52 protein-coding genes and 1 pseudogene (3 of these 53 running past the window's edge) are annotated in these 56,443 nt (G+C 61.5%); 39 read left to right on the top strand and 14 right to left on the bottom strand.

Annotation, left to right across the window (positions count from 1 at the left end):
* Window positions 1-20, top strand: the end of a protein-coding gene (locus tag BHD07_RS10530; RefSeq protein WP_338279795.1) for a sugar ABC transporter ATP-binding protein. The gene continues 1,570 nt to the left of window position 1, outside the view; 20 of the gene's 1,590 nt are visible here — the last part of the coding sequence; its start codon lies beyond the left edge, outside the window; the stop codon is at window positions 18-20.
* Window positions 1-981, top strand: the 3' portion of a protein-coding gene (locus BHD07_RS10525; RefSeq protein WP_324764699.1) for an ABC transporter permease. It extends 15 nt beyond the left edge of the window; 981 of the gene's 996 nt are visible here — the last part of the coding sequence; its start codon lies beyond the left edge, outside the window; the stop codon is at window positions 979-981. Before BHD07_RS10530 ends, BHD07_RS10525 begins: the two co-directional genes overlap by 35 nt.
* A gap of 29 nt (window positions 982-1,010) precedes the next feature.
* Window positions 1,011-1,979 carry a substrate-binding domain-containing protein gene (locus tag BHD07_RS10520; RefSeq protein ID WP_100673494.1) on the top strand — a complete coding sequence of 323 codons (969 nt, stop codon included), beginning with the start codon at window positions 1,011-1,013 and terminating at the stop codon, window positions 1,977-1,979.
* 118 nt (window positions 1,980-2,097) lie between these two features.
* Window positions 2,098-2,685, top strand: coding sequence for a DJ-1/PfpI family protein (locus tag BHD07_RS10515; RefSeq protein WP_018096406.1), 588 nt, complete (start codon window positions 2,098-2,100; stop codon window positions 2,683-2,685).
* Window positions 2,686-2,799: 114 nt separating this feature from the next.
* Here the strand turns inward: BHD07_RS10515 and BHD07_RS10510 are convergent, their stop codons facing one another.
* Entirely contained in the window at window positions 2,800-3,150 is a 351-nt protein-coding gene (locus BHD07_RS10510) for a DUF2200 domain-containing protein (protein ID WP_324764697.1), read from the bottom strand.
* Between the two features lie 196 nt (window positions 3,151-3,346).
* Here BHD07_RS10510 and BHD07_RS10505 point away from each other — a divergent pair, with 196 nt between their 5' ends.
* The 4 genes from BHD07_RS10505 (at window position 3,347) to BHD07_RS10490 (ending at window position 6,114) form a co-directional block, all read left to right on the top strand.
* A complete protein-coding gene (locus tag BHD07_RS10505) occupies window positions 3,347-3,598 on the top strand; it encodes a GlsB/YeaQ/YmgE family stress response membrane protein (RefSeq protein ID WP_324764696.1) in 252 nt (83 codons plus the stop codon).
* Window positions 3,599-3,625: 27 nt separating this feature from the next.
* Window positions 3,626-4,111: a YidB family protein gene (locus tag BHD07_RS10500; protein WP_018096395.1), complete on the top strand. Its 486-nt coding sequence runs from the start codon at window positions 3,626-3,628 to the stop codon at window positions 4,109-4,111.
* Window positions 4,112-4,124: 13 nt separating this feature from the next.
* Window positions 4,125-5,039, top strand: a complete 915-nt coding sequence (locus BHD07_RS10495; protein WP_338280905.1) for an agmatinase — start codon at window positions 4,125-4,127, stop codon at window positions 5,037-5,039.
* 175 nt (window positions 5,040-5,214) lie between these two features.
* Entirely contained in the window at window positions 5,215-6,114 is a 900-nt protein-coding gene (locus BHD07_RS10490; protein ID WP_338279788.1) for a helix-turn-helix domain-containing protein, read from the top strand.
* Between the two features lie 19 nt (window positions 6,115-6,133).
* On the opposite strand, the gene BHD07_RS10485 is transcribed toward BHD07_RS10490, so the two are convergent.
* Window positions 6,134-8,272 (bottom strand): TonB-dependent siderophore receptor, encoded by a 2,139-nt coding sequence (locus tag BHD07_RS10485; protein ID WP_338279786.1) that lies wholly within the window; start codon window positions 8,270-8,272, stop codon window positions 6,134-6,136.
* A 311-nt stretch (window positions 8,273-8,583) separates the two neighbouring features.
* On the opposite strand from BHD07_RS10485, the gene BHD07_RS10480 reads away from it, so the two are divergent.
* Genes BHD07_RS10480 through BHD07_RS10460 form a run of 5 tightly spaced genes read left to right on the top strand, consistent with a single transcriptional unit; the run spans window position 8,584 to window position 13,565 of the window.
* Window positions 8,584-9,579: an iron-siderophore ABC transporter substrate-binding protein gene (locus BHD07_RS10480; RefSeq protein WP_338279784.1), complete on the top strand. Its 996-nt coding sequence runs from the start codon at window positions 8,584-8,586 to the stop codon at window positions 9,577-9,579.
* On the top strand, window positions 9,576-10,622 hold the full coding sequence (locus BHD07_RS10475; protein WP_338279783.1) for a FecCD family ABC transporter permease: 1,047 nt from the start codon (window positions 9,576-9,578) through the stop codon (window positions 10,620-10,622). Before BHD07_RS10480 ends, BHD07_RS10475 begins: the two co-directional genes overlap by 4 nt.
* Complete coding sequence (locus tag BHD07_RS10470; protein WP_338279781.1) at window positions 10,619-11,659, top strand: FecCD family ABC transporter permease; 1,041 nt, start codon at window positions 10,619-10,621, stop codon at window positions 11,657-11,659. The genes BHD07_RS10475 and BHD07_RS10470 overlap by 4 nt, the downstream gene beginning before the upstream one ends.
* On the top strand, window positions 11,656-12,498 hold the full coding sequence (locus tag BHD07_RS10465) for an ABC transporter ATP-binding protein (RefSeq protein WP_338279779.1): 843 nt from the start codon (window positions 11,656-11,658) through the stop codon (window positions 12,496-12,498). The genes BHD07_RS10470 and BHD07_RS10465 overlap by 4 nt, the downstream gene beginning before the upstream one ends.
* Complete coding sequence (locus tag BHD07_RS10460) at window positions 12,495-13,565, top strand: DUF2218 domain-containing protein (RefSeq protein WP_338279777.1); 1,071 nt, start codon at window positions 12,495-12,497, stop codon at window positions 13,563-13,565. The genes BHD07_RS10465 and BHD07_RS10460 overlap by 4 nt, the downstream gene beginning before the upstream one ends.
* 344 nt (window positions 13,566-13,909) lie before the next feature.
* Here BHD07_RS10460 and BHD07_RS10455 read toward each other — a convergent pair whose 3' ends face one another.
* On the bottom strand, window positions 13,910-14,119 hold the full coding sequence (locus tag BHD07_RS10455; protein WP_100673572.1) for a hypothetical protein: 210 nt from the start codon (window positions 14,117-14,119) through the stop codon (window positions 13,910-13,912).
* A gap of 288 nt (window positions 14,120-14,407) precedes the next feature.
* The gene (locus tag BHD07_RS10450) at window positions 14,408-15,805 is read right to left on the bottom strand and encodes a family 16 glycosylhydrolase (RefSeq protein WP_338279774.1); all 1,398 of its coding nucleotides are present in this window, start codon (window positions 15,803-15,805) and stop codon (window positions 14,408-14,410) included.
* 305 nt (window positions 15,806-16,110) lie between these two features.
* On the opposite strand from BHD07_RS10450, the pseudogene BHD07_RS10445 reads away from it, so the two are divergent.
* The 4 genes and pseudogenes from BHD07_RS10445 (at window position 16,111) to BHD07_RS10430 (ending at window position 20,588) form a co-directional block, all read left to right on the top strand.
* Window positions 16,111-16,552 (top strand): annotated as a pseudogene (locus tag BHD07_RS10445) (transposase).
* A gap of 470 nt (window positions 16,553-17,022) precedes the next feature.
* Window positions 17,023-17,325 (top strand): hypothetical protein, encoded by a 303-nt coding sequence (locus tag BHD07_RS10440; protein WP_338279772.1) that lies wholly within the window; start codon window positions 17,023-17,025, stop codon window positions 17,323-17,325.
* 116 nt (window positions 17,326-17,441) lie between these two features.
* Window positions 17,442-19,205, top strand: a complete 1,764-nt coding sequence (locus BHD07_RS10435) for an adenylate/guanylate cyclase domain-containing protein (protein WP_338279770.1) — start codon at window positions 17,442-17,444, stop codon at window positions 19,203-19,205.
* 99 nt (window positions 19,206-19,304) lie between these two features.
* Complete coding sequence (locus BHD07_RS10430; protein ID WP_379937602.1) at window positions 19,305-20,588, top strand: mechanosensitive ion channel family protein; 1,284 nt, start codon at window positions 19,305-19,307, stop codon at window positions 20,586-20,588.
* A 38-nt stretch (window positions 20,589-20,626) separates the two neighbouring features.
* On the opposite strand, the gene BHD07_RS10425 is transcribed toward BHD07_RS10430, so the two are convergent.
* Both BHD07_RS10425 and BHD07_RS10420 read right to left on the bottom strand, forming a co-directional pair.
* On the bottom strand, window positions 20,627-21,139 hold the full coding sequence (locus tag BHD07_RS10425) for a pilus assembly protein N-terminal domain-containing protein (RefSeq protein ID WP_100673455.1): 513 nt from the start codon (window positions 21,137-21,139) through the stop codon (window positions 20,627-20,629).
* Between the two features lie 87 nt (window positions 21,140-21,226).
* Window positions 21,227-22,522, bottom strand: coding sequence for a pilus assembly protein TadG-related protein (locus BHD07_RS10420; protein ID WP_338279766.1), 1,296 nt, complete (start codon window positions 22,520-22,522; stop codon window positions 21,227-21,229).
* Between the two features lie 256 nt (window positions 22,523-22,778).
* Between BHD07_RS10420 and BHD07_RS10415 the strand changes: the two genes are divergently transcribed.
* From BHD07_RS10415 to BHD07_RS10380, 8 genes are all read left to right on the top strand, one after another.
* The gene (locus BHD07_RS10415; protein WP_338279764.1) at window positions 22,779-23,291 is read left to right on the top strand and encodes an A24 family peptidase; all 513 of its coding nucleotides are present in this window, start codon (window positions 22,779-22,781) and stop codon (window positions 23,289-23,291) included.
* 43 nt (window positions 23,292-23,334) lie between these two features.
* Window positions 23,335-24,126 (top strand): Flp pilus assembly protein CpaB, encoded by a 792-nt coding sequence (cpaB, locus tag BHD07_RS10410; RefSeq protein WP_338279762.1) that lies wholly within the window; start codon window positions 23,335-23,337, stop codon window positions 24,124-24,126.
* Between the two features lie 22 nt (window positions 24,127-24,148).
* Window positions 24,149-25,891, top strand: a complete 1,743-nt coding sequence (locus tag BHD07_RS10405; protein WP_338279760.1) for an AAA family ATPase — start codon at window positions 24,149-24,151, stop codon at window positions 25,889-25,891.
* Window positions 25,888-26,313, top strand: coding sequence for a TadE/TadG family type IV pilus assembly protein (locus tag BHD07_RS10400; protein WP_338279758.1), 426 nt, complete (start codon window positions 25,888-25,890; stop codon window positions 26,311-26,313). The genes BHD07_RS10405 and BHD07_RS10400 overlap by 4 nt, the downstream gene beginning before the upstream one ends.
* 336 nt (window positions 26,314-26,649) lie before the next feature.
* Entirely contained in the window at window positions 26,650-26,820 is a 171-nt protein-coding gene (locus BHD07_RS10395) for a Flp family type IVb pilin (protein WP_100673449.1), read from the top strand.
* A gap of 94 nt (window positions 26,821-26,914) precedes the next feature.
* Complete coding sequence (locus BHD07_RS10390; RefSeq protein ID WP_338279754.1) at window positions 26,915-28,357, top strand: CpaF family protein; 1,443 nt, start codon at window positions 26,915-26,917, stop codon at window positions 28,355-28,357.
* Window positions 28,358-28,385: 28 nt separating this feature from the next.
* Window positions 28,386-29,387 (top strand): type II secretion system F family protein, encoded by a 1,002-nt coding sequence (locus BHD07_RS10385; RefSeq protein WP_338279752.1) that lies wholly within the window; start codon window positions 28,386-28,388, stop codon window positions 29,385-29,387.
* Between the two features lie 9 nt (window positions 29,388-29,396).
* Entirely contained in the window at window positions 29,397-30,362 is a 966-nt protein-coding gene (locus tag BHD07_RS10380; protein ID WP_338279749.1) for a type II secretion system F family protein, read from the top strand.
* Window positions 30,363-30,439: 77 nt separating this feature from the next.
* Here the strand turns inward: BHD07_RS10380 and BHD07_RS10375 are convergent, their stop codons facing one another.
* The 8 genes from BHD07_RS10375 to BHD07_RS10340 form a co-directional block, all read right to left on the bottom strand.
* Window positions 30,440-31,480: a chemotaxis protein CheB gene (locus BHD07_RS10375; protein WP_338279747.1), complete on the bottom strand. Its 1,041-nt coding sequence runs from the start codon at window positions 31,478-31,480 to the stop codon at window positions 30,440-30,442.
* A gap of 9 nt (window positions 31,481-31,489) precedes the next feature.
* On the bottom strand, window positions 31,490-33,616 hold the full coding sequence (locus tag BHD07_RS10370) for a hybrid sensor histidine kinase/response regulator (RefSeq protein ID WP_338279745.1): 2,127 nt from the start codon (window positions 33,614-33,616) through the stop codon (window positions 31,490-31,492).
* A complete protein-coding gene (locus tag BHD07_RS10365) occupies window positions 33,603-35,243 on the bottom strand; it encodes a methyl-accepting chemotaxis protein (protein WP_338279743.1) in 1,641 nt (546 codons plus the stop codon). Before BHD07_RS10365 ends, BHD07_RS10370 begins: the two co-directional genes overlap by 14 nt.
* Window positions 35,221-35,889, bottom strand: a complete 669-nt coding sequence (locus tag BHD07_RS10360; protein ID WP_338279741.1) for a chemotaxis protein CheW — start codon at window positions 35,887-35,889, stop codon at window positions 35,221-35,223. The genes BHD07_RS10365 and BHD07_RS10360 overlap by 23 nt, the downstream gene beginning before the upstream one ends.
* The gene (locus BHD07_RS10355; protein WP_338279739.1) at window positions 35,886-37,247 is read right to left on the bottom strand and encodes a protein-glutamate O-methyltransferase CheR; all 1,362 of its coding nucleotides are present in this window, start codon (window positions 37,245-37,247) and stop codon (window positions 35,886-35,888) included. The genes BHD07_RS10360 and BHD07_RS10355 overlap by 4 nt, the downstream gene beginning before the upstream one ends.
* A 177-nt stretch (window positions 37,248-37,424) precedes the next feature.
* Window positions 37,425-38,108 carry a LuxR C-terminal-related transcriptional regulator gene (locus tag BHD07_RS10350; RefSeq protein ID WP_018096365.1) on the bottom strand — a complete coding sequence of 228 codons (684 nt, stop codon included), beginning with the start codon at window positions 38,106-38,108 and terminating at the stop codon, window positions 37,425-37,427.
* A 188-nt stretch (window positions 38,109-38,296) separates the two neighbouring features.
* The gene (locus BHD07_RS10345) at window positions 38,297-41,512 is read right to left on the bottom strand and encodes a sensor domain-containing protein (RefSeq protein WP_338279735.1); all 3,216 of its coding nucleotides are present in this window, start codon (window positions 41,510-41,512) and stop codon (window positions 38,297-38,299) included.
* Between the two features lie 145 nt (window positions 41,513-41,657).
* A complete protein-coding gene (locus tag BHD07_RS10340; protein WP_275598241.1) occupies window positions 41,658-42,329 on the bottom strand; it encodes a protein-L-isoaspartate(D-aspartate) O-methyltransferase in 672 nt (223 codons plus the stop codon).
* A gap of 295 nt (window positions 42,330-42,624) precedes the next feature.
* Between BHD07_RS10340 and BHD07_RS10335 the strand changes: the two genes are divergently transcribed.
* The 14 genes from BHD07_RS10335 to nuoG all read left to right on the top strand — a co-directional run.
* The gene (locus BHD07_RS10335) at window positions 42,625-43,125 is read left to right on the top strand and encodes an NADH-quinone oxidoreductase subunit J family protein (protein WP_102763241.1); all 501 of its coding nucleotides are present in this window, start codon (window positions 42,625-42,627) and stop codon (window positions 43,123-43,125) included.
* On the top strand, window positions 43,125-43,427 hold the full coding sequence (nuoK, locus tag BHD07_RS10330) for an NADH-quinone oxidoreductase subunit NuoK (RefSeq protein WP_100673253.1): 303 nt from the start codon (window positions 43,125-43,127) through the stop codon (window positions 43,425-43,427). The genes BHD07_RS10335 and nuoK overlap by 1 nt, the downstream gene beginning before the upstream one ends.
* 4 nt (window positions 43,428-43,431) lie before the next feature.
* Complete coding sequence (locus BHD07_RS10325) at window positions 43,432-44,895, top strand: monovalent cation/H+ antiporter subunit D family protein (RefSeq protein ID WP_338279729.1); 1,464 nt, start codon at window positions 43,432-43,434, stop codon at window positions 44,893-44,895.
* Window positions 44,892-45,146 carry a hypothetical protein gene (locus BHD07_RS10320; RefSeq protein ID WP_100673255.1) on the top strand — a complete coding sequence of 85 codons (255 nt, stop codon included), beginning with the start codon at window positions 44,892-44,894 and terminating at the stop codon, window positions 45,144-45,146. Before BHD07_RS10325 ends, BHD07_RS10320 begins: the two co-directional genes overlap by 4 nt.
* A complete protein-coding gene (locus BHD07_RS10315) occupies window positions 45,139-46,899 on the top strand; it encodes a Na(+)/H(+) antiporter subunit D (RefSeq protein ID WP_338279726.1) in 1,761 nt (586 codons plus the stop codon). Before BHD07_RS10320 ends, BHD07_RS10315 begins: the two co-directional genes overlap by 8 nt.
* Window positions 46,900-46,904: 5 nt before the next feature.
* On the top strand, window positions 46,905-48,380 hold the full coding sequence (locus BHD07_RS10310) for an NADH-quinone oxidoreductase subunit M (RefSeq protein WP_338279725.1): 1,476 nt from the start codon (window positions 46,905-46,907) through the stop codon (window positions 48,378-48,380).
* Window positions 48,377-49,816 (top strand): NADH-quinone oxidoreductase subunit N, encoded by a 1,440-nt coding sequence (locus BHD07_RS10305; RefSeq protein WP_338279723.1) that lies wholly within the window; start codon window positions 48,377-48,379, stop codon window positions 49,814-49,816. Before BHD07_RS10310 ends, BHD07_RS10305 begins: the two co-directional genes overlap by 4 nt.
* Before the next feature lie 215 nt (window positions 49,817-50,031).
* A complete protein-coding gene (locus tag BHD07_RS10300; protein WP_338279720.1) occupies window positions 50,032-50,397 on the top strand; it encodes an NADH-quinone oxidoreductase subunit A in 366 nt (121 codons plus the stop codon).
* Window positions 50,385-50,888, top strand: coding sequence for a NuoB/complex I 20 kDa subunit family protein (locus BHD07_RS10295; protein WP_102763235.1), 504 nt, complete (start codon window positions 50,385-50,387; stop codon window positions 50,886-50,888). The genes BHD07_RS10300 and BHD07_RS10295 overlap by 13 nt, the downstream gene beginning before the upstream one ends.
* The gene (locus tag BHD07_RS10290; protein ID WP_338279717.1) at window positions 50,885-51,448 is read left to right on the top strand and encodes an NADH-quinone oxidoreductase subunit C; all 564 of its coding nucleotides are present in this window, start codon (window positions 50,885-50,887) and stop codon (window positions 51,446-51,448) included. Before BHD07_RS10295 ends, BHD07_RS10290 begins: the two co-directional genes overlap by 4 nt.
* Window position 51,449: 1 nt before the next feature.
* Window positions 51,450-52,664: an NADH dehydrogenase (quinone) subunit D gene (nuoD, locus tag BHD07_RS10285; RefSeq protein ID WP_338279716.1), complete on the top strand. Its 1,215-nt coding sequence runs from the start codon at window positions 51,450-51,452 to the stop codon at window positions 52,662-52,664.
* 18 nt (window positions 52,665-52,682) lie between these two features.
* Entirely contained in the window at window positions 52,683-53,192 is a 510-nt protein-coding gene (nuoE, locus tag BHD07_RS10280; protein ID WP_338279714.1) for an NADH-quinone oxidoreductase subunit NuoE, read from the top strand.
* A 3-nt stretch (window positions 53,193-53,195) separates the two neighbouring features.
* Window positions 53,196-54,461 (top strand): NADH-quinone oxidoreductase subunit NuoF, encoded by a 1,266-nt coding sequence (gene nuoF, locus BHD07_RS10275; protein ID WP_324764675.1) that lies wholly within the window; start codon window positions 53,196-53,198, stop codon window positions 54,459-54,461.
* A 30-nt stretch (window positions 54,462-54,491) separates the two neighbouring features.
* A protein-coding gene (nuoG, locus tag BHD07_RS10270; protein WP_338279708.1) for an NADH-quinone oxidoreductase subunit NuoG crosses the window boundary here: on the top strand, window positions 54,492-56,443 show its 5' portion. Its footprint extends 610 nt past the window's final position; only the first 1,952 of its 2,562 coding nucleotides appear in the window; it begins with the start codon at window positions 54,492-54,494; the stop codon falls past the right edge of the window.

Genomic DNA, 56,443 nt, shown 5'->3' with positions numbered 1-56,443 from the left:
GCAACACTCGCACCCACTGACGAAGGAGCGCGCATCCGCTGGGCCGATCTGGCGCCCTTCATCGCTCTTGCGGTGATCGTGCTGTTCGGGGCGCTGGTGAACTCCAACTTCGTGTCGTCGGCCAATCTGATCAACGTCATTACGCGGAGCGCCTTCATCGCGATCATCGCCGTCGGGGCGACCTTCGTCATCTCGTCCGGCGGGCTCGACCTGTCCGTGGGTTCGATGATGGCCTTCGTCACCGGTATCATGATCATGGCGATGAACCAACTCGCCCCGGCATTTGGACCTTGGGCGATTCCGATGGGAGCGGGCATCGCGCTGCTGGTCGGAGCGCTGTGCGGCCTCTTCAACGGGCTTATCGTGACCGTCGGGCGAATAGAGCCCTTCATCGTGACGCTGGGCACGATGGGCATTTTCCGCGCCTTCATCACCTTCATGACCGATGGCGGCTCGCTGCCTATCGATCGCAGCCTCCGGGAAGCCTATCGTCCGGTCTATTTCGGCAGCGTCTTCGGCATTCCCTATCCGGTGCTCATCACCTTCGTCGTCGTCGTGGCCGGCGCCTTCCTGCTCTACAAGACCAAGTATGGCCGCCGCTTGAAGTCGGCGGGATCCAATGTCGAGGTCGCGCGCTTTTCAGGCGTCAACGTCGCCGGAGTGCGTACCGTCGCTTACGTGATCCAGGGCTTCTGCGTCGCCGTCGCTGCGATCTGCTATGTGCCCCGCCTCGGCGCGGCAACGCCAACGACCGGACAGCTCTGGGAGCTGCAGGTCATCACCGCGGTCGTGATCGGCGGCACGCTGCTCCGCGGCGGGCGGGGACGCATTGGCGGCACGGTGGCCGGCGCCCTCATCCTCGAGGTGATCGCCAACGTCATGGTTCTGTCGGACATGGTCTCGGAATACCTCGTCGCCGCCGTTCAGGGAGCGATCATCATCGTCGCCATGCTGGCGCACCGCTTTACTGCCAACCGCTGAAAACAGCACCGACTTCGAAGGAGGAGAAAATGAAGTCTATTATCCGCAAGGCTGGACTCTTGTTATCGACGGCTACCCTGGTCCTGGCTCTGCCGCTGGGCAGCGCTCAGGCCCAGGAGAGGAACGTGACTGTCGCCGTCTCAATTCCGGCCGCAACGCATGGATGGACGGGAGGAGTCGTCTATCATGCAGAGCAGGCTGAGAAGGAGGTCGAGGCCGCCTTTCCAAATGTAGACGTCGTGCTGTCGACCGCGTCATCGGCGACCGCGCAGGTCTCCGCGCTTGAAGACCTGTCGGCGACCCGGAAGCTCGACGCGCTGGTCATTCTGCCGTTTACGTCGGAAGAACTGACCGGACCGGTCGAGCAGATCAAGGAAAAGGGCACCTTCATTTCCGTGGTCGACCGTGGCCTCACCGACCCGACGATCCAGGACCTCTATGTCGCCGGCGACAACATCGCCGTGGGTGCCAATACGGCGCGCTGGCTTTCCGATAAACTTGGCGGGGAGGGCGAGATCGTCGTCTTGCGCGGCATCCCGACCGTGATCGACGACGAACGCATCAAAGGCTTCTCGGACGTCATCAACAAGACGAACATCAAGATCCTCGATATCCAGTACGCCAACTGGAACCAGGACGAAGCCTTCAAGCTCATGCAGGACTATCTCGCAAAGTACCCGAAGATCGACGCCGTCTGGGCCAACGACGACGACATGTTGCTCGGCGTCATCGAGGCCGTCGACCGCGCGGGCCGCAAGGACATAAAGTATGCCCTCGGCGGCAACGGCATGAAGCAAGTCATCGAAATGGTGAAGGAAGGCAATGAGCGCACACCGGTCTCGACCCCCTATCCGCCGTCGATGATCAAGTCGGCGATCTATATGACCGCGGCACAATTCTCCGGTCAGGCGCCGATGCGCGGTTCGTTCCTGCTCGGTGCACCGCTTATCACTCCGGAGAACGCCGACCAATTCTACTTCCCCGATTCCCCATTCTGAGTGTTGCCCGGCCTGCTGGCCGGGCATCGATCAAACACGAGAGCGGGTGAGAAAAATGTGTGCGGTTTTCCACCCGCATCCCGTGTCTCAACCTATCCAAGGCAACAGGAGATATGACATGAGCGGCAAGAAGATCCTCATGCTGACCGGCGAATTCACCGAAGAGTATGAAATCTACGTTTTTCAAAAGGGCATGGAGGCCGTCGGCCATACGGTGCACGTCGTCTGTCCGGACAAAAAGGCGGGCGACCGTATCAAGACCTCGTTGCATGACTTCGAGGGCGACCAGACCTACACGGAAAAGCTCGGCCACTACGCCGACATCAACAAGACGTTTTCCGAAGTGCGGGTCGAGGAATATGACGCTGTGTATGCAGCCGGCGGACGCGGCCCCGAATATATCCGCACCGACAAGCGCGTTCAGGACATGGTGCGGCACTTCCACGACACGGGCAAGCCGATCTTCACGATCTGCCATGGGGTGCAGATCCTCATGGCTGTGCCCGGCGTGCTGAAGGGCCGGAAGGTCGCCGGCCTTGGCGCCTGCGAGCCGGAGGTGACGGCTGTCGGTGGCATCTACATCGACGTGGAGCCCACCGGGGCCTATGTCGACGGCAACATGGTCTCGGCGAAGGGGTGGACCGGCCTCGCCGCTTTCATGCGCGAGTGCCTGAACGTGCTCGGCACGAAGATCACCCACACCTAATGGATTGAGGGTGAGATCGACAACTGCGTGCCCTCGGGTCGTCGGCCCGAGGGCATTTGCGGCGAAAGCCGGTCGTGAGTGCGCTTTTGCTGCATGATCTTGAAACCGGGCTGACTATTTCCGCAGGATTTTCTCCATCGCCTTCCCCTTCGCCAGTTCATCGATCAGTTTGTCCAGGTAGCGGATTTCCCGCATGGTCGTATCCTGGATTTCTTCCACTCGGACGCCGCAGATCACCCCGGTAATCAACGATCGGGAGGGATTCATCCGAGGTGCTTGCGCAAAGAAGTTCTGGAAGTCGGTGTTCTTCGCCAGCTGATCGTCCAGGGCCTGTTGGCCATATCCCGTAAGCCAGCAGATGATCTGGTCGACCTCTGCCTTCGTGCGTCCTTTCTTCTCAGCCTTGGCGATATAGTGGGGATAGACGCTCGCGAGGCTGACCGAATAGATGCGATGCTTCTCCATGCGTCCTCCTGAACGTTCCGGATGTCCTACCGGCCCAGGATAGCTGACGAGCCGGCAAAAGACACAAGGCTGCTGCTTGTCGGGCCGCGCTATGTGTGTTTTCCTGAAGCCCCCTTTAATTGTTTTCAAAGGACGGGAGCCTCCGAACCCGCCGATGCAATGAGCAGACCTGCTACTTAAACGAGGGATTTCTGGAATGGGTATAATCTGGACCATCATCATTGGCTTTGCCGCCGGTATCGTGGCGAAGATCGTCGTGCCCGGCGACAACGAGCCGAAAGGCTTCGTCCTGACGACAATCCTGGGCATCGTAGGGGCTTTCGTCGCCTCATATCTGGGGCAGGCATTGGGGTGGTACAACGCCAATCAGGGCGCCGGGTTCATCGGAGCTATCGTCGGCGCCGTGATCGTTTTGCTCGTATGGGGTGCCGTCGCCCGGCGCGCTTAAGGTTTCACCAAGCAGAAAGGAACTGACATGGCCTCATCTCGCAACACCATGCCGTCGCTCGCGGCGCTATTGGGGCTGCTCGCGGTCGCTGGCTACCAGAACCGGGACAAGCTGGGACAGATCTTTCAGGACGCGAAGGGGGGCGCTCAGAACAGCGGCGGCATTCTCGGCGAACTCGGCAAGATGTTCGGTGGCTCCGAGGAAGGTTCGCTCAGCAAAGGCCTGGGAGAACTTGTCGATGCGTTCAAGAACGGTGGAAACCGGGAGGCCGCAGACTCCTGGGTAAGCGCCGAAAAGCCGTCTCAGGGCGTTTCGGCCGAACAGGTTGAAGCGTCGATCGGCAAGGATACCCTCCAGGAACTGGCCGCGAAGACGGGCCTGGACTACGATGAGCTGCTGAAGCGCCTTTCGACATCGATCCCGGACGCGGTGGACAAGATGACCCCGAACGGTCGGTTGCCGCAGAACGATGAGGAAGTCCTTGGGCGGTCCGCAGGCCCCGCTTCCGCATAGCCAGATCGGCGGGATGCGCCACGTCTCAAATGGCTTTCTCGGCCTCGCCGGTCACCTTTCTGACGGCCAAACGCCACGCGTCGTGATCTTCGGCGCCGGTCATGGAAGCACGTACCCTGGCAAGGATAGCAGCGGATACGCTCTAGCTGCTAACGCCATACGCGCAGCCAGCCAAGAAGATGCCTCGCTGATAGAGCATTGGGATTTCGACCTCGGTGGTCCGCTATTTGACGGCGGGCCAATCTCATGCGTCGACGCCGACGACATCCCTACCAGCATGCATGACAATGCCGGCAACCGGGCTGTGATTGAGGCGAAGACGCGTGAGATCCTGGCACTTCAAGCGGTCCCCATCCTCTTGGGCGGGGATTGTTCCGTGACCTTTCCGTTCCTCGCCGCTTTCGCGGATGACAGGCCGATTTGGGTTCTCCAGATCGATGCCCACATCGATTGGCGCGACGAGGTGGATGGTGAGCGCTATGGCTATTCGAGCCCAATGCGGCGGGCAAGTGAGATGCCGCATGTCGCCGGTATCGTGCAAGTAGGGCTACGCAGCGTCGGCAGCGCTCGCATGACCGATATCGAAGCGGCACGCCGCTATGGCAGCCGTTTTGTCACCGCACGCGAGGTGCATAGCCATGGTGTTGAGGCCGCTCTGCAACAAATCCCGGAGGGTGCGCGTGTTGTCATCACCCTCGACTGCGACAGCATCGATCCCAGCGTCATGCCGGGCGTGGCCGCGCGAACGCCGGGAGGGCTAACCTATACTCAGGTAATCGATCTGATCAGCGGCGTTACCAAGCGCGCACGGATCGCGGGATTTGATCTCGTGGAGTTTTACCCACCCGCAGATATCGACGGAACCTCAGCTCTGACCGCGGCACGCATCCTCGTCAATGTGATAGGTTCTGTGGTTCGGCAGGTTTGAGCCAAAAGCTTAGCGCTGGTTTCGCTCCTCCCACAAACGCCCCAGCTTGCCAGTGTGCAAAAAAGATGAGATTACGGCTCCACTTACTTCGCCTGCGATGCGGATGCGGAACGACAGTGCAATTTCGTCCTCGCACCGACATCTGGCGCCTTGAAGAGGAAGAACTGATCTACAAATGAGCTTCTGGCATTCCATGTCTTGGAAAACCGAAGGCATTCGGGTCACGGCGCCAGTCCAATGGCGCCAATACGATGGGATGGTCAGCGTCCTTTGGGAGGCGGAGAGTCAACCCGGTGCCAGTGGCTATTATCTCGCGGACGATCCGCGCATCATGTTTTTCTTCAACGACGTCTCGTCGAACGTTCGCATTTCGAACCAGGACACTGATCTGGCGAGGAATTCGCGCCCGATGGCGCGTGCCGTGTATGTTCCTGCCGGTGTGCCGTTGTGGACGGGCAGTCTGAAGACACATAGCTTCAGCCACCTCAATCTGCACCTTCACAAGGATCGGGTGTTACGGTTTCTGGCTCCATCGGTTGGGAGCTCCGCAGCGCTGACGGCGTTGCGCCGTCCGGTCGAGCTTCAAAACGTGGCAGCAATCGATGCGTTGGCGAAGCTGCTGGCCGACGAAATAAAGAGCCCTACCAAGCATGCAGTCTATGCGGAGAGCCTTATAGGCAGCATCGTCGCGGGGCTTCTGGATATTCCTGCCGAGAGGGAGGAAAGGGCCGGCGGCAGGCTGACGCAGGCACAGATGAACAAGCTCATCTCGCATGTCGAAGCGCTTGGTGATTATCGTATGTCCGTCGCCGATATGGCCGCCGTCGTTGGCCTGTCCGAAAGCTGGTTTGCAAGCGTCTTCAAGCAGACAATGGGTAAAACACCGCTGCAATGGCAACTTGCAAAGCGAGTCGAGCTTTCGAAAAAGCTGCTCGGCGAAAGCGACCTGCCAGTCGCCAGCATCGCCGCGCAGCTCGGCTTCTCCGACCAGGCACACCTGACGAAGGTCTTCCGCCAGATCGTTGGCGAAACTCCCGCGGCCTGGCGGCGGATGCGGCAATTCCGGCAATCGTGAAGATCCCGTCGGCAAGTCCCTACCAAGTCTGGCGTAGCGTCGCGAGAATGCTGCGGCCTGGATTGTAGTAGACCGCCCCGGAGTCCTTGCTCGCCACGTGTTTTTCGTCGAATAAATTGTTGACGTTCAGCTGGAACGTGGTGTTTTCCTGAACCTTGTAAGTAAAGGCTGCATCGAAGACGACTGCACTTTCCGACGATGAGCTGTTGGTGATGTCCGTGTAATAGGCGTCCGCGTAGCGAGCTCCGAGCCCGAACATCATGTCGCCCCGCGCGCCGTCGCCCTCCAGCGTGTAAGTGCCCCACACCGAAGCAATATTCTTGGGGACACGCATGAGGCGGTTGCCATCATTAGCACCGCCAGGTTCTTCAATCTTTGAATCGATGTAGCTGTAGGCGGCAATCACGCTGATATTGTTCGTTACCTCCGCCTTGGCTTCGAGTTCGAAACCACGATGTCTGACCCTTTCGACGGTTTGCGGCAGATAGGTGACCTGGTCAAAAACCGTAATGTTGCCTTTCGTCAGGTCGTAGACGGAAGCGGTGAACAAGGCCGGAAAGGCATCCGGACGATATTTGATCCCGACTTCATACTGCTTTCCCGTCGTGGGATCGCTACCTGCGGCAGGCGGCGCGGCCGACTCGGCGTAGCTGATGTAGGGCGCCAGTTCCTCGGTTATCTTATAGCTCGCGCCGATTCGCGTCGTAAATTCACTGTGGTTGCCAGCCCTTGTGGTACCCGCAAGGAGGTTCGTCTCGGTAAGATCGAGCCAGTCATTGCGCAAGCCGACACTCACGGTGAGCTTGTCGAAAAACGTCAGATCCTGCTGCAGATAAATCGCGTTGGTCTGCTGGTCGTTGTTCGTGCTGGCATAAGGCGCCATCGCGCCGGGCCCACCTGAATAGATCGGGTTTTCCCAATCGATCGAAGGTGCAGGCGTGTAAAAGTTGGCACTGTCCGATTCGTATTTATTGTAGTCGGCACCTAAGAGCGTGCGGCTTTCCACATTGTCGAGACTTGCTTCGTAAATTAGGTGAGCATCGATGACGAATTGTTCAGTCGATTTCTCATTTCCGAAGAAATAGCGACCCGCCACCGTCGAGCCATCGGTTGGCGTGCTGCCGATATAGGCACTGCCGAACCCGTCGTTCAGCTTGCTGTAGCGGGCGTTGGAGCTGACACTCAGGCCGTTGCCGAAATCGTGGTCGAAAAGAACGCTGTAGCTATTGCGGTTCGTCTCTGTGAAGTAATAGTCCGGCTCCCCAAAAAACTGATCCCTGTCGAAATCGGTCCCGAGTGGGTGGCCACCGCTCCCGGGAACTCCGTCCCTGTCGAGATGATCAAAGACAAATGTCAGATTTGTCGCGTCGGTGGGGCGCCACGTCAGGCCGCCCATGACGAAGTTCTCGTCATCCTGAGAATAATCGTATTCCGCGTCCGAGCGCTGAAATTTGCCGGTCAAACGGTAGGACAGGGTGTCGTTCGCCGTAAGATTGTCACCGAAATCAAAGCCGAGTTCCTTATGCGAGAACGAGCCGCCGGTGCCATAGACTTCACCGAAACGGTCGCTCTTAGGCGTTTTCGTGACATAGTTTATCGATCCGCCGGGTTCCGCCGCTCCAAAGCTTGAGGAGCTGGCGCCCTTCAACACCTCGATGCGCTCGAAGGCATAGGGCTCTTCCCTGACCCCTGCAAAGGTCCTGCCGATCGCCAAACCGTCGCGATACGTATACGGAGTGAAGCCGCGAATATCGAAGTAGTCGTAACGGTCGTCGGAACCATAAAAGTCGGTCACGACCCCCGCCGTATATTGTACGACTTGCTCGATGGTGTCGGCGGCGCGTTCCTCGATTTCTTTGGAGGTGATGACGGATACCGAGGCAGGGGCTACCAGGATATCGGTCGGCATCTTGCCGGCGGCGGTCGTTTCGGTGGCGACGATCGACTTTGAATCGTCCTCCGTATTGAGAACGCTTCCGCCACCGGTGCCGCGCGCCACAATAGTCTCCAGCACCGTTGCGTCGCCTTCAGTGCCTGCGTCCTGTGCGAACGAGAGGACAGGCGTTAAAGCAAAAAGTGCTGTGCAGCCCAACAGAAATGCGTCTCGTGAACGAAGCGGTACCCTCGTTGGCCAGCGGCCGGTCTGATCGATGTCCATGTCCATGTTCCAATTGACGTAAATGCTGAAAGCGGGCCCCCATACCAACGCCCTTTGAGGTCTCCGAACTGCATCGCGTCCAGCCGTCCGCTACACAGGAAAGCTGCGCTCAACCGGCCCCGGCGTGAAGCCGTTCTCCCACGAGCCGCTATTAACTGGAGCAGTATTGTCCAGTATTGTATGTTTCCCCGGTTTTGTACGATCCTCCGGAAATCTGCGCGCACTTTCCGGATATCGGCGGCTTTGCCGTTGACGCCGCCTGATTAAGCTGAGACTGGGGGTCAACTTAAAACCTTGGATGGAGTGTGGCGATGAGGCTGTTCCGTTTCGCTGTACTGGCAGTCATAGCCCTTCTTTGGACAGGCAGGCACGGCACTGTGTTCGCTGCCGAGAGTGCTGCATATCCCATCACCATCGAGCATGCCTTCGGCAACACCATCATCGCAAAGAAGCCGGAGCGTGTCGCAACCGTCGCCTGGGCGAACCATGAGGTGCCGCTGGCTCTGGGCATCGTTCCGGTTGGAATGGCGCTCGCCAACTTCGGCGATGACGACAATGACGGCATTCTGCCGTGGGTCGCCGCACGTCTTGGCGAACTCGAGGCTGAAACGCCGGTGCTTTTCGATGAGGGGGATGGCATCGATTTCGAGGCGGTCGCCGCCACGCGACCGGACGTCATCCTTGCGGCCTATTCGGGCCTCAGTCAGGCGGACTACGACACGTTGAGCGAGATTGCACCTGTCATCGCCTATCCGCAGGCTCCCTGGTCGACCGACTGGCGCGAGACGATCCGGATGAACAGCGCGGGGCTCGGGATGGCTGCGGAAGGGGAAGCGCTGATAGCCGGCATCGAAGCTGAGATTGCCCTGACGCTTGAAGGATATCCCGAACTCAAAGGCAAATCGGCAATGTTCATTACTCATCTCAGCTCATGGGACCTCAGCGTCGTCAATTTCTACACGACCAACGATACGCGCGTCAGGTTTTTCGCCGATCTCGGGCTCAAATCGCCGAAAAGCGTGGTGCAGGCTTCACAAGCCGGAAAGTTCTCAGGCTCCGTCAGCGCCGAGCAGATCGATGCTTTCGACGATGTCGATATTCTCGTTACTTACGGCGACGGGATGCTTTTCGATGCCTTGAAAGCCAACGCGCTGATGCAGCATATGCCTGCCGTTGCACGGGAATCGATCGTCATGCTCGGCAACAACGCGGTCGGCAATGCCGCCAATCCCACGCCACTGTCCATCAGATGGGTCCTGAAGGACTACGTGAAGCTGCTCAGCGAGGCAGTCAAGAAGTCAAAATGACCGCCGGGATCATCAAGACATCGGACGGGCGTTGGTCGCCCGTGTCCCGTTCCAGCCGGATGCGAAGTCTTTGGCTGGCAGCGCTTTTCGCGCTTCTGGTGGTCTTGCTTGTCGCCTCTGTTACGGTCGGCACGCGCTATGTCGAGTGGGGCGATGTCGTCGCGGCGCTCGGCGGCGCGCAGGATAATATCGGTCGCGCATCGGTCGCCTTGCGCATTCCGCGGACGTTGCTGGCCCTGCTTGCGGGGGGCGCTCTGGGATTGGCCGGAGCGGTCATGCAGGGCGTGACCCGCAATCCGCTTGCAGACCCCGGCATTCTCGGCGTCAATATGGGGGCATCCCTCGCAGTTGTCATCGGCGTCGCCTGGTTCGGGATGTCGTCGCTGTATGCGTATATCTGGGTGGCCATCCTGGGTGCCGGATGCGCCGCGATCTTCGTCTATGCCATAGGTTCGCTGGGCAGGGGCGGCGCGACCCCTTTGAAACTGGCGCTGGCAGGCGCGGCAACGTCCGTCGCATTTGCGTCCATGGTCACTGCCGTCGTGCTGCCGCGTGGTGATATCGCAGGCGGTATTCATTCCTGGCAGATCGGTGGTGTTGGCGGCGCGACTTACGAGCGTATCCTTCCCTTGGTGCCGTTTCTGCTTGTCGGGTTCGTGATCAGCCTGCTGTCGGCCAGAAAACTCAACTCTCTTGCACTCGGTGACGAGCTTGCGATCGGGCTCGGCGAGAGCGTCGCAACCGCGCGGGCCGTTGCTTCCTTCGGCGCCATCCTTCTCTGTGGCGCGACGACAGCCATATGCGGGCCGATCGGCTTTCTCGGGCTGGTCGTGCCGCATCTCTGCCGCCTGTTGATTGGCGTGGACTATCGGTGGCTGCTGCCTTTTTCGACGCTGGCAGGCGCGTGCCTCCTGCTCGCCGCGGACGTTGTCGGGCGCATCGTCGCGCGCCCTGCAGAGATCGACGTCGGCATCGTCACCGCCCTGATCGGTGCGCCATTCTTCATCTGGATCGTCCGGCGACAGCGCGTGAGGGACCTGTGACAGTTCCCTCATCCACCCTTGGCGTCGTGATCGCACACCGTAGAAAAAGCGCGCGCAGGCACGCTGTCATTCTCGCGGTGTTGCTGACCCTGGTCGCAGTGGTCTTCGCCGTCACCTTGTCGGTTGGGCAATCCGTCACGCCGCCGAGCGATGTTCTGCGCGTGCTCCTCGGTGAACCGGTTTCGGGCGCATCCTTTACGGTGGGGCAACTGAGATTGCCGCGCGCCGTGCTGTCGATCCTTGCAGGAATATGCTTTGGACTGGGCGGCGTGGCGTTTCAGGTCATGTTGCGCAATCCGCTCGCCAGTCCCGATATCATCGGGATTACCTCTGGCGCTGGGGCGGCTGCCGTTTTCGCCATTGTAGTCCTGTCCATGGACGGGCCGATGGTTTCGGTTATCGCTGTCGTAGCAGGACTTGGCGTGGCGCTGCTCGTCTATGGCCTTTCCTTTCGCAATGGGGTCGCCGGCACCAGGCTGATCCTTGTCGGCATTGGCGTTTCCGCCATGCTGCAAAGTGTCATCGCCTATATCCTTCAATCGGCGCCTGCCTGGAATTTGCAGGAAGCGATGCGTTGGCTGACCGGCAGCGTCAACGGCGCTCAGCTTGGCCAGGCGCTGCCGCTTCTGCTCGCCCTCCTGTTCTTCGGGGCGCTACTGCTCGTTCGCGGTCGCGATCTCGAGACATTGCGGCTGGGCGACGATACGGCGGCCGCTCTTGGAACGAGGGTCTCGCATACAAGGATGCTGGTGATTGTCGCCGCGGTCGGATTGATCGCGTCGGCGACCGCGGCAACGGGGCCGATCGCCTTCGTCGCTTTCCTGTCGGGCCCGATCGCCGGCCGGATCGTACGAAACGCCGGCTCGGTGTTGATCCCGTCTGCACTGACGGGCGCCCTTCTCGTGCTTGTCGCCGATTATGTCGGGCAGCACCTTCTGCCGAGCCGCTACCCTGTGGGCGTCGTAACCGGGGCGCTTGGCGCACCCTACCTGATCTATCTCATCGTTCGCATCAATCGGATCGGGGGGGCTTTATGACCGATCATCTGCTCGTCGCCAGCGGATTGACGGCCGGCTACGACAATACAGAAATCCTGCATGCGCTCGACCTCACCATTCCCCCGGGCAAGATCACGGTGATCGTCGGCGCAAATGCCTGTGGCAAGTCCACGTTTCTTCGTACGCTCTCGCGGCTGATCGAGCCCAGCAAGGGACAAGTTCTCCTCGACGGCAAGTCCATCCACCGGACACCGTCGCGAGACCTCGCCCGGACGCTGGGTCTGCTGCCGCAGTCGCCAATCGCGCCGGAAGGCATTACCGTGGCCGACCTCGTCAGCAGGGGACGGCATCCGCATCAAAGCCTGTTTTCCCGCTGGACGCGACAAGACGACGAGGCGGTCGACCGCGCGCTTGAGGCGACAAAGACGTTCGACCTTGCCGAACGGCCGATCGACGAGCTCTCCGGCGGCCAGCGGCAGCGGGTCTGGATCGCCATGGCACTCGCGCAGCAGACCGAGATCCTGCTGCTCGACGAGCCGACGACCTTTCTCGACATCAACCATCAGATCGAGGTGCTCGATCTGCTGACCGATCTAAACAGCACGCGTGGAACGACGGTGGTCATGGTGCTGCACGATCTCAACCTTGCTGCCCGCTATGCCGACCATCTCGTGGCGATTGCCGGTGGGCGCGTGCACATTTCGGGCACTCCGGAAGAGGTGCTCACCGAAGAGACCGTGCGGCATGTTTTCGGCCTCGACAGTCGCGTCATCAGCGATCCCACCTCGGGCCGGCCGATCATGCTGCCGATCGGGCGACACCGGATGGCCGTCATCGACGACACGGGCGATGCACCACAAAAGGAGAGGCGCGCATGAACGCAATTCATTCATTCAAACTGTCCGGCGTAGCGGTCTGCGGCAGCGCTGCCGACATGCTCGACGAGATCTGCGAGCATTTTGTCGAACATGCCGAGGTCGAACGCATAGACGACCTGGCGGTGCTGCGGAGCGAGCTCGGCGTCGCGCGCATCGGCATTGCAAACGCGGGCCTGTCGATCGAGCTCGACTGCCCGACGCGTGAAATGCTGCACATGAGCCGCACGATCCTGGCGGAGCACCTTTTCTATTTTGCCGAAGACCAGCCGTTCGAATTGACCTGGTCGGAACCGATGTCCCTGTCGGTGCTGCCGAACCTTCATGAGGTGACCGTCGTCTCGGCGCACGATGTCACTCCTCATATGCGTCGCGTGATATTTTCCTGCGCCGATGTGACGCCTTTTGTGGGTGGCGACATGCATGTCCGCCTGCTGGTGCCGCCGAAGGGCAAACCGCCGGTATGGCCCGGCTCGCGGGAAGACGGCCGCATAGCGTGGCCGGAAGGCGAGAACAGGCTTCTGGTTCGTGTCTATACCATCCGTGCCGTCGATTTGGATCGGAGCGAATTGTGGATCGATTTCTTGCAGCATCCCGCTCCTGGCGTACCGACTCCGGGTGCAGACTTTGCGCGCGACGCGCAGCCCGGAGACGTGGCCGCCCTGCTGGGGCCGGGCGCAGGCGGTCTGCCAGCGGAGCGCTCCATTTTACTGATCGGCGACGAGAGCGCCCTACCAGCCATAGCACGGATCGCGGCCGAGGCTCCCGCTGAAACGCATATACGTGCCATCATCGAGGTTGAGGACAAGGCGGAAGAGCAACCGCTTCCGACCGATGGCGTGCTCAACGTGCATTGGTTGCACAGGGGGAGCTACCCGGAAGATGCCGCCGATATTCTCGTCTCCGAGGCGAAAGCAGCGATAGAAGCCGTCGATGACGAAACATTTGTTTGGGTTGCGTGCGAAAGAAGAGACAAACGAGCTATCAGAACCTTCCTCAAAGCGCGGCAACATGATCGCAGGAAGATGTATGTCGCTTGGTACTGGGAAAGAGATGTGAAAATCGCATAATATATTGACGGGAAGCTTGCCACGTGGGGCCTGGAGTGCCGCAGCCGATCTGTAATGTGTTCTCCGACGCTACAGCTGCTGATCGACGGCGTGTTCGCCAATGCCCGGCATAGAAGTGCGAAGGTCTCACGTGTCGGCGTCGTGGTCCTCAATGGATGCAGGAGCCGCAAAATCGCTGGCGCTGGGACACTCTCGACAGTGGAAGCTATTGGTGGGCGGGCGGTTCGCATCCGCTCAAAGCGATGGACACTCTGAGGCTGGTCCGGGCCCGAAAGGCTAGGCAGGTCCAGCGGATGATCCAACCTGGCCTGCAATCCATCTGCGCCAAGGGTGACGGAACGCATTCAAGCATCTCGGCTGGCAACGGGTAGCTCGCAACGCCATTTTCTGACGCTCAGGCCTGGATGCTGTCCAGACCAGTTGCTGACATACATGACGGAACGGAACATACATTGCGTCAACGAGTCTTGGATCTCGAGCTCCAGGCGCTCCTCACGGCACTTTTCGGGTGCCGACAAAAGGCATACTGTCAGTACAAGCGTTACCGGCTCCATGATAATCCCCTCCCGCGGTGAAATTAAGCACACGCGGATAGCGGCAATGACCGTATTGATGGGCCCTATGAACCCATTCACGCCATGTGCGCCTTCCTTTTGGTGCACGAGCCGCTTCTGCAAGTTTCGGGTTCCAAGCTTTAATTTATGGCCGTCACTGGGAAACCCGCAGTTCCAAAGGGAACAGTTTAGCGAAAGCGGGTTCTGCCGATCCATTCTGACCGGCAGATGCTTGCGCTGCCGGTCTCCTTGGAAACTTCTTTCCTGGCTCAGATCTGCTTTCCTTGCTCAGATGTGCCAGTCGGCGTCGAGCGAATAGGCCTTGACATAGTCGACCTTCATTTCGGCGCCATCCACGAGCCCGTCGTCCGGTGGGCCAGCCATCCCGCCAACCGCAAGATTGACAACCATGTACATCGGATCGTGCATGTCCGAGGGGGTGTCGGCGCGTGCGATCGCGGTATCGTCGAAGTACCAGACGATCTCCTCTTCCGTCCAAAGCACACCATATTTGTGAAAACCACTTGTATCGATAACCCTGGCTGCGCTTGCGATGCTGGTCTGCGAACCGGTCTCATTGGAATGCACGGTGGCGATGACCGTATTTGGATCCTGGCCGTACATTTCGACCACATCCAGTTCCGGCGGCCAGGTGCCGTCGGCCGGCAGCAGCCAGAATGCCGGCCACGCCCCCTGATCATCGGGCATGTCGGCGCGCATCTCGAAGTAGCCGTAAGTCTGAGCAAATGACGAGTAGGTCGTCAGCATGCCGGAGGTATAATCATACCAGTTGGTTTCGGCTTGGATCGCCTGCGAGGCCGGCTTGGCGGTGATCGTCAGAACGCCGTCCGTCACGGAGAATGGATTGGCCGAGGCGGTCGGCTGATAGGCCGGATTGACGTACCATTGCAGCTCGTCGTTACCGGTGAGGGTCGCGCCCTTTTCGGGTGCCCACCAGTACTTCGGGTCCCAGACACCGCTGGTGCCGTCGTTGAGCTGAAGCGTGTTGAAGTCGTCGGAGAAGGTCTGCGTCAGAACGGATCGGTCCAGCGCCAGGCTGAACTGGCTCGCCTGCAGCTGATCGGCGGTCGTATTTGCAAAGACGAGACTCTCGCCATCGGCGAGGCTGAGCCTGAGATCCCCGCCTTCCTGGGCAACGTTGCCAAGAATGTGGTCGAATGACGTGAAACCATAACCTTCGAGCCTCACCATATCGTCGGCGCCGAAGTCGCTGATCAGGTCGCTACCGTTGCCCCTTTTGAAAGCGAAAGTGTCTGCACCACCCGCCCCGATGAGGATGTCGTTGCCGGTGCCACCATCGATCGTCTGGCTGCCTGAGCCACCGCTGATGATGTTGTCGGCACTATTGCCGAAGCCAAAACCTTCAGCGCCGGTGACCGTCAGGTTTTCGAAATTCTCCGGCAGGGAATAGCACATCCAGGTCTTGATGGTATCGAGGCCGGCGCCGGGCGCCTCAGAGGCTCGGTTGGCCCCCGAATAAAGATAGTAGATATCGTCGCCTGTGCCCCCGATCATAGTGACATCGGTGGAACTGTCAGCCCACATCGAATCGTTGGCGGCCGTTCCGTAGAGCACCGGTCCCGACGCGCTGGCGGAAAACCAAGCCGTAGAACTACCGCTATAGGACAGCGGCTCGCCTGGGGCATTCGTGACAGTTCTGCTCATCGAGAAGTCTCCTGTTTAGTGGCTTGACCCCCGCCCGCGGGGCCACCCCTAGCATCCCGTACTGTGACTTGTCGCACACACCTCCCGCCTTAACCGAACAAGATGGAGGTGCGGTGAGCATTGCAACAACCCACATTCGCAACTGGTGCGCGGTGCAGTGGCCGACGGGTACGACTGCGCCGCAGGCACCATGGCTCGCAAGTACGGGGGTCCATCACCTATCTGTAAAGCGGGTATTTGGTGGTTGTGTTGACTCTGTGGTGCACTCAGAAGGAAACAAGTGAAGACCAAGGAGGGTATTGCTGATGGCTGACGAGAATAACACCGGGTCAATTGCTGCGCCCGTAGCGCCGGACGTCGATCAGCGGCTAAGAAGAAGAGGTCGCCACGGCGCCGGAAGGGGCTGCCGAATCGGGGCGAGCTGTATCAGAGGCGCCGGCCGCTAAACCGAGGAGGTATAGCAAACAAGAGAGAAAGGAGAAGCTCAAGCTGATAGAGACGCAAGTCGCCGAAGGCAATGGTACACTCAAAAACGCTATCAAGAGTGCCGGCATTTCGGAGCAAACCTACTCTCTGTGGAAGCGGACCGTTAAGCGGTTGAGCACAGGGCAGAGAAGCCTCTTCCCGCCGGCGAAGAGCTGGCGGATCTCGATCGGCTCGAAGAAGAAAACCAGAGGCTCCGCAAGCTTCTGGCGGAAAAGTTGCGAGCGGAAAATGCCGAACTGCGCAAGGCTTGGGCTGGATTAATCACCACCGGAACGCGCGGCTCGCCATAAACCTGAATTCGCTCTCGTTTTCGCATCAATGCCGGCAAAATTTTGCGCTGCCGTTTCCTGCCGTCACTTCGCGAAAGGAAAGCGAGTTGGCGCGTGAGGCATAGAGCCGCCTCGCACGTGGAGGAGTTGAAGCGCGCGGAAAGGACTGTATTGATGCGCCGTCAGGAATGCCGCGGCGCCGAACGGCGTGGATCTCCCTCGATGAGCTCGCTGCCCTTGACGCAGACAACGAGCGGCTCAGGAGGCTGCTGGCGGAACAGCTTCATGCACAGAACTTGCTCCTCAAGAAGATGCTTGCGCGTTTGATGCGCGATAGCGGGATTGCATGCCGGCGCCCGATTTCGATCCTTCCCGGCAAGGTAGGCGTAATCCGACTATCGCCCGATGCACGCTACCGCTCGGGCCCGGGCGAGCGTATTATCGGAGTTCGGTTTCACGAGGATGGACGATTTGGATTTGCAGGTTTTCCGAGATTCGCTTGCCAAGCCACAGCCGCCCGCCGGTCTAAGCCATGCGCTGCAGGCGCTGTGGTGGGATGGAAAGGGCGATTGGGACAAGGCGCACGAAAGCGCGCAGGAGCACGAGGATAGCGCGGGCATGCGTGTGCATGCCTATCTCCATCGCAAGGAAGGTGATCAATCGAACGCCGAATATTGGTATCGCCGATGCGGTACCGCACCGTCGACCTTGACGGTCGATAAAGAATGGGAAGAGCTCGCACGGGCACTTTTGGAGCAAGTTTGAGTTCTGCTCCTCGCGAAGTGGTTCTGCATGTTTGACACGAGAGCGCATCAATGCGCGAACCGCCGAATCGACGGCAGTATTTTTGATCCGCGGGCACTAGGAAGGCGCCATTGCCTATGGCCAAGGAACCCATCAGACGTCGGCTTGCAGCCATTCTGGCCGCTGACGCGGTCGGTTACAGCCGGCTCATGGAGCGGGACGAAAAAAGCACGCACACATTGCTTATGGCTCGGTGGAAAGAGGTGCTGGAGCCGCTCGTCGGCATTCACCAGGGCCGTGTCTTCAAGAGGACTGGCGACGGCGTGCTCGTCGAATTCGGCAGTGCGGTTAACGCCGTCGAATGCGCTGCAGCACTTCAACAGGCGATGGCGGCTGCCAACAGAGACCTGCCGGAAGACCGGGCCATCGTACTGCGCGTCGGTGTCAACCTCGGCGACATCATGGTTGAGGACAGCGATCTTTTCGGCGACGGCGTCAATGTAGCTGCCCGTATCGAAGCGCTTGCCGATCCCGGCGGCGTGGCGATTTCTGATGGAATTCATGAATATGTGCATGGTCGCACCGACATCGACTTCGTCGACAGCGGTTATCATGAAGTCAAGAACATCGAGCGGCCGGTGCACATCTGGACATGGTCGCCTAACGATCGCACGAGCGAGCCCCATGAAATTGCTGCCGAACCGCCCCCGCAGCTTCCGGCGAAGCCGTCGATTGCCGTCCTTCCATTCGACAATATGTCCGGCGACCCGGAACAAGGTTATTTCGCCGATGGCATCACCGAAGACATCATCACCGATCTCTCGAAGGTTTCCGGCCTTTTCGTAATCGCCCGGAATTCCTCTTTCGCCTACAAAGGCAAGACGCCGGACATCCGCAAGGTGAGCCGGGAACTCGGTGTACGCTACGTCTTGGAAGGCAGCGTACGCAGGGCAGCCGATCGCATCCGCATCAACGCCCAGATGATCGACGGTACGACCGGCGGCCATTTGTGGGCCGAGCGCTATGATCGCGGGCTTGAAGATATCTTCGCCGTACAGGACGAGGTGACGCGCACCATCGTCAACGCGCTGCGCGTGAAGCTGACGGCCGGCGAAGAGGAGCGACGCGAGAGCCGCGGCAAGGTCGACCCGCAGGCCTATGACCTGCTCGTCCGCTCTCGTCAGGCGATCCTGCAGTTCAGCGCGCTGTCGTCCATGGAGGCCCGCGGCATGCTGCACCGCGTCCTCGAGATCGATCCAGGGATGGCGGCTGCCCATGCTTCGCTTTCGATCATTGCCTTGACCGACTTCATCAATCAGTGGAACGGCGCGACGCCTGACAATCTCACACAGGCGCGCGAACTTGCCCAAAAGGCCATCGATACCGACGATACCGAGCCGCAAGGCCATTACACACTCGCGCTTGCCCTTTCCTGGATGCGGCGTCTGGACGAGGCGGAGCACGCTGCAGAGCGAGCGATCGAACTCGACCCCAATTCCGCCAACGCCTATACGGCACTCGGCACCATACGGGATTTCCAGGGCCGGCACGAAGAGGCCCTGACGCTGTACACACGAGCCCACCGGTTGGATCCGCAATTCGACCTGTCACTGCATTTCCAAGGGAGGGCCTTGTTGAATCTCGGGCGTTTTGACGAGGCCGAGGTAGCCTTCAAACGTCGGCTGATGCTTGCGCCCCGATCGGACATGACGCGCTTCTATCTTGCCTGCCTCTATGGTCGTACCGGGCGGCACGAAGAAGCGCGGGGCTATTGGCGGGAAGTATTGGGGGTCAATCCGAGCTTTTCCGTCGATCACCTGAGGCGATCTCTACCCTACCAAGATCCCCATCTGATGGACCGGATGGTGGAGGGACTCCGCGAGGCGGGAGTCTCCATCTAGAGCACTTCCGGGAAAGTGTGTAACGGTTTTCCTGCTAACATTTGGGAACAGGGGGTTTGCAGATCTAGTTCAAAGGGCGCCGCCGTGGATTTCATGCTGATGGTTCGACCGCTTGAAATCTGGTTCAGGACATTCGTCCTCAGCGAATGGACATTCTACCAGCTTGGGATTATCGCCGCCGGTTACGTTTTCGCCTCCTTCGTCGCATCCAGATCCGAGCCGGCGATGGAAACGAGGGCTCGGCGCATCAAGGGCAATCCGGACCTGCTGCGCGTTATCATCGCCTTCATGCGCCGCCTGAAATGGCTTTTTCTGACCCTGTGGCTGTGGCTTGCGAACGTCATTCTCAAACAGGGTACCTGGCCGTCGCAGCGATGGCTGGTCTCTACGGCGCTATCCCTCGCGGCCGCCTGGTTCATAATTTCCGTCCTGACCAAGATCATCCGCAACCCGACCTTGTCGCGCCTGGTGGCGATCGTAAGCTGGGGATACCTCGCCGTATATGCCACCGGCCTTGACGGCCCTGTCCTGGCGGCGCTCGATGCTGCCGCCGTCAATCTGGGCGTGATGCGTCTTTCACTGCTGATCATTCTGAAGGCGGTTGTTCTGACAGTCGCCCTTATCTGGGTCGCAGTGCTCGTCGGCAATGTGCTTGCCCATTGGGTTCAGCGTTCCGGCGACCTTTCGCCATCGTTCAAAGTGCTGATCAGCAAGGTCATCAAGATCGTTCTGATCATGATCGCCGGTGCAGTCGCCTTGTCCGCGACGGGTATCGATCTCACGGCGTTGACGGTGTTTTCGGGTGCTGTCGGTGTCGGCGTCGGCTTCGGACTGCAGAAGGTCGTGTCCAATTTCATTTCCGGGATCATCATCCTGCTCGACAAGTCGATCAAGCCCGGCGACACCATCACGCTTGGAGACACGTTCGGGTCCATCCGCGACCTCCGTGCGCGTTTCGTGTCGGTCATTACCCGCGACGGGAAGGAATACCTCATCCCCAATGAGGACTTCATCTCGCAGCAGGTGGTGAACTGGTCGTTTTCCAGCGACTACGTCCGGATCGATGTCGATTTCGGCACGTCCTACGACAGCGATCCGCATGAGGTGGTACGGATCGCCATCGGCACGGCATCGAGCGTTCCCCGCGTCGTCAATGCCTACAAGGCGCCGGTCTGCTGGATGACCGCCTTTGGTGCCTCCTCGCTGGATTTCCGCCTCCGCTTCTGGATCTCGGATCCGGCCAACGGCCTGACGAATGTGCGCGGCCAAGTTCTGATGGCACTATGGGATGCCTTCAAAGAGGCGGGGATATCCATCCCCTTTCCCCATCGGGAAATCATCGTCAAGACGCCGGTGGAGATTCAGCGGCCACCGCGAGCATAGATTAGGCCTGATCGGCGGACAGGCGCTCCAGGATGCCGTCACTGCTGATTGTCCGGGGAAGGGGCGGAAAAGCCGTTGCGCGCGGCAATTTGCGAGGCCGTGGCGTTGAAGTGGTCGGCGTCGTCTCCGACGAGCAAGACCGGGTCGCAGCGCCTTCCGCATGTAAAGGTTGCCCGGCGCACGCCCTGGTGAACCGTCACCAGACGACCGCTTCCCGCGACGACATCCAGAATGAGGTTGGCCACTTCGGCACCGTCGCCGTCGATCACGATCAGGTTCGTGGAGCCGGGTGTCTTGCCGGTGAGGATCACGGTTCTGTCGTCGCTGAGGCTTGCCTGCGCTATTCCTGTATTGCCGATGATGACTGTGCTTGCAGGCCGAGGAAGCGCAACGGTCTTGGCAAAGTCAACGACAAGCCGCTCCACCCCTTCGGCTCCCATGCTTCGCTGCTGAACGGGAACGATCGCCGTTTTTGACTCGTCCGCTGCGGCGGGCCTGACCAGAGCTGACATTGCCAGCACCAAGACGGCCCCTGTTGAGCGCCTGTACATGGGAAAACTCCTGCTTTGATGACAGTGGGAGTCAACGGCTGGACGTCCCCTTGCGTTCCAGCCGGCTACAAAGAAGTGGCCGCTCGTTCACTCGATGAGCGATACCGTTCGACCGACCAGGATCTCCTTCGTCGGCGAGGCGCAGGTCTCCATCGTCGAATTTCCCGTGAAGGTTACCTGATCGGCAATGATCTGCGTACATCCTCCCGAAACGCTCGAGTTTCCGGTGAAGTCGATTTGGCCCGTCGGCGCGTAGAGGTTTCCAACCAGCGTCGACTCGGAATTGCCTGTTATCTGATGGACTACGCCGACACTTTTGCGGCTTGAGAAAAACAGCAGGCCGGCAAAAGGTCCGGTGGTCGGAGCGGACAGATCGATGTCACCGTTGCCGAGCAGATTGGCGGCCGCCGAATTGACGAAGAAAAAGGTGACGCCGTCGCCGGTGAGTTTTGCCCCGGCCGTTATCGTCAGTTCGCCGCCGTCTATGATATAGAGGCCAGGCTTCAGCGTGATCGTTCCCTTGATGTCGACTCCCCCGCAGAAACGGATTGCCTCGACCCCGCTTGCAAGCCGGTCGAAGACATAGGTGGAGTTCGAGACATAGGTCAGATCTCGGCAGGGAAGCTGCTGAATGTGCAGTTTGTCCGGCTCGACGACGGATGCAAAGGGATCCGGCGTCGGTGGAACCTGCTGGACGGGTTTGCTGCAGCCGGTGAGCGTGAGGCCTGTCGTGGTTACGGCTTCGCCGACCGTATACACGCAATCGGTCGACATGAGCGCGCTGCCGTTCTTCATCAGAAAGGCGTCGGCCGCAGTTGAATTGGAGACCACGCTGCAGCCGGACAATCGAACATCCGTCGAGCCGGTTACGGTTACCGCGCCCGATGCGGAGTTCGACAGGGCAAGCACGCAGGCTTTCGAGCCGCCCGTAACCTGAGCGACTGCACGTGCCTTCATCGTAATGGTTCCCGCACCGAACACGGAAGAAAACAAGCGGGGATGCGTCTCGGTCAACTCGACCGTCACGTTGTTCGATCCACCGGCAGAGCCCGCGGCCGTGGACACGGTGAGGCCGCCCGGCGAAAAACCCGAGCCGCCTGCGACCCTTCGCGCGGCGGCCTCGAGTGCGGATTGTTGATCACCTGCGCGATGGCGCACGGCTGCGGCATAGGCCGATACGTCCGCAGCGTGCTGCAGCTTGCGCTTTTCCAGATACCAATAGCCCGTTTCGGCCCCCAATCCCATCGCCCCGACGAGGACCGGAAAAGCCACCGCAGCGATGACCGCGACGGCGCCGCGTTCCGCCTTCAGAAATCGCCGCGCGACCCCTGGTCGCCGAGGCGAACGGCTCGCTTTATCGATCGCGTCAATTCTCTTGCTCATCCACGTTTCCCAAGCCGAAGCCTTTGCGTGCCGCTACTCGAAACCGCATATCCTTGAAGAAATGCATCAGGGCTTTCCGGTGGGACGATATATCCCGCCCGCCGCCTGCCGGCGATTCGGCCAGTCGGCCTAGTCCGGATCGCAGCCCTTGCCTGGCGTTCCTAGTCCATCAGGTCGAATGGATATTCCTTGGCTTAATAGGCACATTCCGGACATTCCAACCGGCCCGTCGGCCCTTGTGCATGAGGCATCGAAGATGATCTCGACATCCGCAGCCTGGCTCGCTCTTTTTGTCTTCGCCGGAGCGATGACTTACGCCGGCATCAGGGATGTGGTGACGATGACCATATCCAACCGCCTGGTGGTCTCCCTGGTGATCGCCTTCGCCCTTCTTGCGCCCGCTGCAGGCCTGGACCTCGCGACGGTTACGTCAAGCGTTCTCGTTGCCTCCGCCGTGCTCGCTTGCACTTTCGTCCTCTTTGCTGCCGGCTGGATCGGCGGCGGTGACGCGAAACTCCTGCCTGTCGCCGTGCTCTGGCTCGGCGCCGACCTTGCGCTCCCCTTCATCCTCTACACGTCGGTGATCGGCGCGGCCCTGACGGTTGGGCTTCTTCAACTTCGACGGGTGCCTCTGCCGCTCGTCCTGAAGAAAAATGCCTGGGCGAAGCGTCTTCTCGATCGCGAGACGGGCATTCCCTATGGCGCGGCAATGGCGCCGGCTGCCCTTTTGCTGCTGCCGGAAAGCCACTGGTGCTCCGCCCTTCTTTGATCGATCGCGCCACGGTCCGCTTGCGCAAGACGAGGTTTAATCCATGATCCGTATCGTCATTCTCCTGCTCGCACTGGCATCCGGTGGAGCCGCCTCCTGGCTGGCGCTCGGCGTCGGCGAAGAGCCCGCGGTCAAGGTTGCTGAGGTTCGGGAAGCGCCTTCGCAGGAGGTGCTCGTGGCCGCCGCAGAGTTCAAGCGCGGTGCGGCGATCGACGAGAGTCACCTGCGCTGGCAGCCGTGGGAGGGCGAAATCCCTCCTGTCTTCATAAGCCGCAGCTCCCGCCCGGACGCGACGACAGCGCTAAAAGGTTCTCTGGCCCTGAGCGACTTCGTTGCCGGTGAGCCCATTCGCGAAGACAAGCTGGCGCAGCGTGGCACGGGTTACCTGTCGAGTCTGCTGCCTTCGGGAAAGCGGGCGATCGCGGTTCGCGTCACGGCCGAAAGCACGGCCGGCGGATTTATCCTGCCGAACGATCACGTCGACGTGGTTCACACCGCCGCCCGCCCGGACGCCTCCGGCGACGCCGGCAAGGTCGTCAGCCGCGCGATCCTGTCCAATATTCGCGTCCTTGCAGTCGATCAGACCGTCTCGCAGGCAGCCGATGGAACCTCGGTCATCGGCAAGACCGCGACGCTGGAAGTGGATCCGGAACAGATCGCAGCCGTCGCGGCCGCCGAGGCTTCCGGCACCGTCTCGCTCGCACTTCGTGCGATCACCGACAACCACGAGGCCTCTGTCGTCGAGTCCGAGGGAACCAGACGCGGCGTGGTGCGCTTCTTCAACGGCGGACGCATGTCGATGGTGGAGGTTCCCTCCCGTTCCGACGGCAGCTGATCCATTTACGGAACCCTTGACGATGAAACAGCCTGACGAAATCAAAGAATCGCCGCTGCCAGCCACGGCTCCCCCGCTGCTGCCCATTCCGAAGGTGGACATCGCAATCTTCTGCCAGTCGGAATCGGTAAGAGATGCCGTCGCAACGGCGGCGATCGATCGGCGAATGGCGCGTGCCACCGTGACGGTGAAGGCCGGCGGGATCAAAGAGGCGGCGGCGCTCTATGGCGGCGTCACATCGCCGAATCTGGTCGTGGTGGAGAGCGAGGAAAGCGAAGCCTGCCTGATGCAGGCCCTGGAAACGCTGGCAATGGAGTGCGTCACCGGCACCAAGGTCATCGTCATCGGCCGCTCCAACGATGTGGGACTCTACAAGAAGCTTCTGGACGCGGGCGTCAGCGACTACCTCGTCATGCCGCTCGAGCCGATGGATTTCGTTGCGGCGGTACACCGCTGCTTTCGCGATTCCACCGAGGAGAAGCTGGGCCGCATCGTTGCATTCGTCGGCGTGAAGGGCGGAACCGGCTCCTCGACACTCGCACACAATGTAGCCTACGCAATGTCCAAGCGGGTGGATGCCGATGTTCTTCTGGCAGATTTCGATCTTCAGTCCGGGACGCTCGGCCTGAACTTCGATATCGAAGCAAAGCAGGGCATGGTGGATGTGCTCCAGAGCCCCGATCGGCTGGACGACGTGCTGCTGCGGCGGCTGGCGGTGAGCTATACGGATCGCCTTCACCTGCTTCCGGCGACCACGGATCTCGACAAGTTCATCCATCTGCGGGAGGAGGATGTCGACCATCTCCTCGACGTCGCTCGCTCGAGCTCCTGGCATGTCGTCGTCGACCTGCCGCATATCCTCACGCAGTGGACGAGGAAGGTTCTGCTCGAGGCCGACGAAATCGTCGTGACCGCGACGCCCGATCTTGCCTGCATGCGCAATGCCAAGAACCTGATCGATTTTCTGAAGAAGGCGCGACCCAACGATCCGCCGCCCCGTCTGGTGCTCAACAAGGTCGGCACCCCGAAGCTGCAGGAAATCAAACAGAAAGATTTTCTGGCGGCCGTAGACCTTGACGAAAGCGTCTCGCTGTCATTCGACCCGTCTCTCTTCGGCGCTGCGGCCAATAATGGCCGGCTGATCATCGAGTCGGCGCCCGATTCCAAGGCCGGGAAGGCCATCGTTGCGCTTGCCTGGCGGGTCGGCGGGACGCGTGAGCGACGAATCCGCAAAAAAGGGCTAAAGGCGTTGCTGCAGAAAGTGTTCAAGCGCGGCAAACCGAAGGCATCATCCTTGCTGAGCAAGAAGGCCGGCGAATTGAAGACCTCCGAGGCCGGTGCTTCGGCAGTCGAATTCGCGCTGATTGCGCCGGTCCTCGCTCTCGGTCTCGTAGCGACGGCCGATCTCGGTCTTGCGATCAACGAGCGGATGACGATCGACCATGTCCTGCGCGCCGGTGCGCAGGCCGCCATGGCCGATCCCGGCGCGGAACAGGTGGAGAAGGTGCTCGTTTCGACCCTGGCGCAAAGCCCGGCTCTGGCGAGCGCCGCGGTGCCGGCGGTGAAGCGCTACTGCGCCTGCCCGGAAAATGCCGATGTCGCCCCTGAGGCCGCGCCGCAATGCGGAACGGTGACCTGCGCGAACGCGAAACCGCAATTCGTGTATTATCGGCTCGCGGCTGCAAAGTCCTATCGGCCGATGTCCCTGCCGGCGGTACTTCCCGTATTCGAGCTCGGGTCCTCCATGCAGGTGCAAGTCCAATGAGGGCTCCGCCCGCCATCCTTCGCCGCCTGTTGCGCAGTCAGTCAGGCGCTACGGCGGTGGAATTCGCGCTCGTCTGCCTGCCTTTGCTGCTGCTCGTCTTCGGCATCCTCGAGTTCGGCCGCGCCTTTTACGTGCGCAACGAGCTGTCGCACGCCGTCGATGTTGCTGCCCGCCGGGTGCTGATCGGACAGATCGCCCGCGATGCTACGGACAGCGAAGCACTGACCAAGCTGGCTGGGGCGGTGCGCGAGAGCTTTCACAGCGGCGACCCGAGGCTGCTCACTATCGCCGTCAGCAAGGAGACGGTGGACGGCATAGCCTTCCGCGTGCTGTCGATCCGCTATCCCTTTACCTTCGTCGTCCCCGGTCTCGCCCAAAGCCCCGTCAGCCTCAGCCTGTCGCGGCGCATCCCGATCGGTTGACCGGATTTCCATGCGCGGCCCGGGGCGTTTGCAACGACCCGATTGGTTGCGGCCATCGCTATTCGGATACGGGTGCATCGGTCTCCGAACAACCCGTGAACCGCCGCGTGCCGCAGTGAAAAGCTGAAGCAGATTGAGGTTTCGGCGATCGGACTAGACCAACCGGACGAGCCATTTGCTCCGCCGGCTCGGCCATCAGGCTGAATGGATCAAGAGGGTTAACAAAGTCTATATAAGAGCCACACAGCAAGCGGGACACGAGGCAGAACCCGGCCCAACCCTGTGACAGCCGAACCTGGTTTCGGCACTTTCTCCAACCCATTGAAGGACCGAACCATGAAAAATCTTCTCGCCCGCTTTGCCCGCAACGAATCCGGCGCCACGGCAATCGAATACGGCCTCATTGCCGGCCTTATTGCCGTCGCCATCATTACCTCGGTGGGACTCGTCGGCGGCGACGTAAACGCCGCCTTCAACAAGATCGCAACCTCCCTCAACATCACCTGATCCGGGGCGGCCGATCGCCAGGGAAAGCGGAAGGCACTGCCTTCCGCTTTCGCATTTCAACGCTCACGGACTTTCAACAAGCAGAGCGACAACGATGTTCGGCAAGAAATCCCTGTTCGAAGATACGAAACACGAAGCGGACGCTCGACCGGCGCCCGGTAACGCTGAACCGTTGCGGGAGCCGACGAAGTCTCAAAAGCCCGTCGAAGTTCCCGCGGTCGGTACCGAGAAGGCCGATAAGGCCGACAAAGCCGAGCATTACTACGCTTTGAAGAAGGAAATTTTCAGCGCCCTCATCGCGACGATCGACGTCGCAGCACTCTCCGGCATGGATGGGGAGCAGGCGCGCAAGGAAATCGGAGCGATCGTCAACGACATCGTCGCGGCCAAGAAGGCCGGCATTTCGATGGCGGAGCAGAACAACCTTCTCAGCGACATCTGCAACGACATCCTGGGTTACGGGCCGCTCGAGCCCCTGCTCGCACGCGACGACATCGCTGACATCATGGTCAATGGCGCAAACCAGGTCTTCATCGAGGTGAATGGCCGCGTGCAGGAGACGGGGATCCGCTTTCGCGACAACGAGCAGCTACTCAATATCTGCCAGCGCATCGTCAGCCAGGTTGGCCGGCGCGTCGACGAATCGAGCCCGATCTGCGACGCGCGTCTGGGCGACGGTTCGCGTGTCAACGTGATCGCGCCTCCCCTGGCAATCGACGGCCCCACGCTGACGATCCGCAAGTTCAAGAAGGAAAAGCTGACCCTCGACCAGCTGGTCCGGTTCGGCTCGATCTCGCCGGAGGGCGCCGAGGTTCTCAAGATCATCGGACGCGTGCGCTGCAACGTCCTCATTTCCGGCGGAACCGGCTCAGGCAAGACAACGCTGCTGAACTGCCTGACCGGTTATATAGAGCACGGCGAGCGCGTCATCACCTGCGAGGATGCGGCGGAGCTTCAACTGCAGCAACCGCATGTCGTGCGCCTCGAAACGCGGCCGCCGAACATCGAGGGGCAGGGCGAGATCACCATGCGCAACCTCGTGAAGAACTGCCTGCGCATGAGGCCCGAGCGGATCATCGTCGGCGAGGTGCGCGGGCCCGAGGCCTTCGACCTGCTGCAGGCGATGAACACCGGCCACGACGGTTCGATGGGAACACTCCACGCCAACTCCCCGCGCGAGGCGATGGCGCGCGTCGAGGCGATGATCACCATGGGCGGGAGCTCCCTGCCGGCCAAGACGATCCGGGAGATGCTCGTCTCGTCGGTCGACGTGATCGTACAGGCGGCGCGCCTTCGCGATGGTTCGCGCCGGATCACTCACATCACCGAAGTGCTCGGCATGGAAGGCGACGTGATCACGACGCAGGACCTCTTCGTCTACGACATCCTCGGCGAAGACGAGAAGGGAAACATCATCGGCAGGCACCGTTCGACCGGCATAGGGCGGCCGGCATTCTGGGATCGCGCTCGCTACTACGGCGAAGAGACCCGGCTCGCCGCGGCCCTCGACGCGGCGGAAATGAAGGCCGCCGCTTGAATTAAACGCTGACAAAGGGCCAAAACAGATGGCAACCTCTTTGCTGTTTCCCGCCTTCGTTTTCCTCCTGGCATCCACCAGCATCGGCGGTGTGATGATGGCGGCGTTCTATCCGCGTGTCTCCAAGGCAAGCGCCTATCGCCAGAGGTTCGAGCGCATTTCGGCGCGGGTGGACGACAAGCGAACGGAGCCGGCCGAGACGGATGGCCGCGACCGGCGCCGGTCGGTGGAAAAGACGCTGCGCGAGATAGAGGAGAAGCGCCAGGCGAATGCGCGCAAAGGCAAAGTGACGCTTTCGGCCAGGCTCCGTCAGTCCGGCCTTCATTGGTCCCGCAAGGCCTATTTTCTCGTCTGTGCCGGCACTGCGCTGGCCACCTGGGCCGCGATGCTGCTGCTGTTGGGCCTTGGCCCGCTGGTGTCGGTCGGTTTCGCCATCGCCGGCGGTCTGCTCCTGCCGCACCTCTATGTGAACATCAAACGCAATGCGCGCTTTGCCCGGTTCACTGCCGAGTTTCCGAACGCCGTCGACGTCATCGTCAGAGGGCTTAAGGCAGGTCTGCCGATGCCGGATTGCCTGAGGGTGATTGCCACGGAAGCGCAGGAGCCGGTCAAGGGCGAATTCCTCTCGATCGTTCAGGACCAGACGCTGGGTATCCCCGTGGACGAGGCCGTGAAGCGCATGAGCGAACGCATGCCGCTCGCCGAAGCCAATTTCTTCGCCATCGTCATCGCCATTCAGAGCCGCACCGGCGGTAGCCTCTCGGAAGCGCTGGGAAATCTCTCCAAGGTCCTGCGGGAGCGCAAGAAGATGAAGGGCAAGATCAAGGCGATGAGTGCGGAGGCGAAGTCCTCGGCCGGCATCATCGGTGCTCTGCCGTTCCTCGTCGCCGGCGCCGTATATTTCACGAGCCCTGACTACATGACGCTCCTGTTCACGACGACGGTCGGCAAGGTCGTCCTCGTTGGCTGCGGCCTGTGGATGGGCATCGGCATCCTCGTCATGCGCAAGATGATCAACTTCGACTTCTGAGAACTTGAGATGAACCTTGGCGTCCATATCCCAGACCCGGAACAGTTGGCGGCCATGATGGCCGGCTTCTCCGCCTTTTCAGCGGTCGTCGTCGTTTCCTGGCCTTACGTCTTCCGGGACACGCTGTCGGAGCGTATGCGAAAGGTGGAGGGCGAACGCGAGCGTATCCGCCAGCGCGAACGCGCCCGGCTGGAAGAGAAGAGCAAGGTATCCTTGCGTGTGGAGCCGAAGCGGCTCTTTCAGGCGATCGTCGACCGCTTCCGCCTTGCCAAGCAGGCGGAGGACGGCGAGATCGTCCGCAAGTTGAGCATGGCAGGCTATCGTGGCCATGCCGCGGTGACGGCCTTTCTTGCCTTCCGGCTGATCGCGCCGGTTGCCATCTTCACGGCCTGCCTGCTTTACATCCTGTTGGTGGTCCGCCCGGAAGCGCCGCTGCTTCTGGTGGTGGCGATGGCCGCCGCCATGGGCGCGTTCGGATATTTCGCTCCCGCGATCTTCATCAGGAACAGGATCACCAAGCGGCAGCAGTCGATCCGGCGTTCCTGGCCGGAGGCGCTGGACCTGCTGTTGATCACCGTTGAAGCCGGCATGGGAATCGAAAGCGCCTTCCGCAAGGTTGGCGAGGAGGTCGGCACGCAATCGCCGGAAACTGCGGAGGAGATCCTGCTTACGACGGCGGAGCTTTCCTACTTGCAGGACCGGCGACAGGCCTTCGAAAACCTAGGGCAGAGAACCGGAGTGGAGGGCGTGCGCGCCGTCGTCACCAGCCTCATCCAGGCGGAAAAATACGGCACGCCGCTTGGTCAGGCGTTGCGCGTGATGGCACAGGAGAACCGGGACATGCGCATGAGCGAGGCCGAGAAAAGAGCGGCCGCTCTCCCGCCCAAGCTCACCGTGCCGATGATCCTGTTCTTCCTGCCCGTGCTCTTTGCGGTGATCATCACACCGGCGATTATTCAGATCATGAGCATCTAAGAGGGGCGGTGTGGTGCTGCGCGTCAAGTCCGACGCGTAGGCCCCACAACGTTCATGTCCTTGTTTACTCCTCCCGGTTAGCTCCGTCCCCGGGCGATGGAAGCGATGTTCTCGGCTATGCTTTCCAGCGGCAGCACCAGGTCCACGAGGCCAGCACCGATCGCCGACTTCGGCATGCCGAAGACCACCGAACTCTTCTCGTCCTGCGCGATCGCCTTGCCGCCCGCCATGCGCAGCGCCCGAAGCCCCTCCGTCCCGTCATCGCCCATTCCGGTCAGGATGACCGCGAGCGACTCCCCCTTGAAGGCGCGCGCGATCGAGCCGAAGAGGTAGGATCCGGACGGCTTGAAGCCGTTGACCGGAGCATCGTCCGAGACGCGTAGGCGCGATCTGCCCGAGACGCCGAGCTGATAATTGTCCGGTGCGAGGTAGACGGTGCCGGGCTTGAGAAGCTCTCCGTTCCTGGCGACCTTCACCTTGAGCGGCACGGTCGCGTCGAGAGAGGCGGCAACGCCTTCGATGAAGCCGCTCGACATGTGCTGTACGATGAGAATCGGCACCGGGAAATCGGCTGAGAGGTCTCTGAGTATCGAACGGATCGCCGCCGGCCCACCGGTCGAGGCCGCGATTGCCACGATTCCGATCGGCGTCCCTGCCGCCGGCGGTTGGTCTTTGGCCGCGCGATCTCCGCGGGCTTTCTGGCGCCATTGCCGGACGACCTTTACCTGCGACATGGCCTTGATCGTCGAGAGAAACTTTTCTATTGCCGGCTGTTCGAGCGGCATGCCGTGGGCGGCCGGAGTCGGGATGACCGCGAGAGCGCCCGCTTCGAGCGCCCGCGCCGAAATGGTCCCGAGCTGCGAGCCGTCCTGATGTGAGAGCAAAACGACCGGCGTCGGTGCCGCGATCATTATCTCCCTGACCGTTTCTGCGCTGTCATCCCCGGAAGGGCTAAGTTCCAGTGCGACAATGTCCGGCAGGAGTTCGCCGGTCATTCTAACGGCGTCTCTCCCGTTTCTTGCGATGAGGACGAGCTCCGCAGAGGCGTCCCCCTCGATCGCCCTCTTTACGAGATCTTCAAGCTCGTGCGTGGATGTCGCGAGAAGAATGCGTACCATCCTCTTCCCTCAAACGACCTGCCGCATTGTTTCCAGGAAGTCGTGCGCATCGAACTGATCCTTCCTCAGGTAGGCGTTTGCGCCGGCGCGCAGTCCCTTCAACTTGTCTTCAAGGGATTCCCGCCCGGTGACGAGTACGACGGGCGTGCCGGTAAGGCGGTCCGACTGGCGAATGGCCCGGGTCAGCTCGAAGCCATTCATGGACGGCATATCGACATCGGCTACGACCACGTCGGCTCCATGGTCGCGAAGCTGCTTCAACGCTTCCGTGCCGTCGGTCGCCATGGTCACATCGTATCCGGCGCCCTCCAGTATGAGCTTCACCAATGTTCGAACATATTTCGAATCGTCGACGACAAGGACTTTCCGACGAGCGGCCGCAACGGGCCGGCGCCCGACGACGCTCTTGCGAGGCCGCACCTCGGCTGCAGCTTCGGCGAGGGCTGCGACGTTCAGGAGGAGGGCGATGCGCCCGTCGGGGAGCACCATTCCACCGTTGTAACGCCGGACATTTGCCAGGCGCGGGCCGAGCGATCGTGTGAGCAGTTCCTGTTCCCCGGTGATTTCGTCGACGAGCACTGCCATGGGCCCGCCCGGCGAGTCGACAACCACTGCCGGGATGGTTTCGCTCGCGTCGCTCCGGTTCGGCTGGAGGCGGAGCCAAAGCGAAAGATCGACGAAGGGCATCGGACCGGCGGGGGTACGGACGAAATCCCTGTCCTCCACCAGCGTGAAGTCCCCCCTGCCGATCCGGATGACGCGCTGGACGGACGTGGTGTCGATCGTGAACACATGTCCTCCTGCAAGGACTTCCAGAACACGAACCGTTGCAAGGGTCAGAGGCAGGGTGAGGGTAAAGGCAGCACCGCCGGTCGGTACCTGCGAAACGTCGACCGCGCCGCGTAGCTTTTCCACATTGCTTTTCACGATGTCGAGACCTATGCCGCGCCCTGAGAGGCTGGTGACGGTCGCCGAGGTGGAGACGCCCGGCTCGAAGACACGCCGCAGGAGATCCGCTTCGGGTTGCCTGTTTTGAGGGCTTTCGCCTGTCGCCGCACTCAGCAAAGCCAAATTCAGGCCGCGGCCGTCGTCTTCGACACGAACCTCCATCCGGTTTCCGCGCATGGCGGCCGAAACCAGGATGCTGCCCGTTTCCGGCTGTCCTGCCGCCCGACGCTCTTCCGGCGTCTGGATTCCATGCGCAACGGCGTTGCGGACGAGATGGCGCAGCGAATCCTGCAGCGCTGAAATGACGGAGCGATCGACTTCGATCTCTCCGCCCCTGATCTCCAGTTCTGCCCGTTTCCCCGATGCCGCCGCCACGTCCCGGATGATTCGGCCAAGGCCCTTGCACGCCTCCGCAAAGGGCTGTGTGCGCGCTAGCCTGATCTCTTCGTCGAGTGCGGTCACCGCACTTTGCATCAGGCGAACATCCTGGCGAAGGAATGCCGCGAGCTGACGCAGTCCGCTTTCGACACGCGCCACCTGTCCGGCGGGTTCAGAGCCCGGTGCGCGCATTTTCCTTGCTTCCTCGCGCAGCGAAGAGGCCTGCTCGGCATGACGCCGCATGACGCCATTGAAGGTGAGCATCTCACCGCTCCTGTAAAGGAGTGCATCGAGGCGCGCGGCGGAGACGCGCATGGAACCGTCGGTGTCGGTGGTGCGAATGGCGATCTCCGGCTCAGGCACGGGCGGATGGTGGTGCGCTTCTTTCATGCCGTCATGGGAACCCGCGCTTGCGATGGACTTCAGCTTTTCGACCACGTCCTCGCCATGCGCGGGAGAGGGGATCTCGCCGCCCTCAAGCAGATTGGCCGCGTCCCTGATCGCGTCCGCAGCCGACAGCAGCAGGTCCAGCCTCGATCTTTCGAGCACAAGCCGTTCATTCGCAGCGATCGAGAGAATTTCCTCCATCCAGTGACAAATCGTTTCCACGCCGCGCACCTGAAGCAGGCCGGCGGCACCCTTGAGGCTATGCGCCACCCTTAGAAGCTGTTCCTGCAGATGCCGTTTCCGATCCGCATCGCCGGACGCCTCAATTGCCAGCACGGCGTTCTCCATCTCCGACGCACGTTCCCGCACCTCCTGAGTGAACATGGTCAATAAGCCGGGGTCGAGTTCTTCAGGTGTTATCATGTTCGCTGCCGTGGTCGGTGAGCATTTCCTTCAGCCTTGAGCCGAGTTCGTTCAAGTCCTTCGCGGCCTCCTCGGCCTGCCGTATCGCCGAGAGGTTCTGGCTGCTGGTCTGTTCGATGTAATGCATCGCTTCGTGAATCTGCTTCATGCCGGCGCGCTGCTGACCCGCCGACGCGGCGATCTGAGCGACCGATCGCGCGGAGTCGTCTACGATCGCCTCCAATTGCCGGATGGTCTCGCCCGCTTCGCTGACCGTCTCGAGCGCACGGCTGACGCTCTTGGATCCATCCTCGGCGCCGATGACCGCGGAGTTTGTCGATTTCTGGATTTCCATGAGAATGCGGCGGACCCTGGTGGTCGCAGCCTTCGACTGGTCGGCAAGCGTCCGGATCTCGCTGGCGACGACATTGAAGCCCCTGCCGTGTTCACCGGCGCGCGATGCCTCGATCGCAGCATTCAATGCCAGGAGGTTCGTCTGGTCCGCGATCTCGGCAACGACCGACACGATTTCGCCGATCTCGAGGCTGTTTTCCGCAAGCGAGAGAATATCCGCAGCAATCGTTTCCGTCCGCGCGCTGACGGCATTCATTACCTGCACCGTGTCGTCCAGCGCTCTGCGGCCCTCATTGCTGATCTTGACGGCGTTGTCGTAGGAGGCGGCAACCTGCTGCGCGCGCTGCGCCGCCTGTTCTGAAGTCTGCAATACCTCATCGACGCTCGTGACCGTCTGGGCAACGGCCGAGGACTGCTCGCGCATGCCTTCGACCTGTTGCGTGGTGCCGGCGAGAATCTCGGCAGCTGACGATGAGAGGTGTTGCGCCGTTTCCGAAATCGTGGCGAGCAACTTCTCGAGCCTCTCCCTGCTGCCCCGCTCGTTGTCGATCATACCGGCGAGCCTCTCTGTCATCGCATTGAAGGAGGCGCCGAGAACTGCGAGCTCGTCGCTGCCGTCGACCGACGCCTTCTGCGCCAGGTCACCGGCGCTGACCTTTTCCGCCAGCACCGCGAGCGCGCGCGTGCGGCGGGCCAGACGGCGCCCGACCCTCAGCACCTGAAGGAGCACCAGCAGGGCGAGAGCCGAAAAACCGAACTGCAGCAATTGGGAGCGCTGAAGCCGGGTGGCTCCGGCATGTTCGATGCGGCTGATCAATCCGTCCAGACGCGCCGCAAACGCTCTGATCTCCGGATCCAGCTCGTCCAACGCGCCGCGGCTGAGCGGTGCGCTGGCCATGGCGCTTTCCAGAGCGGGCCTGATTTCATCCCGCCATAGTTGGCGGGCTTGTTCGAGCTGCGTGAGGGCAGCAGGTTCGTCCGCTGCCGCCAGTCCGATCCCTTCTTCGCTATTCGCCAGACTTGCAAGAAGCCGCTCATTGCGATCCATCAAGCGGCGCAGTTCGTCGGCAACAGCGGCCCGAGCCGGACCCTCGGCTCGTTCCAGGTGACTGGCCGTGTAGATCATCTGGTAAGCCAGCCGTTCCTTGCCGAGCGAGGACGTCGCCGCAAGATCCGCCTGGACGCGTTCCAGAGCAATGAAACTGGACCCGACGAGCAGCGCCGATGCTGCTAAGAATAGGAGCATTGCCAACCCCAATGCGCCATAGAGGCTATTTGCTGGTCGGGGACTCATGAAACTCGGTCCTTTCCGTCTCGTCGCTGGCGGTGATCTGCCCATCATCAAGAAAGAAGCGGCGATCCTCCAAAAGCAGTCGGCCGTCGAGAATGACCGCCCCGGCTTTCGTCGTCGCCCAATGCCAAGCTATGCCCGCAGCGGGCTCCGCTGCGCGAATTTCCTCCAGCGGGAGCGTCGATATTTCTGGGGCGGCTTCGGAAAGGATCAGGAATTCGGGCCGTTCCCGCCCGCACACGATCGCCCAGTCATTGGCGATGCCGGCCAGTTGCGGGAGATCCAGCGGTCCGCGCAGATCGAATACGGGAAGCAGCTGACCGCGCAGGTCGTAAACGCCACAGGCATGCGGGGGCATTCCAGGGAGCGGGGTGACGCGTGCCCTCGAAACGATTTCGCAAACGAAGCGGATCTCCAGGGCAAACTGCCGATCCCCCAGCACGAAGATCACGAGATCGACGGCCTGTTCTTCGCTTTGCCCGGCGGATACGTCAACGGCCACGCGGGGTGATCGTTGCACGTACTGCGCTTCCGAATCCTGTTGTGCCGCTTCCAGAAGCGCCTCCGTCTGTTCTATCGCGGCTGCCATACGGCTTCTGACGGCGGTCCAGTCGAGCGGACGGGTGGGGGGGCGGGAAGGTGTCTTCATCCGGCTTCGCTCCCGAGATGTTGGCGTATCGTGGCGATCTCTCGCCGTGCGCGCTGCGCCAGATGTCCGGCCGTCGCCTCGGGCATCAACGCAACGTGTTCGCGCGGCGAACGAGAGAGGCAGGACGAGAGCGCATTTTCGAGGGCGCGCAGGGCCGCCTGCGGATCGCTGTCCTTGAGGCAGACACCGAGGAAGAACTGTGCAGCCGCCAGTTTGCCGTCGAGATAGGCCACCCGCCGGAGTGCCGCCGTCGCCGCGTCGGTCTCGCCGCTGGCCATCCGGGAGACACCTTCGAGGAAGTGCAGTTCCGCGGATAGCGGATGCCTCTCGATCGCTCGCGCGGCAAGGCGCGCTGCCTCAAGGGGCTCACCCAGGTCGAAACGCGATCGGATTTGCCGCGCGATGGCCTTGGCCGTATCGTCGCCGGTCGTTTTTCGCGAGGCCGCGGCGCGAGCCCGGGCGGGCGGAACGCACGCGGCCGGGTTGCCGGTCTGGCGCCGAACGGGAGCGAGGCACGCGGTCGGGCTCTTACGTGCGTCCGGAGCCATGATGCGGCGGTAGACAATGCCCGCGGGCGTGATCGACGTCTCGAAGGGGGCGTATTTCCACAGGGGCGGGTCGGTCGGGGCCGTCAGCAGCCAGCCGCCATCGGAAAGGCAGGCCAGAAGCTGACGGGCGATGCGGCGCACCGCGCTCGCCTCGAGATAGACGAGCACGTTGCGGCAAAGGATCAAGTCGAAGTCAGCCAATCGCTTTTCCGGAGCCGGAAGCGCGTCGGTGCCGAGGTTCAGATGAGCGAAGTCAACCTGCCGGCGCAATCGCTCGTTCAGTCGAAAACGCCCCTCGCACGAAGTGAAGTAACGTTGCCTCAGCCTCGGGTCCGTATTCCTCAAGGCCCACTCGCCGTATTCGGCAGCCTTGGCCGCAGCGAGTACCCTCCTCGAAATGTCGGCTGCATCGATCCGGACATCGTTCAGGAGGCCCTCCTCTTCGCAGAGAACGGCAAGGGAATAGGGTTCCTCACCCGTCGCGCAGCCGAGGCTCCAGAACCGCAGAGGAGGCCCCCCGGACCGCCGTCGCAGCAGTTCCGGGAGAATTGTCTGCCGTATCAGTTCGAATTGCTCGGGTCCCCGGAAGAAATGCGTCTCGGCGACCGTAACCGCAGAGATCACGTCATCTGTCAAATACTCGTCCAATCCCAGCCGGTCGAGAAGCGAGCGGCCCTCGCCAATGCGGCGCCGCACCATCACCCGCTCTATCGCCGTGGCGACGGCTTCTTTCCGGGATGCCGAGAAGCTCAGGCCGATCTTGCCTGCAACCTGTTCAGCGAGCTCCAACGAGGGGCGGCGCCTGTTCACTGGACACCTCGTTGCCCGTGTGCCGGACAGGCGCGAAGCGGCGTCGGGATGAAACTCTCTGTCAAAACCGGCTGGCGCATTATCGTTCCACATACATTGACTGCTGTCGTCACTACGTCCTGGCGTGTATTTGCGCTATTCGTCCGGATGACCTAGAGGGCGGCCTATCCAAGCGGACTATTGTCGGTTTTCGGTCATCGGCAAAAGGCGCGCCCCGGCCGCGGCCGCCTCCTGGCGGTTCCTGACCCGCAGGCTTCGGAATAATGCTGCCATGTGGATCTTCACGGTGCCTTCGCCGAGTTTCAGCTTGCGGGCGATTTCCTTGTTCGAGAACCCCTGTACAAGGAGCTGCAAGACTTCGCGCTGCCTCGGCGTAAGGAATTCGATTGTACGGCGGCGTTCGTTCTGGTCTCCCGCGCCAGGCGCTGGCGTCTCTGCTTCGGAAGGGGAGGCGCGGCCTGCAATGGAGGGAGGGACATAGACCGCTCCGTTGAGAATGGCGCGAACTGCTTCGGCGAGGTCGGTGGCGCCAAGGCCCTTGGGGACATAACCGTTTATGCCTGCAGTCAGGGCGGAGAGGATATCCGATCGGCGCGACGATGCCGAAACGACCGCGACTTTCAAATCCGGGTGGACGTCGCGCACGGCAGCAAGGCTGGCGACGCTTTGCATGCCCGGCATCGCCAGATCGAACAATGCCAGCGAGACGTCTTCGCGCTCGGAAAGCCTCTCGATCGCCTCGTCGAGTGACCCGGTCTCGATAATCTCGGTAAAGCGCAATTTGCTCTTCAAAATGAAGCCAAGCGCAATCCTGAAGAATTCATCGTCATCGGCAATAAGTGCGACGCCTGAGGCATTCATTACGCTATCCCCGCTCGCTGGCTCACGCCACGGGTTTCCGAACCCGGCTCGACTTGCAACTAACGATCGTCTCGGCGAATGAGTTCCCGTCATTTCGATCAATGAGCAGTAGTAATTGGATTGTGCCACACACGCCGCGCGACGTGTAGGGCTAATTCCTGCCCTGCTCGGAAACTACGCCATTCGAGTTAGAGGAAACCGGCTGCGATCAGCTTGGAGATTTCCGCGGCGGGCAGGGGGCGCGAAAAGAGGTAACCCTGCACCTCATTGAAGCCTTCCGAATTCACCACCGCCAGCTGATCCTCCGTTTCGACGCCCTCGACCGTTGTCGTCATGCCAAGGCTCTGCCCAAGGCCGGCGACGGCCTTGACGATCGCGAGCGACTCCTTGCCGTGCGGCAGGTCCCGGACGAAGGCCTGATCGACCTTGATCTTGTCGAAGGGAAAGCTGCGCAGGTACCCAAGTGACGAATAGCCCGTTCCGAAATCGTCCATCGCGATCTTGACGCCGAGCCTTCGCAGGTCCTGTAGCAGCTCTAGGTTATGCTCGCTCTCATCCAGCAGAACCGTCTCGGTGATCTCCAATTGCAGACGAGCGGGATTAAGTCTGGTGGCGGAAAGGGCGTTGGCGACGGCCCTCACCAGGTTGCGATGCTTGAACTGGACAGGGGAGAGGTTTACGGCGACGCTCACATGTTCAGGCCAGCGCGCGGCTTGTCCACATGCCTCACCCAGAATCCATTCGCCGATCGGAACGATCAAGCCGGTCTCTTCGGCAATCGGAATGAATTCGGCCGGCGCGATCATTCCCCGTTGAGGGTGTCGCCACCGCAGCAACGCCTCGCAGCAGCTCACGCAGCGCGACTCCAGGCTCACCAGCGGCTGATAATGCAGCTCGAACTCTCCCCTCGCCAGCGCATCCCGCATTGCGATCTTCATCTGCTGGTGTGCTTGCAGCTGCGCATGCATCGCCACGTCGAAGAGCTTGTAGGTGCCGCGGCCGCTGGATTTCGCACTGTAGAGCGCGATGTCGGCCGCCTTGATCAGCTCATCTGCAGAGGTTCCGTCTTCCGGCGCAAAGGCAATCCCGATGCTCGTCCCCACAGTTGCGGCGACGCCCTCGATGCTGAAGGGTTCGGAAAGGGTATCGATCATCCGCTGTGCGAGGCGGAACGCTTCGTCACGTGACTTCGTCAAAGGTTGTATTATGGCGAATTCGTCACCCCCAAGTCGCGCGACGGTCTCCGTGGTTCTGACGGATTGGATCAGTCTTTGAGAGACCTGACGCAGTAAAGCGTCGCCGGCGGGATGGCCGAGCGTGTCGTTGACGGCTTTGAAGCCGTCCAGGTCCAGGCACAGCACTGCCATACGCGCATGGCCGCTCTCGTTCAGCGCCTGCTCGAAGCATTCTCGGAAGAACATCCGGTTCGCGAGGCCCGTAAGCATGTCGTGCCTGGCCATATGCGCGATCTGCTTTTGGGCCAGCAGCGTGTCCTCTTCCGCGCGACGCCGCTCGGTTATGTCTCGGCAGAAAATGGAAATGCCGTCTTGCGTCGGGGATGCATTCGCTTCGACCCACCGGCCGAGCGACGACAAATGGTCCTCGAAAAAGGAGCGGACCCGGCGGTCCATCACTTCGCGGCAATGCTTGGCGAAGCTCCCCTTTTCCTCTTCGGGGAAGAGCTTCCAGAACACTCTTCCCAGCGCCTCGTCTCCGACCTGCAGGAGCTTGCGGGCGTTCTCGTTGAGATAGCGCACGCGCCAGTCGGCGTCGAGCAGCATGACGCTGTCCATGGTGCTCTCGAGTACCGAAGAAAGTTGGTCGGCAGCGGCTTCGGCATGCCTTTGCGCACGACTGATTTCGTCGCTTGCTCGCTTCGCATCGGTAATGTCGCGCCAGATCGACAGGATTCTGAACGGTTTTCCTCGATGGTCCGTGATCGGGGCCGAAATCACGTCCATGCATCTTTCTTCACCGCCGGCATCCCGAACGGAAATCTCGAAACGCGCTGTCTCCCCGCGTCTGACGCTTTCCCAGGCGGCCTCGACCTTGTCGGCGTCGGAAGCTCGCCCGATGGAGTCCCATGTCTGCCCCGTCACCGGAGCACCCTCATCCAGTCCGAAGATACGCCGCCCGGCCTCGTTCATGAGCAGCGGCCGTCCCTCCATGTCGAGCACGCGCACACAGTCAGGACTGCTGTCAAAAATGCTTCTGATAAACGCCTGAGCTTCCTGCTGAGCTACCTCCGCGGCTCGCCGTTCCGTGATGTCGAGAACGGACCCGACATATCCGAGGAACGTTCCGTCGGCGGAGAAGCGCGGTTGCCCGACGTCGATGACCCATGCCCAGCTTCCATCGGCTCGTCGCAACCGGTACTCGCTGTGCACCGGTTCCTTGCCCGCAGTCGCCCTGAAGAATATTTCCTGGACTGCCTGCCGATCATCGGGATGGATGACGTCGACCCAACCGAAACCGAGCGCCTCGGCCTCTGTTTGGCCCGTCGTTTCCAACCACAAGCGATTGAAGAAGCTCGTGTCGCCTGTGGGGTCGGCAACCCAGATCATCACGGGCGCGTTGTCAGCGATGGCTCGAAAGCGGGCCTCGCTTTCGCGCAAGGCGTCGGCGGCGCGTCGCCTTTCGTCGATATCTTCCAGGAGGCCGTACCAGCGCACGATTTTTCCATCCGCGTCTCGCTTTGCGGCTGCGCGAGCGCGGAACCAGCGATAATGGCCGGTCCGGGTCAAAAGCCTGTATTCGCAGTCGAATGGTGCGCCGCTTGCCAGGGAGCGGTGCCATTTCTCTTCCAAAGATTGCGCGTCCTGCGGATGAACGGCTTTGGCCCATCCACTGCCGAGCGTTTCTTTTTCGCCCAGGCCAGTCAGGTCGCTCCATCGTGGGCCAACCTCCAGGACCTCTCCCGCCGTGTTTGCGGTCCAGGGAACCTGCGGGTGAAGGTCGACCAGAGAGCGATAGTGCTCCTCGCTTGCTCGGAGAGTTTCTTCGGTCCTGCGCAGGTCGGTGATATCCACGATCGTCACGACCACGAACTTTTCCTCGGTCGGACCGGCGGGAATGCTCACGCACCGTTTTTTCGTCAGGAGCGTGCGCTGTCTCCCATCTGGCGTCGTGATTTGCTCTTCGAGCTCGTGGCCTTCACCCGTCGAAAGCACGACCCTGTCAAGCGAGACGATCCTGTCTGCCTGCTCCCGCAGTAATATGTCGTGGTCGGTCCGTCCTATGAGCTGGTTCCGGTCTTTGCCCAGAAGCTCGCAAGCCGCGTCGTTGATGAAGACGAACCGTGACGCATCGTCCTTGACGATTACCGCTTCGGCAATGCCATCCATAAGCCGGTGAAAGAGATCATGGGGCCTACGGGAGGGCGGTTCGGGCGTCGGTGCGTTCATGACACGACACTCAGATTGGTGAGGCGCTGTATCGCATTGGAAGAAAGCCCCCGCTAGGTTGTGCAACCTGGGTCAACTGCTCGCGACCGTAAATTGTTCCCGGAGAAAGACACGAGCCCCTTGTGCTTCAAGAATAGGCGCGCGCTTAGGCCGCTTCGAGCCGGCTGAACCGAACCGGGATCAGTTGCCGCGCCGCGAATTGCCCGGCGGAATCCTTGTCGATGACGGTCAGCACCTGTTCTTCCGAGCCGACAGGAAGAACAAGGCGGCCCATTGGCTTGAGCTGCTCGAGCAAAGCCGGGGGCGGCTGCTCAGCCGCCGCCGTGACGAGGATCTTGTCGAACGGAGCGTGCTCGGGCCAGCCGCGAGAACCATCGCCGATACGAATGCCGACATTCGACATGCCGAGGCCGTGCAGGAGAGCTTCGGCCTGACCTGCGAATTCCTCGATGATCTCGACGCTCCAAACTTGGCCGGCGAGTTGCGCGAGGATTGCGGTTTGGTAGCCCAGGCCGGTGCCGATCTCGAGCACGGCCTCATGCGGTTGGGGAGCAAGGAGATCGGTCATGAGAGCGACCATGAAGGGCTGCGACACGGTCTTATCGAAGCCGATCGGAAGCGGCATGTCCTGGTAGGCAAAGGGCGCAGCCGGGACCGGCACGAAAAGATGCCGGGGCACCCGCAGCATCGCTGCCATCACCCGTTCGTCGAGCGCCGCCTTGCCGAGTTCTTCGCTTGCAAGGTCGGCATAGATTGCGACAACCTCGACCATGTGCCTGCGCAGAACCGCGAGATGCTCTTCGTTCATTGGCTTCATGAGGGCGGGCTCTCCTCAGCCAGTCGGCCGGCAAATGGGCCTCTAGACATTAAAGGGTGACCGACATGCAATAGCAAGATCAAATGGCAACAATGGGCTGAGCGATCCGGCGCGTCGTAGGCAATCTCAGAAGGTGTAAGCCGACGGTCGCGCAAGCGCGGACAGAGCATCGGGGATTTGTCAAAGCGACAATAATCTTGTGAAAGACCCGATACTAGGGCACAATTTGTGAGTGCGGCGCTATCTCGACTCCGGCCGTCTTGCGCCGAGAGTTCGTGGCGAAAGGTCGGCGTCGATGCATCAGGGGTTCTTTCTTCTGTTCGCTACGGTGTCCGTGGTCACAGCCCTGACACTGGTTCTGGCGCGCAATCCGGTTCACAGCGCATTGGCGCTGATGGCGTGCTTCCTGCAGATTTCGGCAATCTTCGTCATGCTCGGTGCGCCGCTGCTCGCGGTCATCCAGATCTTCGTCTATGTCGGCGCGATCATGGTCCTGTTCCTGTTCGTGATCATGATGGTCGACGTGCGCGAAGCGGTGCTGCAGCGCTTCATGCCGGGCGGCAACCTGCCGGCGCTCGCGCTGCTCGTCCTGCTCGGTGCCGAGATGGTCGTGCTGGTGCTCTGGAGCGATCGCTTCACCGCAACGCCGCCCGTTGCCGAGCGCGGCGGCGATGCGATCAGGGATCTCAGCAAGACGCTCTTCTCCGACTATCTCCTGCCGTTCGAAGTCGCCTCGGTCATCCTGCTCGCGGCCCTCGTCGGCGCCATCGTGCTGGCGCGGAAGGAACCTGGCTGATGGTCCCGCTCTGGTGGTCGATCCTGCTCGGAGTGGCCCTGTTCGTGATTGGGGCGGGGGGCGTCCTGCTGAGGCGCAATATCCTGATCGTGCTGATGTCGCTGGAGCTGCTGCTCAATTCGGTCAACATCAATTTCATCGCCTTCGCCCAGTACTACGACGACTTCCGCGGACAGATCTTCGCGATCTTTGTCATCGCGATCACCGCGGCGGAGGTTGCCGTGGCCCTCGGTATATTGGTCGCGCTGGTGAGGAACAAGTCCACCCTCAAGGTAGACGACGTCACCATTATGAAAGGATAGCGGCTTGGACCCGGTGATATCGACCCGGCCGCTGCTCGCCGTCGCCGTCGCCGGACTGGCGGCCCTCGCCATCCTCTTTCTCAACAAGCGCGAGAAACTCCGCGACGCGGTATCGCCGGTCGCGGCGGTCGCCATGTTTGCGATCGTCGTCTCCATGGCGCCCACGGTGCTGGCCGGCGGCACCGTCGAACTGCGCCTGTTCGAGATCCTGCCGGGGATCGACTTCGCGTTCCGCGCCGATGCGCTCGGCATGGTGTTCGCCACGGTCTCGTCGCTTCTGTGGATCGTGGCCGCGGTCTATTCCATCGGCTACATGCGTCACTTGCACGAGCATGCGCAGACCCGCTTTTTCGCATGCTTCGCCACCAGCCTCGCGGCTGCGGTGGGCGGCGCCTTCGCCGCGAATCTGTTCACGTTGGTTGTCTTCTACGAGGTGCTGAGCCTCGTCACCTATCCGCTCGTCTACCACCACGAGGACGAAGACGGATGGCGGGGCAGCCGCAAGTATCTCGTCTATCTGATGGGCGCTTCGAAGAGCGTGCTTCTCGCTGCCTTGGCGCTGACCTACCACATCGCCGGGTCGCTCGACTTCGTGGCGGGCGGGCTGCTGGCCGGCGCCAATGCCTCGGCGACGCTGCTCGCGGTCGTCTATTTCTGCTATCTTTTCGGCTTCGCCAAGGCGGCCGTAATGCCGATGCATGCCTGGCTGCCCGCCGCAATGGTGGCGCCGACGCCGGTCAGCGCGCTTCTGCATGCCGTGGCGGTCGTCAAGATGGGCGTCTTCTGCGTGCTGCGGGTGATCTTTCATGTCTTTGGTGTCAGCATGGTCGGGGAACTGGGCCTCGGCATCGCCACGGCCTATCTGGTCTCGTTCACCATCCTGATGGCGTCGGTCTACGCGCTGACGCGGGACGACCTGAAGGCGAGGCTCGCCTATTCGACCGTCAGCCAGCTCTCCTACATCGTCTTGGGCGCGGTACTGCTATCGCCGCTGGCGATGGTCGGCGGCATCATCCACATCGCCGCGCATGCATTCTCCAAGATCACGCTCTTTTTCTGCGCGGGATCGATCTATTGTGCGTCCGGAAAACGCAATATCAGCGACATGGCCGGCATCGGCCGCAGGCTTCCCTGGACGATGGGGGCATTCTTCGTCGCGTCGCTGAGCATGATCGGGATCCCGCCGACGGCAGGTTTCGTCAGCAAGTGGTATCTGGCGGAGGGCTCGGTAGAGGCCGGGCAGATTGCGTTCCTCGCCGTGCTGCTCGCAAGTTCGGTCCTCAACGCCGCCTATTTTCTGCCGGTCAGCTACACCGCCTTTTTCGAGTCGGAGACCAAGGAGAGCCGGGCGCCGGTTCGCGAAATCCCGCTGGTCACGATCCCGCTGGTCGCGACCGCGATCCTGTCGGTGCTGATGGGCATCTTCCCCTACTATTTCCTCACCCTCGCGGACGGAGTGATCCGATGATCAAGCCTGTCGTCGTTTTCTTTGGTGACGCGCAATATGCGAGGCTGCGCCGGCGGCTGTTCTATCTGGTGCTCGTCCTGATCGTCGTCGCCGACTTCCTGGTTCGCCGCGATCACGCCGAATACCTGTGGGAGCGCCTGCCGGGCTGGTCGGCGGCGTACGGTTTCGGCTCCTGCGTGCTGCTCATCTTCGTTTCCAAGTTTCTCGGCCACCGGGCCGGGCTGATGCGGCGCGAGGACTATTATGACTAATTTCGTCCATCCGGCCCTCATCTTCATTCTGGGCGCTCTACCGATCCCGTTCTTCACGGGACCGGTGCGTAAAGCCTATCTCGTGCTGATCCCGGTACTGGCGGTCGTCGTCGTCCTGGCGATAGAGCCCGGCAGTTATGGCGAGACGCAGTTCCTCGGCCAGGAAATTCTGATTGCAAAGGTCGACCAGCTCAGCACCGTCTTCGCTACCGTCTTCACCATCATGGCGCTGATCGGGACGGTCTATGCATTGCACCTTTCCGACGCCGGCCAGCATGTAGCCGCCTTCGTCTATGTCGGCAGCGCGCTCGGGGTGGTGTTCGCAGGCGACTATCTGACCCTCTATCTGTTCTGGGAGGGCATGGCATTCGCGTCGGCTTATCTGGTCTTCGCTCAAGGAGGGCGACAGGCGATCCGCGCTGCCTTTCGGTATCTCATGGTCCACGTCACAGGCGGCGTCATCCTGCTCGGTGGAATTCTGCTCCATGGGGCAGCCCCAGGCTCGCTGCTCTTCGGTCCGGTCGAGGGCGCTTTGGACGCGGGTACCTACCTCATTCTTGCCGGCTTCCTGCTCAACGCGGCGGTGCCGCCGCTCAATGCCTGGCTGACCGATGCGTACCCGGAGGCGACCGTCACCGGCGCGGTGTTCATGAGCGCCTTCACGACCAAGACCGCCGTCTACGTGCTGGCGCGGGCGTTTCCGGGTATCGAACTGCTGGTCTGGCTCGGCACGGTGATGGCGCTCTACGGCGTCATTTATGCTGTGCTGGAAAACGACTGCCGCCGCCTTCTTGCCTATCATATCGTCAGTCAGGTGGGCTACATGGTCGCGGGCATCGGCATTGGCACCGAGCTGGCGGTGAACGGGGCCACCAGTCACTCCTTCGCGCACATCCTTTACAAGGGGCTTTTATTCATGGGTGCCGGGGCGGTGATCTACGTCACCGGCCGGCGCAAGCTCACCGAGCTTGGCGGGCTCTACAAGGCAATGCCGCTGACGGTAGCGCTCTATATGATCGGCGCCTTTGCGATCTCGGCATTTCCGTTCTTCTCGGGTTTTGTCAGCAAATCGATGGTGATAGCCGCAGCAGGGCAGGATCACCGCGCGCTGGTGATGCTGGCGCTGACGATGGCGTCGTCCGGGACATTCCTGCACACCGGGCTCAAGCTCCCCTATTACATGTTTTTCGGTACCGACCGGGGGCTGCAGGCACGGGAGCCGCCCGGCAACATGCTGGTCGCGATGGGCATGGCGGCAGCGCTCTGCATTGCCATCGGCGTATTCCCCGGCCCGCTCTATGCGCTTCTGCCCTATCCTGTCGATTTCGAGCCCTATACTGGCGTCCACGTGACCGAGAGCCTCGGGATCCTGATGTTCACGGCTTTGGGCTTCGTAATCTTCCTTCGGGCGCTCGATCCCGAGAACACGATCAGCCTCGACACCGACTGGTTCTATCGCAAGGGCGCCCGCGCCTTCATGTGGTTCGCAGAAAGACCGTTGGCGCGGTATGAGAAAACGGTCAGCGACGTGTCGGAGACTGCGGTACTGCCCTTCCTGCACGGCTCGGCGCGCACGGGGGTGCGGCTCGATCTCAATGGCGTGGACGGCGTCGTGAATGGTTTCGCCCGATGGATCCTTGACGGCGGCAGCGTATTGCGACGTTGGCAGAGCGGCGTCGTCACCCATTACGTGCTGGCGATGATCGCCGGTCTGATCGCGGCCATCCTCGTCTTTGCGGTGGTGTGGAGGTAGGCACGATGTCGATCCCGCTGCTGAGCCTCATCGTCTTCCTGCCCGTCGTCGGGGCGGCGGTGGTGGTGTTCATGCGCAGCGACGATGCGGTGCGGTGGACGGCGCTCGGTTTCGGGATTGTCGATCTCGCTCTCTGCATCATGATGCTGGCCGGTTTCGACACGACGACGCACGAAATGCAGTTCACCGAGAGCCGTCCCTGGGTGCCCGCGCTCGGGATCACTTATGCGCTCGGCGTCGACGGCATTAGCGCGCTCTTCCTGTTCCTGACGGCGCTGTTGAGCTTGATCTCCGTGCTCGCTTCCTGGGTGGCGGTCGACCGAAAGGTGAAGGAGTTCATGGTCAGCCTGCTGATCATGCAGGCGCTGATGCTCGGTGTCTTCTGCGCGCTCGACCTGTTCCTGTTCTACGTCTTCTGGGAGGCGATGCTGATTCCGATGTATCTGATCATCGGCGTCTGGGGCGGGGAAGGCCGGGTCTATGCGGCGTTCAAGTTCTTCCTCTACACGCTGGCCGGCAGCATCCTCTTCCTGATCGGCGTCATCGTGCTCTATTTCCAAGGGGGCGAGACCTTCAACATACTCGTCCTGACGGCGCAGGATCTCCCCTTCGGCGTTCAGTCCTGGCTGTTCTTCGCCTTCCTGGTGGCCTTCGCCGTCAAGGTGCCGATGGTGCCGGTGCACACCTGGCTGCCGGACGCACATGTCCAGGCGCCGACGGCGGGCAGCATTATTCTCGCGGGCGTGCTCCTGAAGATGGGCGCTTATGGATTCCTGCGCTTCTCGCTGCCGATGCTGCCGGAAGCATCGCTCTATTATTCGACGCTTATGCTCGTGCTTTCGGCTCTTGCGATCGTTTATGGCGGCTTGCTGGCCCTGGCTCAGGACGACCTGAAAAAGCTGGTGGCCTATTCCAGCATCAGCCATATGGGATTTGTGACGCTCGGGATTTTCGCGCTGAATCTGCGCGGGCTCGAGGGCAGCATCCTGCAGATGTTCAACCACGGGATAACGACTGGCGCATTGTTCCTGTTCGTGGGCCTGATCTACGAGCGCACGCATACCCGCAGCATCGCGAATTACGGCGGGCTGATGAAGGCGGCGCCCGTCTATACCGCCTTTCTTGCGCTCTTCACCCTGTCTTCGATGGCGCTGCCGGGGACGAACGCTTTCGTCGGCGAACTGCTGGTGCTGTCAGGCGGGTTTGCGGCAAACCTCGCCGCGGGCGCCGCGGCCGTAGTGGGTGCGTTGCTGAGTGCCGCCTACCTGCTCGGCATGTACGGGAAAGTGGCGCTTGGTCCGGCGAGTGTGAGTGCCAGGTACAAGATAGACGACGTGAACGGCCGCGAGCTGGCTGCCATTCTGCCGCTCGCCGTCTTTGTGCTCTGGGTCGGGCTCTATCCGCGACCGTTCCTCGGGATCATTGATCAGTCGGTGCGAAATCTGCTGGTGCAGGTACACGGTGAAGGGAGCGGTCAATGACTGCTGCCGCGCTTCTCCAATGGGCCCTGGCGAGCGTCCCCGAAATCATCGTGGTCACCGGTGCCTGCATCCTTCTGATTGTCGGAGAGCTTGTGCGCAAGGGGCGGGACGAACTGCTCCTGTGGGCCTCGGTAGCGATCGTGCTCCTCGCCGCGGTGGCCACGCTCATGCTGGCAGGCGAGATGCGGCCGGCCTATGCGGGCATGTTCATTTCCGACCGCTTCGCCGTCTTTTTCAAGTTGTTGTTTTATCTGGCGACCATCCTGACCTTTTTCCTGTCGCGGAAATACGCCGAGATCGAGGGGATCGGCAGGAGCGAATATTATGTCCTGCTGCTCTTCGCCCTTGCGGGGATGATGATCATGGCCTCGTCGATCGACCTTCTGTCGATCTATGTGGGTCTCGAGCTGATGGTGCTCTGCACCTATGTGCTGACAGGCTTCCTGCGCAAAGAGCGGCGGTCGAACGAGGCGGCGTTGAAATATGTAATCCTCGGCGCAGTCTCGACGGCGATTTTCCTTTATGGCGTTTCGCTCATCTACGGGCTCACCGGTACGACCCAACTGGACCGGATGGCTGAGGCGGTGAGCGGCGGTCCGCTCGATCCCGCCCTGCTGCTGGCGGTCGTTTTCATCGTTGCGGGGCTCGTCTTCAAGATCGGGGCCGTGCCGTTCCATATGTGGGTGCCGGACGTCTATGAAGGCGCGCCGACGACGATCACTGCCTTCATGTCGGTCGCGCCCAAGGCGGCCGGGTTCGCAGTGATTCTCCGGGTGTTCCTCAATCCGCTTGTCGAGGTCTCGAACGCCTGGATCATCGTCGCAGCCATTGCGGTGGCAACGATGGCGCTCGGCAGTTTCGTGGCGCTGGTGCAGGATAATTTCAAGCGCCTGCTCGCCTATTCCAGCATCGCCCATGCGGGTTTTGCTATTTTCGGAGTGGTGGCCGGCGGCCAGGACGGGATCGCCAGCGTGATGCTCTATCTGCTTATCTACACTTTCATGAATCTCGGCATTTTCGGCGCCGTGATCATGATGCGGAACGGCGATTTATCCGGCGAGGTCATCGAAGACTACGCAGGTTTCGCCAAGTTCCATCCCGGGCTCGCGCTTCTGATGCTCCTTTATCTCTTCTCGCTCGCCGGCATACCGCCGACGGCCGGTTTCTTCGCCAAGTTCTACGTGCTGGTCGCGCTGGTGGAGCGAGGTTTCGTCGTGCTGGCGGTGATCGCAGTCCTGCTCAGCGTCGTCGCCGCGTATTTCTATATCCGCATCGTGATGGTGATCTACATGCGCGAGCCGGAAAGGACGTTCGAACCTGCGCTGACGCCGCTCGTCCGTGCCACGCTCGCCTTCACAGCCGCCGGCACCATCGGCATCGGCCTGTTTCCGGCGTGGTTCCTGAGGCTTGCTCAACAGTCGGCTTTCGGGGGGTAAGGCGGGCTCTCGCTGCTGTATCGTCGATTGCTGCAGGCGGGCCAATTCAGATCATACATTACTAATCAATTGGATTTGCATTGATCCGCCCGACGGCATAGACTCGCCTTCGAGGAAAGGATTGCCCAGACCGCCTCTCGGGGCGCCGGCATCCCCGGTTCCGAAGGGACCGATCGCGGCTGAGAAAAGCCGCTGATTGGCCAACGGTAAACGCTATGACGGCAATGGAGTTCCTGCCGGTTATGTTCATGGTTACCGGGATAGTCCTGGTGGCGACGGCGACGCTTTTCGTCTCCTCGCTGCTGCGTCCGTCCAATCCCTATCCCGAAAAGAACGCCCCTTATGAATGCGGTATGGAAGCGGCGGGCGAGGCCGCGGGCGGCCGCTTCCGGGTTCCTTTCTTTATCCTCGCCATCCTCCTCGTGGTCTTCGATGTCGAAGCGATGTTCCTCTTTCCCTGGGCGGTCGTCCTGAAGGAGATCGGCATCGTCGGCTATATCGAGATGTTCGTCTTCATGCTGCTGCTGCTTGTGGGCTTCGCCTATGCCTGGCTGAAGGGGGCGCTGGAATGGCAGGAATAAACGACGCGATCCGCGACAGCGTACTGTTCACCACGGCCGACAGCATCATCGGTTGGAGCCGGAGGTCGGCCTTGTGGCCCGAAACCTTCGGCATTGCCTGCTGCGCCATCGAAATGATCTCGGCCGGCTGCGCGCGCTACGACCTCGACCGGTTCGGCGTGGTGTTCCGGCCTTCTCCGCGGCAATCCGACGTGATGATCATCGCCGGCACGGTCACGCGGAAATTCGCGCCCGTCGTGCGGCGGCTTTACGACCAGATGCCGGAACCGCGCTGGGTGATTGCGATGGGGACCTGCGCGATTTCGGGCGGGGTCTACAACACCTATGCCGTGGTGCAGGGATCGGAAACCTTCGTCCCCGTCGACGTGCATGTGCCGGGCTGTCCGCCGAGGCCGGAGGCGCTGATGCACGGCTTTCTCCTCCTTCAGGAGAAGATCAGGAGGTCCCGCGCCCTCACCGGGTCGCCACTGGGACGGGTTGTAGCATCATGACCGGGGAGTGGCGTGTCGATCTCGAGGCGATCATCGGGAGCTTCGCGGGAGCAGTCGAGAATCTCAGCGCCGCGCATGGTATCTGCGCCTTTGCCGTCCAACCGGAGCAGATCGTCGACTTCTGTCGATTCCTGAAAGAACACCCGGCGCTTGAGTTCGATTTCCTCTCCGACATATGCGGCGTCGATCACTACCCCGAAACGCCGCGTTTCGAGACGGTTTACCACCTCTATTCGCTGAAGAAAAAATGGCGCGTGCGCATCAAGTGCCGGCTCGGCGATCCACCGCGTGTTCCCTCTGTTGCGGGAGTCTGGCGAACTGCCAACTGGCATGAACGCGAGGCCTGGGACATGTACGGCATCCGTTTCGAGGGGCACCCCGATCTGCGCCGCATCTATATGTGGGAAGGCTTCGAGGGCTTTCCGCAGCGCAAGGATTTTCCCTTGAGGGGCTACAAGGACAAACTGAATCCCTTCGGTGCCGAGGGGCCGCCGCCGACGCAGCCGGACCTCGCCACCAGAGATATACCGCAAGGAGGCCGTCAGACGCCGGAGAGTTGAGATGACCGAAGTCACCGAGCTCATGAGGCCGGAAGGCGAAGCGCTCAATACCAAGGAGGTGCTTCTCAATCTCGGGCCGCAACACCCGAGCACCCACGGGGTTCTGCGACTCGTGCTCCAACTCGACGGCGAATATGTCGAACGCGTCGACCCGCATATCGGCTATCTGCACCGCGGCACCGAAAAACTGGCGGAGAGCTTCACCTATACCCAGATCTTCCCGCTGACCGACCGGCTCGACTATCTCTGTCCGCCTTCGAACAACCTGGCTTTCGCGCTCGCCGTGGAGAAGCTGCTCGGCATAGAGGCCCCGATCCGGGCGCAATATATCCGCGTGATGATGGCCGAACTCGCACGGATTTCCGGCCATCTCCTGATCACCGGCGCGCTGCCGATGGACCTGGGCGCCATGACGGCGCTGCTTTATGCCATGCGCGAGCGCGAAATGATCATGGACCTATTGGAGATGATCACCGGTGCGCGCATGCACACCTCCTACTGCCGCGTCGGCGGAGTACGCGAGGACCTGCCCGACGGGTTCCTTCCGAAGATCAGGGAGTTCTGCGAGATCTTCCCGAACAGGATCCGCGACTATGAGCGCCTGATAGAGAACAATCGGGTGTTTCTCAGCCGCACGCAGGGGATAGGCGTGATCTCCGCAAAGGACGCGATCGACCTCGGCTTGAGCGGGCCGAACCTGCGTGCCTCCGGCGTCGACTGGGATATCCGGCGCGACGAACCCTATGAAATCTATGATCGGCTCGATTTCAACGTCATCACGCGCGAGGAGGGCGATTGCTATGCGCGCTGGCTTTGCCGCGTGGACGAGATGCGCGAGAGCATCCGCCTTATCGAACAATGCATGGAGCAGATGCCGGAGGGGCCGTTTCAGGTCGATATCCCGACGATCGCCTTCCCTGTCGACAAAGAGCGCGTGCATTGCTCGATGGAGGCCCTGATCCAGCATTTCGATCTCTCCGCCTATGGCTTCGACGTACCGAAAGGCGAGGTCTATTCGGCCATCGAGGCGCCTAAAGGAGAACTCGGCTTCTACATCATCAGCGACGGATCGCCGAAGCCGTTCCGCATGAAGGTGAGGGCGCCTTCCTTCGTCAATCTTCAGGCGCTCTTCGGCGTCACCAACGCACGCTACCTCGCCGACATGATCGCCGTGCTCGGCAGTCTCGACCCGGTGATGGCGGAGGTGGACAAGTAGCAGGGAGGATCGGACGCGATGACCATGCGCGAAGAGATCGAGGCGGCGGCGGCGCGATACCCCGAACGGCGGTCGGCGATCATGCCCGCGCTCATGATCGCGCAGAAGGAGCATGGTCATCTGCCCGGGCCGGTGCTCGAAGACGTGGCCGAGATCCTCGGCGTCGAACGCGTCTGGGTCTATGAACTGGCGACCTTCTATACGCTCTTCCATACCGAGCCGATCGGCAGGTTCCACCTGCAACTCTGTGACAATGTCTCCTGCATGCTGTGCGGATCCGAGGCGCTGCTGGAGCATCTGGAAACGACACTGGGGATCAGGAAGGGCGAAACCACCCCCGACGGTGCGTTCACGCTTTCGACCGTCGAATGTCTCGGGGCCTGCGAGATGGCTCCGGTTATGCAGGTCGGCGACGATTACCACGGCAACCTTGATACCGCGCGGCTCGATGCGCTGCTGGAGAGCTTCCGCGCGGCGGAGCGGGCGGCGAACATCGAGCGCGCTGCTGCGCCGGCGCCAGGGGAGTAAGCCATGTTCGAGCCGGTCCTGCTTAGGAATGTCGATGTGCCGGACGGTCATCTGCTGTCGACCTACGAGGCCGGCGGCGGCTATCGGGCGCTCCGGAAAGCGCTTGGCGAATATACGCCGGACGAGATCGTCGACCTCGTCAAGGAATCCAACCTGCGCGGCCGCGGGGGTGCCGGGTTCCCGACGGGCATGAAGTGGAGCTTCGTGCCGAAAGCGGCCGGCAAGCCGAAATATCTCTGCTGTAACGCCGATGAAGGGGAACCCGGCACCTTCAAGGACCGCATCATCATGGAGCGCGACCCGCATCAGCTCATCGAGGGGCTGGCGGTCAGCGCCTATGCAATCGGTGCCGAGACGGCTTACGTCTACATTCGCGGAGAATATGTGACGGCTATTCGCCGCATGGAACAGGCGATCGCCGAGGCCCATGAAAACGGCTGTCTGGGCACCGGCATTCTCGGCTCGAACTTCAATTTCATGGTCTACATCCATCGCGGTGCCGGCGCCTATATCTGCGGCGAGGAGACCGCAATGCTCGAGTCACTCGAGGGCAAGCGGGCGCAGCCGCGACTGAAGCCGCCGTTTCCTGCCGTGGCCGGGCTCTACGCCAGTCCCACCGTCATCAACAATGTCGAGACGCTTGCCTGCGTGCCGCATATCGTGATGCGCGGACCGGGGTGGTTTCGCGGCATAGGGCCGGACAGGAGCCCCGGCCCGAAGCTCTACTGCCTCAGCGGTCAGGTTCGCAAACCCGGCCTCTACGAGCTGCCGATGGGCATATCGCTGCATGAACTCGTCGAGGAGCACGCCGGCGGACCCCTGCCGGGGCGAAAGGTCAAGGCGGTGATTCCCGGTGGGGTATCGGCACCGGTTATCCCGGCGAGCGAGCTCGAGGTGGGCATGGATTTCGACTCGCTAGCTGCCGCCGGTTCGATGCTCGGCTCGGCAGGCGTGGTCGTGATCGACGACTCGACCTGCATGGTCAAGCTCGCCACGCGGATCATCGAGTTCTTCCACCATGAATCCTGCGGCAAGTGCACGCCATGCCGGGAAGGTTTGGACTGGGTCGTGAAAGTTCTGCGGCGCATCGAGGCAGGCGAGGGTGAAACGGGCGACCTGGAGCAGTTGGAGATGCTCTGCAAGGGTATTTTCGGCAACACGTTTTGTGCCCTGGGCGACGGTGCGGCCATGGGATTGCGGGCCGCGCTCAAGCATTTCCGCGAGGAGTTCGTCGCCCATATCGAAGAGCGGAGGTGCCCTTTCCACTGAAACGGGCACACGGCCGATCCGGGAGGAAGTATGGTCAAGGTCACGATCGACGAACAAATGCTGGAGGTCGAGACTGGCTCCACGGTGCTCGCCGCCGCCGAGCGTCTGGGCATCGACATTCCCACCTTCTGCTATTGGAAGCGCCTGCCGCCACTCGCCTCGTGCCGCATGTGTCTGGTGGAGATCGAGGGACTGCGGCGGCTGCAGCCGGCCTGCGCCACCGTGGCATCGGACGGCATGGTGGTTCGGACAAATACGCCGCTGATCGAGGAAACGCGCTCGTCGATGCTCGACATGCTGCTCGCCAATCACCCGCTCGATTGCCCGATCTGCGACAAGGGCGGCGAGTGCGAACTTCAGGACATGGTCATGGCGTATGGGCCCGGTGAAAGCCGGTTCCGCGACCCAAAACGCGTGTTCCATTCGAAGGACATCCGTCTGAGCCCGGTCATCATCATGAATGTCAACCGGTGCATCCAGTGCCAGCGCTGCGTGCGAATGTGCGAGGAGGTCGTGGGCGCGGTGGCGCTAGGCACGGTGGAAAAGGGCATGGATACCGCCGTCACCGGCTTCGAGGGGAGTCTTGCGAGCTGCGACCAGTGCGGCAATTGCGTCGAGGTCTGCCCGGTCGGCGCGCTGATGAGTTTCCCCTATCGCTACCGGGCACGGCCCTGGGATCTCGCCGAGACCGACACGATCTGCCCGCATTGCGGCACCGGATGCCAGCTCACCGTCGGAGCGCGCAAAGGCGAGTTCATGCGGGTCCGCTCTGACTGGGAACATGGCGTCAATCGCGAAACGCTCTGCGTGCGCGGCCGCTTCGGCCTCGACTTCATCGAAAGCCGGGATCGCATCAAGCGGCCGATGATCCGCCGCGACGGCGCGCTGACGGCGGTGTCATGGGAGGAGGCGGGCGATTTTGTCCGCCAGCGCATCGGTGTAATGGAGGGCATGACCGCCGGCGGGCTCATCTCGCCGCGTCTGCCGAACGAGGTGCTCTACCAGTTCCAGAAACTGATGCGGACGGTGTTCCGCACCAATAACGTCGACTGCTCGTCGCGTTGGTCCACGCCCCTCGACATCCTGGCGCCGCTGGTGGCAAGCTTTTACAGCCGCGGCCCTCTCGAACAGGTGATCGGCAAGGACTGCGTGCTCATCATCGGCGGCAACGTGACCGAGGAGAACCCGGTCACCGAATACCTCCTGCGCGATGCCGCGCGCCGGCAGCATACCCGCTTGCTCATGCTTTCGGCGCGGCCATCGCGGCTCGATGCCGATGCGGCGGCGGTCCTTCGCGCCCATCCCGGCGGCGAGGCTCGGAGCCTTGCCGCGGTCGTGGCTGCTCTCGTGGCCGTGACCGATCAGGGCTTGCCGGGCGATATCCTTGCGATGACCAGCGGGACGATCACCGGGTCCGACGCCAATGACGCGTTGGGCCGTCTGGTTTCAACGCTCAAGGAAGGTCGGAGCGTCACCCTCCTGGTAAGCGTCGATCTGCTGAGATCACCGCTGGCACGGGAGACGCTGCAGCAGCTGGGTAATCTTCTCCAACTCCTGCGCCTGCTCGGCAAGGGACCCTCGCTACAGTTTCTCTTCGATCGTGCCAATCAGATGGGTGCCTGGGACATGGGTGTTCTGCCCGGAGTTTTGCCGGGCCTTGGCCCTGTCGCCGATGAGGCGACGCGCACGGAGTTCGCACGGAGCTGGGGCGCGGAGATCCCCCGCGAACCGGGCGCCGATTTCGATGCGATGCTGGAACTCTGCGTAAACGGGCGGATGGGCGTCCTCTATGTGGTCGGAAGCGACCCGCTGATATCCTATCCCGACCGGGAGTTCGTCGAGCGCGCACTCGGTACCGCCAATCTTCTGATCGTGCAGGACGCGTTTCTGACCGATACGGCGGGACTGGCCGACGTCGTGCTGCCCGCAGCCGGTTACGGCGAAGAATCCGGCACCTTCACCAACAATGAGGGCCGGACCCA

Origin of the sequence: Sinorhizobium sp. KGO-5, from assembly GCF_036245905.1 — a bacterium.
In the GTDB taxonomy this organism is placed as follows: Bacteria; Pseudomonadota; Alphaproteobacteria; order Rhizobiales; family Rhizobiaceae; genus Sinorhizobium; species Sinorhizobium meliloti_A.
The sequence above is the reverse complement of the archived record's forward strand: the minus strand, read 5'-3'. Positions and strand labels throughout refer to the sequence as shown.

Excerpts from the sequence above, each read along its gene's own strand:
- nuoF (WP_324764675.1), top strand. The coding sequence starts at position 53,196 with ATGTTCGAGCCGGTCCTGCTTAGGAATGTCGATGTGCCGGACGGTCAT.
- BHD07_RS10400 (WP_338279758.1), top strand. The coding sequence starts at position 25,888 with ATGAGGGCTCCGCCCGCCATCCTTCGCCGCCTGTTGCGCAGTCAGTCA.
- BHD07_RS10490 (WP_338279788.1), top strand. The coding sequence starts at position 5,215 with ATGAGCTTCTGGCATTCCATGTCTTGGAAAACCGAAGGCATTCGGGTC.
- BHD07_RS10505 (WP_324764696.1), top strand. The coding sequence starts at position 3,347 with ATGGGTATAATCTGGACCATCATCATTGGCTTTGCCGCCGGTATCGTG.
- BHD07_RS10450 (WP_338279774.1), bottom strand. The coding sequence starts at position 15,805 with ATGAGCAGAACTGTCACGAATGCCCCAGGCGAGCCGCTGTCCTATAGC.
- BHD07_RS10290 (WP_338279717.1), top strand. The coding sequence starts at position 50,885 with ATGACCGGGGAGTGGCGTGTCGATCTCGAGGCGATCATCGGGAGCTTC.
- BHD07_RS10480 (WP_338279784.1), top strand. The coding sequence starts at position 8,584 with ATGAGGCTGTTCCGTTTCGCTGTACTGGCAGTCATAGCCCTTCTTTGG.
- BHD07_RS10395 (WP_100673449.1), top strand. The coding sequence starts at position 26,650 with ATGAAAAATCTTCTCGCCCGCTTTGCCCGCAACGAATCCGGCGCCACG.
- nuoD (WP_338279716.1), top strand. The coding sequence starts at position 51,450 with ATGACCGAAGTCACCGAGCTCATGAGGCCGGAAGGCGAAGCGCTCAAT.
- BHD07_RS10320 (WP_100673255.1), top strand. The coding sequence starts at position 44,892 with ATGATCAAGCCTGTCGTCGTTTTCTTTGGTGACGCGCAATATGCGAGG.
- BHD07_RS10390 (WP_338279754.1), top strand. The coding sequence starts at position 26,915 with ATGTTCGGCAAGAAATCCCTGTTCGAAGATACGAAACACGAAGCGGAC.
- BHD07_RS10455 (WP_100673572.1), bottom strand. The coding sequence starts at position 14,119 with ATGGAGCCGGTAACGCTTGTACTGACAGTATGCCTTTTGTCGGCACCC.
- BHD07_RS10375 (WP_338279747.1), bottom strand. The coding sequence starts at position 31,480 with ATGGTACGCATTCTTCTCGCGACATCCACGCACGAGCTTGAAGATCTC.
- BHD07_RS10495 (WP_338280905.1), top strand. The coding sequence starts at position 4,125 with ATGCGCCACGTCTCAAATGGCTTTCTCGGCCTCGCCGGTCACCTTTCT.
- BHD07_RS10360 (WP_338279741.1), bottom strand. The coding sequence starts at position 35,889 with ATGAAGACACCTTCCCGCCCCCCCACCCGTCCGCTCGACTGGACCGCC.
- BHD07_RS10440 (WP_338279772.1), top strand. The coding sequence starts at position 17,023 with ATGGACGATTTGGATTTGCAGGTTTTCCGAGATTCGCTTGCCAAGCCA.
- BHD07_RS10315 (WP_338279726.1), top strand. The coding sequence starts at position 45,139 with ATGACTAATTTCGTCCATCCGGCCCTCATCTTCATTCTGGGCGCTCTA.
- BHD07_RS10515 (WP_018096406.1), top strand. The coding sequence starts at position 2,098 with ATGAGCGGCAAGAAGATCCTCATGCTGACCGGCGAATTCACCGAAGAG.
- BHD07_RS10370 (WP_338279745.1), bottom strand. The coding sequence starts at position 33,616 with ATGATAACACCTGAAGAACTCGACCCCGGCTTATTGACCATGTTCACT.
- BHD07_RS10425 (WP_100673455.1), bottom strand. The coding sequence starts at position 21,139 with ATGTACAGGCGCTCAACAGGGGCCGTCTTGGTGCTGGCAATGTCAGCT.
- cpaB (WP_338279762.1), top strand. The coding sequence starts at position 23,335 with ATGATCCGTATCGTCATTCTCCTGCTCGCACTGGCATCCGGTGGAGCC.
- BHD07_RS10295 (WP_102763235.1), top strand. The coding sequence starts at position 50,385 with ATGGCAGGAATAAACGACGCGATCCGCGACAGCGTACTGTTCACCACG.
- nuoE (WP_338279714.1), top strand. The coding sequence starts at position 52,683 with ATGACCATGCGCGAAGAGATCGAGGCGGCGGCGGCGCGATACCCCGAA.
- BHD07_RS10430 (WP_379937602.1), top strand. The coding sequence starts at position 19,305 with ATGGTTCGACCGCTTGAAATCTGGTTCAGGACATTCGTCCTCAGCGAA.
- BHD07_RS10310 (WP_338279725.1), top strand. The coding sequence starts at position 46,905 with ATGTCGATCCCGCTGCTGAGCCTCATCGTCTTCCTGCCCGTCGTCGGG.
- BHD07_RS10475 (WP_338279783.1), top strand. The coding sequence starts at position 9,576 with ATGACCGCCGGGATCATCAAGACATCGGACGGGCGTTGGTCGCCCGTG.
- BHD07_RS10385 (WP_338279752.1), top strand. The coding sequence starts at position 28,386 with ATGGCAACCTCTTTGCTGTTTCCCGCCTTCGTTTTCCTCCTGGCATCC.
- BHD07_RS10300 (WP_338279720.1), top strand. The coding sequence starts at position 50,032 with ATGACGGCAATGGAGTTCCTGCCGGTTATGTTCATGGTTACCGGGATA.
- BHD07_RS10345 (WP_338279735.1), bottom strand. The coding sequence starts at position 41,512 with ATGAACGCACCGACGCCCGAACCGCCCTCCCGTAGGCCCCATGATCTC.
- BHD07_RS10305 (WP_338279723.1), top strand. The coding sequence starts at position 48,377 with ATGACTGCTGCCGCGCTTCTCCAATGGGCCCTGGCGAGCGTCCCCGAA.
- BHD07_RS10365 (WP_338279743.1), bottom strand. The coding sequence starts at position 35,243 with ATGAGTCCCCGACCAGCAAATAGCCTCTATGGCGCATTGGGGTTGGCA.
- BHD07_RS10380 (WP_338279749.1), top strand. The coding sequence starts at position 29,397 with ATGAACCTTGGCGTCCATATCCCAGACCCGGAACAGTTGGCGGCCATG.
- BHD07_RS10405 (WP_338279760.1), top strand. The coding sequence starts at position 24,149 with ATGAAACAGCCTGACGAAATCAAAGAATCGCCGCTGCCAGCCACGGCT.
- BHD07_RS10460 (WP_338279777.1), top strand. The coding sequence starts at position 12,495 with ATGAACGCAATTCATTCATTCAAACTGTCCGGCGTAGCGGTCTGCGGC.
- BHD07_RS10465 (WP_338279779.1), top strand. The coding sequence starts at position 11,656 with ATGACCGATCATCTGCTCGTCGCCAGCGGATTGACGGCCGGCTACGAC.
- nuoK (WP_100673253.1), top strand. The coding sequence starts at position 43,125 with ATGGTCCCGCTCTGGTGGTCGATCCTGCTCGGAGTGGCCCTGTTCGTG.
- BHD07_RS10500 (WP_018096395.1), top strand. The coding sequence starts at position 3,626 with ATGGCCTCATCTCGCAACACCATGCCGTCGCTCGCGGCGCTATTGGGG.
- BHD07_RS10340 (WP_275598241.1), bottom strand. The coding sequence starts at position 42,329 with ATGAAGCCAATGAACGAAGAGCATCTCGCGGTTCTGCGCAGGCACATG.
- BHD07_RS10485 (WP_338279786.1), bottom strand. The coding sequence starts at position 8,272 with ATGGACATCGATCAGACCGGCCGCTGGCCAACGAGGGTACCGCTTCGT.
- BHD07_RS10520 (WP_100673494.1), top strand. The coding sequence starts at position 1,011 with ATGAAGTCTATTATCCGCAAGGCTGGACTCTTGTTATCGACGGCTACC.
- BHD07_RS10435 (WP_338279770.1), top strand. The coding sequence starts at position 17,442 with ATGGCCAAGGAACCCATCAGACGTCGGCTTGCAGCCATTCTGGCCGCT.
- BHD07_RS10420 (WP_338279766.1), bottom strand. The coding sequence starts at position 22,522 with ATGAGCAAGAGAATTGACGCGATCGATAAAGCGAGCCGTTCGCCTCGG.
- BHD07_RS10350 (WP_018096365.1), bottom strand. The coding sequence starts at position 38,108 with ATGAATGCCTCAGGCGTCGCACTTATTGCCGATGACGATGAATTCTTC.
- BHD07_RS10415 (WP_338279764.1), top strand. The coding sequence starts at position 22,779 with ATGATCTCGACATCCGCAGCCTGGCTCGCTCTTTTTGTCTTCGCCGGA.
- BHD07_RS10335 (WP_102763241.1), top strand. The coding sequence starts at position 42,625 with ATGCATCAGGGGTTCTTTCTTCTGTTCGCTACGGTGTCCGTGGTCACA.
- BHD07_RS10510 (WP_324764697.1), bottom strand. The coding sequence starts at position 3,150 with ATGGAGAAGCATCGCATCTATTCGGTCAGCCTCGCGAGCGTCTATCCC.